Consider the following 55,839-nt stretch of genomic DNA (forward strand, 5'->3'; position numbering starts at 1 on the left):
GGGCATCGTCAACGCGCTTCACAAGGTCCTGGACCGCGGAGACATCCGCTTCCTCGGCAACGTGACCTACGGCCGCGACCTCACGCTGCACGACTTCCGCGCCTTCTACGACGCGGTGATCTTCTCCACGGGAGCCATCAAGGACGCGGACCTGAACATCCCCGGCATCGAGCTGGAAGGCTCCTTCGGCGGAGCCGACTTCGTCTCCTGGTATGACGGACACCCGGACGTGCCCCGCGAGTGGCCCTTGAATGCCAAGGAAGTGGCAGTCATCGGCAACGGCAACGTCGCGCTGGACGTGGCCCGCATGCTCTCCAAGCACGCAGATGACCTCCTGGTGACCGAAATCCCGGACAACGTCTATGCCGCCCTCAAAGCCTCCCCGGTCACGGACGTGCACGTCTTCGGACGTCGCGGCCCGGCCCAGATCAAGTTCACTCCGCTTGAACTGCGAGAGCTCTCGCACTCCAACGACGTGGACATTGTGCTGTACCCGGAGGATTTCGAGTTTGACGAAGCCTCAGACGAGGCCATCCGCAGCAACAACCAGATCAAGACCATGGTCAACACGCTGACCAACTGGCTCGTCGAGGAACATGCCGAAGCCGAGCAGCCCTCGTCCCGCCGCCTGCACCTGCATTTCCTGCACAGCCCGGTGGAGATCATTTCCGAAGACGGCTCCGGGAAGGTTTCCAGCATCAAGTTCGAGCGCATGAAACTGGACGGCACAGGCAACGTCAAGGGCACCGGCGAGTTCGTGGACTATCCGGTCCAGGCCGTCTACCGCGCCATCGGCTACCACGGTTCCCCGCTGGACGAGCTTGAGTACGACGCCCGCCGCGGCGTCATTCCCAACGACGGCGGACGGGTACTGGACGGCGACGGCAAACCCGTGCCCGGCATCTATGCCACCGGCTGGATCAAGCGCGGACCCGTGGGCTTGATCGGGCACACCAAGGGCGACGCGCTGGAGACCATCGGTTGCCTCCTGGAGGACCGACTCACGCTGCCCCCGGCCGAAAACCCGGACCCGCAGGCCATCATCAACCTCCTTGAAGAGCGGGGCATCGAGTACACCACCTGGGAAGGCTGGAACAAGCTCGATGCGCACGAACTAGCCCTGGGCGCCGAATGGACCGCCGAAAACCAGGATGCCGGCATCGTACGCGAACGCATCAAGGTGGTTCCGCGCGAGGACATGATCGAGATCTCGCGCGGCTAGCGCACGGCGGCTAGCGCCTAGCGGCCCGGGACGCCCGGTCCTAAAATGAGCCATGGACGAGGAGCTCCGCTGGACTGACGCCGTCGGGCAGGCAGAATTGGTGCGGAGTGGCGCGGTTTCGCCGAGCGAACTGCTCGACGCCGGCCGCGACCGTATCCGGGAGATCGATCCGGTTCTGCATTGCATCGTCGCGCACTTGGAACCTGGAGCAGCCGACCCGGCCCCTGACGCACCGTTTCCGGGAGTTCCGTTCCTGGTGAAGGACCTGTCCCTGGAAATCGCCGGAACGCCCTTCACCGAAGGCTCCCGCTGGTTGAAGGACAACGTCTCAAGCCAGGACCAGGAGCTTGTGCTGCGGTATCGCCGGGCCGGACTTGCCATCCTTGGGAAGACCAACACGCCGGAATTCGGACTCAGCCCGCACTGCGAGCCGGCCTTGCATGGCGCCACCCGAAACCCTTGGAACCTGGGGCTCTCCACGAGCGGCTCCAGCGGCGGGTCCGCTGCCGCCGTCGCCGCCGGGATGGTCCCCATGGCGCACGGGAACGATCTTGGCGGATCCCTTCGTTACCCCGCGGCATGGTGCGGGGTTTTCGGGTTCAAGCCCACCCGGGGACGGGTTCCCATGGGCCCCGAGTACGGCGACGTGGCAGGGGGCTTCGCCGTGGAACACGCGCTGACGCGGAGCGTACGCGATTCGGCGGCCCTCCTCGACGCGACGGCCGGCCAGTCGCTCGGTGATCCATATTGGGCGCCGCCCCAGGCCCGGCCCTTCCTGCTTGAGGCCGGCACTGTTCCTGGAATGCTCCGCATTGCTGCAACCGCTACGCCCAATTCGGGGCAACAAGTGCATCCGGACTACCTGAGGGTGTTCGAGGAGACCGTGGAATTGCTCGCCGGGCTGGGCCACACTGTCACAGAAGCGCACCCCGAGAGCCTGGGGCGGGCCGGGCACCGGGCCGTCAGGGCCGTCTATGGAGGCGCGATCGCGTGGATCGAGGCGTACTGGACGCAGAGGATGGGCAGGCCGCCGGAACCCGGTGAGATCGAGCCGTTCACTGCAGCCGATTTTGAACGCTCGCGGGCCGTAACAGGAGGGCAATACCTCCTTGGCATGGAGGAATTGCAGCGCTTCAGCCGCCGTCTGGCCGGATTCTTCGAGGAATTCGATGTCTGGATGACACCCACCGTCGGCTGGCCACCGTTGCCCTTGGGCACGCTGCGGGGGACCGAGGAAGAACCGTTGCGCGGCGAGCGCGAAGCTGGCCGCTTCCTCATGTTCGACGGCGAGTACGCGAACCTCTCGGGCAACCCGGCCATGTCGATGCCACTCGGAGTCGACTCGACCGGCGTGCCGGTGGGCATGTCCTTCCTTGGCCGCTTCGGGGACGAGGCCACGCTCTTTCGCCTGGCGGGCCAGCTTGAGAAAGCCGCACCTTGGGCGGACCGCAAGCCTGAAGCCCTCGCACGGGCCTTGGCTGCACTGCTCCGAAGCTGAAGCAAGACAGGAGAGAAGCAATGTTCATGGGCGTCTACCATTTCGACGGAGATCCCGCTCAACTGCTGGAGGGTCACAAGCGCATGGTGGGCCTCCTGCCACCCGGTGCGTTGAAGATCCATGTATGCCTATCCACCGAGGGCGGCATCTCGGTCTACGACACCTGTCCGGACAGGGCAACGTTTGACCGTTTCAGCCGTGGCCACAGTTTCGCGGAACTCGTCGCGGAAGTCGGCCTGCCTGAACCCCGGATCGAAGCGTTGGGCGAGGTTGAGTCGTACGAATTCCACCCGGAGTGAGCGGGTACACAAAGCCTCGGCTCGCAACTAGACTGGCCCGTACTGTGCCGCGTCCGGTTTTGGGAGTTCGATGAAGAATCCGATCCATCCGGCAGCTTCGGTCAATGATGTCGCCGAGCTGTTGCAGCGCCATGCCCGCGCTGGACATGAGCAAATCGATACGTGGCGCTTTGGGCTTCCCGATGCCACGGAGCTTCATGGTTTGCGTAGCCTGATCAAGGAATCCTGGCAGCGTTCCGCGCAGCTCAAGGCGAACCCGGACCAGCCCGAAGCTCCCGTGGCCATGGACCTCGACGAGCTCGGGGAATACCGCCGCCAACACCCGCTGGGCATCATCATGCCGGTCATCCAGAAGCTCCTTATCCAGCCCAGCTATGAGAGCGGGCTGCTGGTGGCCGTGGGGGATGAGCTCGGCCGCCTGCTGTGGGTGGACGGAAATCCCGCGATGCGGCGCCGCGCCGAAGGCATGATGTTCGTGGCAGGCGCGGACTGGTCCGAAGCCGCCGTCGGGACGAGTGCGCCCGGCACGGCGCTCGCCTTGGGCCGCGGCATCCAGATTTCCGGCGCCGAGCACTACAAACGCTCCGTCCACCCGTGGAGCTGCACCGCGGTGCCGTTCCATGACCCTGACTCCGGCGCGCTCCTCGGCGTCGTCGACATCACCGGCACGGAAGCCGCCGTCGCACCCCACACGCTTTCCCTCGTTGAAGCAACCGTGGCGGCAGCGCAAGCGCAATTGCGTGTGGAAAGGCTCCAGCTCGCGGCCACTAGGCACTCTGCGCCTGCCCGACGTCGGAACTCGCCTGCCGCCGTCGGCTCGCCCCCGCGAACCGGGCTGTATCGGAACAGCCTCCAGCTGCTCGGCCGGGACCAGGCCCTGTTGAGCATGGGAGGACGCAGCATTCCGCTTTCCGCGCGGCACAGCGAGATCCTGGCGTTGCTGGGAACCCGTCCCGAGGGGCTCAGTGCCGAGGAACTCGCCCTGGCCTTGTATCCCGGCGACGGTTCGAGTGTCACCCTCCGGGCGGAAATGGTGCGCCTGCGCAAGGTACTGCACGAACTCGATCCCGCGGCGGTCCCGGAATCCCGCCCCTACCGGCTCCCGATCGACCTCGGCCAGGACGCCGCCCAGGTCCTGTCCTGCCTGAAGCGGGGCGCCCACCGCATTGCCTTGGAGATCTACAAAGGCGCCGTCCTTCCGCATTCGGAAGCGCCCGGCATTGTGGAGCTCCGCGGGAAGGTCTCGGCGCTCTTGCGCGAGGCGGTCCTCAACGACGGCAGTGCCGAGGCGTTGCTCAAGTACGCTGGGCTGCCTGAGGCGAAGAACGACGTCGATGTCCGGCTTGCCGCCCTCAAGCTCCTTCCGCCGCGCTCGCCCAAGCGGGCTTCCGTCGTCGCCGAGCTCGAACGCCTGGAAGCCGAACTAACGGCCTGACGCGGGCCCCTCGTGTGGCACCCGGGCAATACGGGGTTTCGGCCCGTATCGTAGGACCGAGCCGAACGAAAGAAGCTTTCTCCGTGTTGAACAAACGCCTCGCCGTTGCCCTGACCGTTTCCGGACTCCTTGCCGGAGCCACAGCCTGCGGGGCGCCCGCCCAGACTGCGCCCGCCCAGACTGCACCCGCCCAGACGATGCCTTCGGCTTCGGCCACCACGGCCGCCGGAGCCGGCTGGGAACTCGATCCGGCCGCCGGCGCCCAGAGAATCAAGGCCGCGGGCTTGGATATCCTGACCGCCGAAGGCACCGCCGAGCACTATCACGCCCATCTGGACGTGCTGGTCAACGGCAAACCCGTCACGGTCCCGGCCGAGATCGGTTTCAGTTTCGGGGCCGACGGGCAGCCCAACGGGATCTCGGCGCTTCACACCCACGACACCTCCGGTGTCATCCACATCGAAGCGCCTACGCCCGGCCGGAAGTACACGCTGGGCCAGGTCCTCAGCGAATGGGGAGTCCTGGACGGCAAAGATGCCACCGGGGCACCGCACAGCGGGACCGGCGGCTGGACCGCCTACGTCAACGGCGCAAAACAGAGTGCGCCGGTGTCTGACGTGGTCCTCAAAGCCCACGACGAAGTAGTGCTCTCCTTTGGTGCCGCACCTTCGCCGGTTCCAAGCTCCTACGCTTTCCCCGCGGGCCTCTAGTTTCCAGGACCCCGTAGCGAGTACCGCCCGGACGTGATCTGAAACACAGGGTTGCAACCTGCTTGCAACCTCCCCGCTCCTACGCTGAAGGCACAGCAAAGCCACCATCATGCGGAGCAAAGGAGCTAGCAATGACTGTTTATGCACAGCCGGGTGCCGAGGGTTCGAAGGTCACGTTCAAGGACCGCTACGAGAACTGGATCGGCGGCGAGTGGGTTGCCCCGGTCAAGGGGCAGTACTTCGAAAACATCACCCCGGTGACCGGCAAGGCCTTCTGCGAGGTTGCACGGGGCACAGCCGAGGACATCGAGCTGGCACTGGATGCCGCTCACAAAGCAGCACCGTCCTGGGGCAAGACCTCGGCCACGGAGCGCGCCGCGATCCTGAACAAGATCGCCGACCGCATCGATGAAAACGTCGAGCTGCTGGCCGTGGCCGAGAGCTGGGACAACGGCAAGCCCATCCGGGAAACCCTGAACGCGGACATCCCCCTCGCGGCGGACCACTTCCGCTACTTCGCCTCCGCGATCCGTGCCCAGGAAGGCCACTTGTCCCAGCTGGACGAGGACACCACGGCCTACCACTTCCGCGAGCCGCTGGGCGTCGTGGGCCAGATCATCCCGTGGAACTTCCCGATCCTGATGGCCGTGTGGAAGCTCGCCCCGGCACTGGCCGCGGGCAACGCCGTCGTCCTCAAACCCGCCGAGCAGACCCCGTCCTCCATCCTGGTGTTGATGGAACTGATCAGTGACCTGCTGCCCGCCGGCGTGGTCAACGTCGTCAACGGTTTCGGCGTCGAGGCCGGCAAGCCCCTGGCCTCCAGCCCCCGGATCCGCAAGGTCGCCTTCACCGGCGAGACCACCACCGGCCGGCTGATCAGCCAGTACGCGTCCCAGAACTTGATCCCGGTGACCCTTGAGCTGGGCGGCAAGAGCCCGAACATCTTCTTCGACGACGTCGCCGCGCAGAACGACGCGTTCTACGACAAGGCCCAGGAAGGCTTCACGCTCTTCGCCTTCAACCAGGGCGAAGTCTGCACCTGCCCCTCCCGCGCACTGGTCCAGGAAGGCATCTACGACTCCTTCATGGCCGACGCCGTGGCCCGCACCAACAAGATCATCCAAGGCAACCCGCTGGACACCGACACCCAGCTCGGTGCCCAGGCCTCCAACGACCAGCTCGAGAAGATCCTTTCTTACATCGACATCGGAAAGCAGGAAGGCGCCAAGGTCCTCACCGGCGGCGCCCGCGCACAGCTCGACGGCGACCTGGCCGGCGGCTACTACGTCCAGCCGACCATCTTCGAAGGCCACAACCGGATGCGGATCTTCCAGGAGGAGATCTTCGGCCCGGTGGTGTCCGTGACGAAGTTCAGCGACTACAACGACGCCATCGGCATCGCCAACGACACCCTCTACGGACTCGGCGCCGGTGTCTGGTCCCGCAACGGCAACGTCGCCTACCGGGCGGGCCGGGAAATCCAGGCCGGCCGCGTCTGGGTCAACAACTACCACGCCTACCCGGCCGGCGCCGCGTTCGGCGGGTACAAGTCCTCCGGCATTGGTCGTGAGAACCACGCGATGATGCTGGACCACTACCAGCAGACCAAGAACCTCCTGGTCAGTTACAACGAGAACAAGCTCGGCTTCTTCTAAGCCGCACTTGGCCCGGCGGGGAGGGGTCGGCACAGATCCCTCCCCGCCGATCCACGCCTGGCCACCCCTCAGGAAAGCAGCAGCCCCCTCGAAAACCGCTTAAACGACGCAAGGATTTCGCCAATGACGACGACAATGCAAGCAGCCGTAGTAACTGAATTCGGTAAGGACCTTCAGATCCAGTCCGTTCCCCTTCCTGTTCCCTGCCGGAGGGAAGCGCTGGACTTCTACGCGCAGGGCAAGATCCACCCGACCGTGTCCACGCGGGAACTCTCCGAGGTCAACGCGGTCCTTGACGAAATGAAGCACGCCAAGATCGACGGCCGCGTGGTGCTGAGGTTCTAATGTCCCACGACAAGCTTGACGCCGCGGTGACGCTGCCCGGAGAAGACTTTTCCCGGGTGGCGCTCACCGCCGTTTCCATCGAACTGCTCCGGAAGTTGTGGGAGCAACACGGTCCCCTCATGTTCCACCAGTCAGGTGGTTGCTGCGACGGTTCCTCACCCATGTGTTACCCCGCCGGCGAATTCATTACCGGTGATTCGGACATTTTGCTTGGGCTTTTCGACATCGGCGGGCCCGAACGGCCGCAACCTTTGGAGTTCTGGATGTCCCGGGAGCAGTTCAATTACTGGTCCCACACGCATCTGACGGTGGATGTCGTGGACGGCCGCGGGAGCGGCTTCTCCGTGGAATCGCCGGAGGGGAAACGCTTCCTTATCCGTTCCGCCTTGATGGACTGGAACGTCCCCAAGCTCTGAAGATACACCGTCCTCGCGTCTCACAATTTGGGACAAATATGGGGGTCCATTGGCTGGACACTACTCTTGATGAGTCTGTTTCCAGCACCCCATCAAGATTGTGGACTCTTCTATGAACCTCTTCCGGACCAAATCGATCGAGCAGTCCATTGCGGACGCCGATGAGCCCGGACGCAAGCTCAAGCGTTCCCTCAGCACCTGGGATCTGATGATCATGGGCGTTGCCGTAGCCGTCGGCGCCGGGATCTTCTCTGTCGGCGCCAAGGCCGCTGCAAACTTTGCCGGACCCGCCGTGACGATCTCCTTCGCCGTCGCAGCCGTCACGTGTGCCTTGGCCATCATGTGCTACGCCGAATTCGCTACTGCGATCCCGGTCGCCGGGTCCGCCTACGTCTTCACCTACGCCACCATGGGCGAAGTCCTCGCCTGGATCATTGGCTGGAACCTCATCCTCGAACTGTTTACGGCTGCTGCCGTGATCGCCAAGTACTGGGGAATCTACTTGAGCAAAGTGTTCGCTCTCATGGGTGTGGGTATGCCCCCGGCCTTGAACATCGCCGGGGTGGATCTCTATTGGGGCGCTTTACTGATTGTTGCCATCTTCACGGCGCTCCTGGTGCTCGGCACCAAGCTCTCCGCGCGCGTAGGCAACGTCTTCACGCTGATCAAGATCGCCGTGGTGTTGTTCGTGATTGTTGTCGGCTTCACCTACGTGAAATTCTCCAATTACGCGCCCTTTGTCCCGGCGTCGCAGCCTACCGGAGGAAGCGACGGCGCGGATGTCATGAAGCAGTCCTTCTTCGGCTTCCTCACTGGGGCGGTTCCGGCCCAGTACGGAACGCTGGGCATCTTTGCCGGCGCAGCCTTGGTGTTCTTTGCGTTCATTGGCTTCGATGTGGTTGCGACCTCCGCGGAAGAGGTCAAGAACCCGCAGAAGACGTTGCCCCGTGGCATCTTCGGCGGACTGGCGCTGGTGACGTTGCTCTACATCCTGGTCTCCCTGGCCCTGACCGGCATGGTGTCCTACACGCAGCTGGCCGAAGCTAAGAACCCCACCCTCACCACGGCCTTCGAGGCGGTTGGAAACACCGATGCGGCCAAGGTCATTGCCTTTGGCTCCCTGATTGGTTTGACCACCGTCATCATGGTGCTGCTCATGGGCCTGGCCCGCGTGGTCCTCGCCATGAGCCGCGACGGCCTGCTTCCCCGCGCGCTGTCCAAGACCAGCGCCAAGCGTTCGACGCCGGTCCGGCTCCAGATCATCTGTGGCGCTGCCGTGGCAATCGTCGCGGGTCTGACCAACGTGGATCTCCTCGAAGAAATGATCAACATCGGTACCCTCTCGGCCTTCGTGATGGTGAGCCTGGGCATCCTGGTCCTGCGTAAGAAGCGACCGGACCTGAAGCCGGCTTTCCGGGTTCCGTTCGGCAAGGTGCTTCCCGTGGTCTCGGCCGTCCTGTGCGTCTACCTGATGACAAACCTGGCCGTGGAGACCTGGATCTTCTTCGCCATCTGGCTGGGAATCGGACTGGCCATCTACTTTGCGTACGGGCAGCGCCACTCCCGACTGAACGAGAAGTTCGCTTCGGCGAAGGCCGCTGTGTCCGGGACGGCATCTGATTCCGGCCGGAACGGCGATTCAAGCGACTCCAGGGGCTCCGGCGATTCCAGCGACGACGAGGACAGCCTCAGTAAGGTCTGACCCGGGGACGGATTCACTGCTCAGGCCGGACTCACGGACCCCTCGAGCTTAGGACACATGTTCCATGGCTCGAGGGGGTGGCCGTTTGATTTCAAGCGATCCGGTTCCTAGGCATAGGGCCGCTCCAATGCTTTCGACCTCAACCCTATCGACCCAATGACTACGGGCGGCTACGCGCGACTACGGGGCCGCGTGCTCGTTGACCCACTCCACGAGCGGGCGCAGTACCTCCCAACGCTTGGCGATTTCTTCCTTGGCTGAGGGCTGCGACATCCATTCCGGTTCGCCCAAGGTCACCCCGGCAGACAACGATTTGTGCTTCAAGAGCTCGGCGCGTGGATGGTCTTTGTCGAAACCACGCGGCACGGTCTTGAGCTTCTCGCCTTCCACCGCGAAACCGGCCGCGGCGATGGAATCGACGATCTTCTGGAGTTCCTCCCCGCTGGCCGGCGAATCCGTGGCGGCGCGGAACCGGGCAATCTGCTCCGTGGTGCGGGAGTGGCATCCGCCGCCGACCAACAGGCCGTCTGCGCTGAGCTGGAGGTAGTAGCCCACGCCCTCCTTGTCCGCCGCAAACGCTCCTTGTGCCGTCTTGTAAGGGGACTTGTCCTGGGAGAAACGGATATCCCGGTTCGGACGGAAAACCTTGCCCGGCCCGAAACGTGGCTCAAGCTCCTCCAGCAACAGCGTCAATGGCTCCTTCACGGCGGAGTCGTAGATGTCTTTGTGCGCCAGCCACCATTCGCGGTTGTTGTTCTCTTCAAGTTCGGCATAGAAGGCGATGGCCGCTGCGGGGATCCCGGTAAATGTGCTCATGTAAGGATCCTATGGATCACAATGCCGAGCTAGCCAGAGTCATTGTCGGCTATGTGGAAAACCCTGGCGGAAAACCCCGGTGGAAAACCGTCACGGAAAACCCGCCGTGGAAAACCCGCCCCAAAGCCCCGGGTTCGACGTGCCTTTCGGTGCCCATTAAGAAAGCAACCCCGCCGCAGAGGATCCGCAGCGGGGTTGCTTCGTTATCGAGCTTGTTACAGCTTGTTGGCTGCCTCTGCAGCCGACTCGCCTTGGCCTGCGCCGAGGTTGGCGCGCAGCTTGGCGCCGAGTTCGGCATCGACGTTGGTCCAGTACTGGATGGCGCGTTCCTTGATGCCGGGGCTCTTGACGCCGCCCACAGCGCCCGTGATGGTTTCCAGCAGGCGGGCCTTGGCGCCGTCGTCGTAAACCTCGCGGTACAGCGCGCCGGCCTGGCCGAAGTCGCTGTCCTCGGCGTGCAGGGAGTGTGCGGAGAGCGTCAGCTCGCCGTCGTTCTCCCAGCCGCCGGCAGGGTTCTGCGGCTCAACAGCGGCCGGGCCACCCACGGAGTTCGGTGCGTAGACCGGAACCGAAGGAGCATTGAACAGGTAACGTCCCGCGCCGTCCTGGCTGTAGTTGTTGACCTGGTTCTTCGGCTGGTTCACCGGGATCTGGGCGTGGTTTGTGCCCACGCGGTAGCGGTGTGCGTCAGCGTAGGAGAAGATGCGGGCCTGCAGCATCTTGTCCGGGGAGGCAGCGATGCCCGGAACGAAGTTCGAGGGCGCGAAGGTGGCCTGCTCGATCTGCGCGAAGTAGTTCTCCGGGTTCTTGTTGAGCTCCATGGTGCCCACGTGGATCAGCGGGTAGTCCCCGTGCGGCCACACCTTGGTGAGGTCGAACGGGTTGAAGCGGTACGTCTTGGCGTCCTCGTAGGGCATGACCTGGACGTGCAGTTCCCAGGACGGGAAGTTGCCGGCGGCGATGTTTTCCTGGAGGTCGCGGATGTAGAAGTCCGCGTCCGAGCCGGCCAGCTCAGCTGCTTGGTCGCCCGTGATGGTCTTGACGCCCTGGTTGGACTTGAAGTGGTACTTGACCCAGAAGCGCTCGCCCTCGGCGTTGATCCACTGGTAGGTGTGCGAGCCGTAGCCCTGCATTTCACGCCAGGAAGCCGGCAGGCCACGGTCGCCCATGAGCCAGGTGACCTGGTGTGCGGACTCGGGGGACAGGGTCCAGAAGTCCCACTGCATGTCGGCGTCGCGCAGGTGGGTGCCCGGGAGGCGCTTCTGGGAGTGGATGAAGTCCGGGAACTTGATGCCGTCGCGGATAAAGAACACCGGGGTGTTGTTGCCCACGAGGTCGTAGTTGCCCTCGGACGTGTAGAACTTGACGGCGAAGCCGCGGGGGTCGCGCCAGGTGTCCGGGGAGCCGTTCTCGCCTGCAACGGAGGAGAAACGGATGAGCATGTCCGTCTCGACGCCCGGCTGGAATAGGGCTGCCTTGGTGTACTGGGAGACGTCCGAGGAAGTCTTGAAGGTACCGAAAGCGCCGCCACCCTTGGCGTGGACAACACGCTCCGGGACGCGCTCGCGGTTGAACTGTGCGAGCTTTTCCACCAGGTAGTGGTCGGTCAGGATGATGGCACCATCGGCGCCAACGGACTTGGAATGCGCGTCGGAAGTGACAGGCGCTCCCGACTGGGTGGTCGAGAGGGGCACAGAAATGTTCGCGGTCATCGTTCTCCTATTTCGTGGGTTACTTGCGTTTGAGTAGGAAGCTGTTGTTTGGCCTGGCAGTCCTGGCAGATGCCTTGGTACAGGACGTCTGCGATCTGGATGGTCATGGGTTTGGAATGCTCATCCCAGTGCGGGGTGAGGCAGGGTGCATGGCCCACGGCGCAATCGACGTCCTCCACGCGGCCGCAACTGATGCAGACGGCGTGGTGGTGATTGTCGCCCACCCGGGTCTCGTACAGGGCGGGAGAGTGGGGTGGCTCGAAGCGTCGCAGCATCTGCAGGTCCGTGAGGTCGCTCAGCACCACATAAACAGACTGCGCTGTCAGTTCGGGAAGATCCTTGCGCGCGGCAGCCAGAATGCCTTCGGCCGGGGAGTGTGGATTGTGCTGAACGGCAGCAAGAACCGCAAGACGCTGCTTGGTCACGCGGCGTCCGTGGGAATGCAGGGCGGAAGCCCACGCTTCCTGGTCTGCCGTGTGATCTGCCATACGCCCATTGAAGCACTTATTATGAGTACTTCACAATAAGGTGAGGCTAACTTTGGATGAACCCGCCCGACGGCGGCCCGGACTTGGGCGCCCGACGGCAGCCCGCGGCGCTCCGGGAGGGCGGACGCATTGGTGGGTAGGGTTGGACGGTGGCGAAACTCCTGGCTGACATGACCCCGCTTCGCGAAAGCCCCGCATTCCGCCGCCTGTGGCTGGGGTCTTCGGTGTCGATGGTCGGATCCCAGCTGACTCTGGTTGCCGTGAGCCTTGAGGTTTACAGCATCACCCAACAAAGCCTTTACGTGGGCCTGCTCAGCATCTTTGCCTTGGTTCCGCTGGTGATCGCGGGTTTGTTCGGCGGTGCGCTTTCGGATGCCTATGACCGGCGGAAAGTCGCCATTGTTGCATCCCTCGTTTTGTGGGCCTGCAGCGTGGCCCTCGCGCTCCAAGCCTGGATCCAGCTGAACAATGTCTGGATCCTGTTCGTCCTCGTCGCGATCCAGAGCGGCGGGCAGGGCATCAACGGGCCGGCACGCAGCGCCATTATTCCCTTGCTGGTCCGGAAGGAGCTGCTGCCCGCCGCCAACGCACTGAGCATGCTCAACATGGGCATTTCCATGACGGCCGGCCCCCTGCTGGCCGGTGTGCTCGTTGCTTCGAGCGGTTTTGGCTGGACCTACACGATCGATGCCCTGAGCTTCGCGTTCGCGCTGTGGAGCCTTTTCAAGCTCCCGGCCCTTCCCGCGGCCGAGAACGCGTCGGCACCCGGCCTGCGTTCCGTCGTCGAGGGCTTCCGTTTCCTAGGCACCCGGCCCAACCTCCGCATGACCTTCATCATCGACCTCATTGCGATGATCTGCGCCCAGCCGCGCGCCCTCATGCCCGCGATCGGAGCCACGATGATCGGGGGTGGCGATACCACCGTGGGTGTGCTGCTCGCCTCCGTGGCTGTCGGCGCCTTCCTGGCGGGGCTGTTCTCCGGACCCCTGGGAAGGGTGCGGCGCCAGGGGAGTGCGGTGGTATGGTCCGTGGCCGGATGGGGCTTCTCGATCGCGGCTTTCGGCCTGGTCGTGGTCCTGGCCGGGGATGCGGGGCGCGGCGGGGTGACGCTCTGGATCATCCCTGCGGCCCTGTGTTGTGCCCTTGCCGGAATCTCGGACTCCGTCAGCGCGGTCTTCCGCACCACCATCCTGCAATCGGCCACTCCGGACCACATGCGGGGAAGGTTGCAAGGCGTGTTCATCGTGGTGGTTTCCGGTGGTCCGAGATTGGGAGACATGCTCGCCGGTGGGGTCACCAAAGTTCTCAGCGAAGGCTGGGTGCTGCTCCTCGGCGGCGTGCTGTGCGCGGTGCTGGCGTGGCTCGTGGCGCGCGGGCAGCGGGGTTTCCTCAGGTACGATTCCCTCCACCCGGTGCCTTAGGCCGCCGCAGCATTCGGTATCCCTAGGCTGGAACGTCCGGGCCGCCGTCGGCGTTAATCGGATCAGAACCAGCATGCAATGCAAGACAAAAGCCGTACTGCAAGAAAGTAGTGAAGTGCATAATCATCACAATGGCCTGAAGACCGCAGCGCTATTCGGTGTGCTCTGGGCGGTGCTGCTGGGACTCGGAGCCGTGATCGGCGTGGGCACCCGCAGTGCGTCGCCCATCTGGATCATGGCACTGATCGGCGTCGCGACAACTGCTTATGGGTATTGGAACAGCGACAAGATCGCCATCCGCTCCATGGCCGCGTACCCGGTTTCGGAAGCGCAGGCTCCGCAGCTGTACCAGATCGTCCGGGAACTCTCCGTTCGGGCGAACCAACCCATGCCGCGGATCTACATTTCTCCGACGATGACCCCCAATGCCTTCGCCACGGGACGCAATCCGAAGAACGCCGCCGTGTGCTGCACCGCGGGCATCCTGAACTTGCTCGATGCGCGCGAGCTCCGCGGCGTCCTCGGGCATGAACTCATGCACGTCTACAACCGCGACATCCTCACCTCGTCCATCGCGGCCGCCGTCGCCGGCGTCATTACCTCGGTGGGCCAGATGCTGCTGTTCTTCGGCGGCGGGGACCGGCGGAACGCCAACCCCATTGCCATGATCGCCATGGCGCTCCTCGCGCCGTTTGCCGCCTCTCTGATCCAGCTCGCCATTTCCCGCACGAGGGAGTACGACGCCGACCACGACGGCGCGGAGCTCACCGGGGATCCGCTGGCGCTCGCCTCAGCCCTCCGCAGGATCGAAGCGGGCGTGAAGCAAGTGCCGCTGCCACAGGATCAGCGCCTCGTGAATACTTCACACCTCATGATCGCCAACCCGTTCCGCGGCGGGGCCATGACCAAGCTGTTCGCCACCCACCCGCCAATGCGTGAGCGCATCGAGCGGCTCGAACGGATGGCTGGCCGGACGCTCTCCTAGCTGTCACGTGCTGCAACTTTTTGGAGCGGGCGGATCGGTGCGGTGCCGGAATCCCGGGGTTTTCGCCAGGCCTCGACTCCAAAAAGTTGCCTGGCGTGACGCGCCGCCGTCGTACTCCGCGCCGCCTAGGTTACCTTCCTAGTCCTCCAGTCGGGATTTGGTGAGGATCCAGGTGTTCGTTCCGTTCTCGCGCCGGAAGGTCACCGTGGTGACGAGCGCGTGGATGAGAGCAAGGCCGCGGCCGGACTCGGCGTCTGCATCCGGCATCGCTGAGCCGGCGTCGAGCGCCGCGGGGTTCGCTGCCCCGAAAGCGCTGACCCGGGCCTCCAGGCTCCCGGCGGTCACAATGAGGTCCACTCCGATTTCGACGGGCCGGGCGGTCTCGGGGACGGCGTGCTGGATGACATTGCTGGCCGCCTCAATCACGGCCGTGGCAAATGTCATCCGGTCCAGCTCCGGCACAAACGGAGCATCCTCCCAGACGGCGTCGAGTTCGCTGTGCACAACCTCGAGTGCCTCCGGGAGGGCCGCTTGGCGGAGCGACCGCCGGGCCAGGATCTCAGCCATTCGCGAAGGCTTCGGCGGCGGAGGGATAGGACATCAGGACCTTGTCGATGCTGGTCAGGCCGAGGACCATCTGGACCTGGGGCTGCACCTGGGCAATCCGCAGGTCGCCGCCGGCTTGCCGGGCGGCCTTCAGGCAGCCGATCAGGGCCCCGAGGCCAGAGGAATCCATGAAGGAAGTCTCCTGGAGGTTGACCACAATCCGGTTGGTTCCCGCGGCGACTACTTCGGCAACCATCTCCCGAAGCTTCGGCGCGGACACCATATTCAGCCGACCCTCGGCGGTGATCTCAGCGTAGTGGTCTTTGACGTCATAGCTCAGGTCCATTGGCGGTCCTTTCAGTACGGGCTTCGATGGTTCCGGCGTCTGGTTCCCCGGAATCGTCGGTCCGGAAACCGCGGTAGCGGACGGCACGTACCAGGATGCTCATGACGAGCAAGTCAAACAGCATCCATAGTACGTTGACAAAGGTTCCGATCGGCTCGGACATTCCGGCGACCAACCGGCCGATGCCCGCGATCGCGGCAAGCACCAGCAGCACGGATACGACAATCTGGGGCCGGATCAGGGCCCACCGCGGACCCCCGTCCTGCCGGTCCTTGGGTGTCACGGCGAAGTCAAGCGGCCGCCCGAACCAGACGTTGCGTGCTGCCGTCGTGCACGCCTTGATCCAGGTTGGAAATAGCGCCAGGCTGTACTGCTGGCCGCGCCAGGTGGGGATGCCCCGGCCGGCGACGGCGAAAAGGATCTGGTTGACCACCATGAAAGGAATGAACCGCACGAAGAAGTCCGCGCTGAGGCTCGAGACGGGAAGGATGCCGAACAGAAGGTAGATCACCGGCGCGGCGAAGTAGACGACAGCGGCGAAGCCGCTGAAATAGCTCCACATCGTTGCGAAATACATCAGCCGCTGTCCCAGGCTGAGTCCGCGCTGTACCAACGGATTCTCCCGCAGGAAGACCTGGATGGTTCCCTGAGCCCAGCGCAGGCGCTGCGTCAACATGGTGCCCAGGTCCTCGGGGGCGAGGCCGTGGGCCAGGATCTCGTGGTGGTACACGCTGTGCCAGCCCATGGCGTGCATCCGCATTGCGGTGGCCATGTCCTCGGTGACGGATATGGTGGCCAGCGGCATCACCGGCTGAGCCTCACCGGTACGCTCCACCGACAGGGCGTCAAGTACCGCCTGGACGGATTCGATGGCGCCCAGCGGTGACCAGTCATGTGCCGAGAGTCGCTGAATTGCGTCATCGGTAACTACAGGGACGCCGGCCTCACCGACCTCGACCGCCGACATTGCGGCGATCTCCGCCAAGTCGGACTGGAGTGCAGAGAGGTCGGCCTGCACTACCGTTTGCACGGCAAGGTCCACCCGCCGGCGTACCCGGTAGGTGATCTCGCTGAGCGGTTCGCCGTCGTCGAGCCGGCGTCGGGCCTCAAGGGTGGCCGCTTCCACCTCGTCGAGGGTCTGTTGCAGGAGTTCTGGTGCGCCGGCGGCGGTCCGCCGTGCCTTGCGGATCGCGGAACGGGACGCATCCAAGGCGCGGCGGACGCTTTTCTCGGTTTCCCGGACATACCCCACCAAACCGAGCTGCATGAGCGCTTCCCGGCGGAGCACAGCATTGGAGCCGCAGAAAAATGCCGCGTTCCAACCGTCCTTCCCCTGCTGGATCGGCCCGTAAAACAATGGGGCCTGGCTGCCCAGCGGATCGCTGTCGGGAACGTTGATGAAGTATTGCGGTGTCTGGACCAAGGCCACCTGGTGGTGGTTGAAGTAACCCAGTGTCTTGTCCAGGATGTCCGGGCTCGGTACCTGGTCCGCGTCCAGAATGAGGAGAAACTCGCCGGAGGTCATCATCAAGGCGTTGTTGAGGTTGCCGGCCTTGGCATGGCGTGGCATGCCCTCCCACTCCGTTGACCGGGTGACGTAGCCGAGGCCGTGTCGGGCCGCCAGCTGACGGAGTTCGGCGCGGTTGCCGTCGTCCAGGATCCAGGTGCTGTGCGGGTGCCGGATCCGTTGGGCGGCCAGAGCCGTCCTCATCACCAGTTCCAGAGGCTCGTTATAGGTGGTGACGAAAACGTCCACGGTGGTATCCGGCGGCGCGGCGGCCGGCGGTGTGCGGTGCTTGATCCGCCACACGGTCATTCCAAAAAGCAGAACGTCGATCAGGCTGTAAGTTTCGGCGGCGACCAGCGGCACCGCAATCCACCAGGCATCCCAGTTGAGCGAGGCCAACCACCGCCAGAGGATGTAGTTGGCTCCGGTGACCAGCGTAAGTATCACCAACAGGCGGACGGCGACCACTTGGAGGCGCCCGGACCGACGGCGGGTGTCAGCGTCGGGGCCCGGAGCCGGTGGCGTTTGGCGCACGCGGAATTCCTTTCGGGAAGGTGCGGGACGGTGAGCGGGGACGCCGGTGTCAGGCGCCGGAAGCGTTCCGCTGCAGCAGGACCGCGGTGATGTCGTCCAGGATGCCTGTCTTTCCGCGGCGGTCGCACCAGGTCTTCACCGCCGCGTCCGGGCTGGTGCCCGGTGCACGGTGTGCGATGACGGCTGCCAGCTGGTCCAGGTCGCTGCCATGGAGGTCCAGGAGTCCGTCGGTCGCAATCAGGAGTCCGTCGCCGGGTTCCAGGCTGAAGGGCAGCGTGGCCCAGTCCTGGCCGGGCATCAAGCCCATGGGAGGCCCTGTGGTGGGGAGGCGTTCGAGCGTTCCGTCCGCCCGCAGGATGTGGCTAAGGCCCTGCCCGGCATCGGCGTAGTGGCCTTTGCCGGTGGCCGGGTGGATGACGGCGTGAAAGACCGTCGCATAGGAGCCGGCCCGCGTGAGCTTATCCTCCACGCTGTCGCTTGCGGAGCGGAGGGTGGCCGCCGGTCCGTCGTGCCAGCCGGTGGCGGCAAAGGCGGAATGCACCGTCCCCGCCACGAGGCCCGGCCCCACGCCCTTGCCCATAGCGTCGCCAACGGTCAATCGGAAGCTGCCGTCCGTGGTGGTGCCCAGGTCATAGAAATCCCCGCTGACTCCGAACGCCGGGTAGAAGCAGGTTCCCAGCGCGTAGCCAGCCGGGGCTGGGGGATCGGCGGGCCGGAGCGCCCGCTGCATGCGGGCGCCGTTGTCGATGTCCCAGGACAGGTTCATTTCCCGCTGGATGATGGCCGTGAGGTCCTCAAGGACCCTCCGCTCTTCCTTCGAGAAGGTGCGGGGCGACTGGTCGATGATGCAAAACGTCCCGACGTGTGTGCCGCCGGGACCGGTGAGCGGGCGTCCGGCATAGAACTTGATGTGGGGGTTGCCGGTGACCAGCGGGCTGTTCCGGAAACGTTCGTCGATGATCGCGTTTTCCACCACCAGGGCATCGGCGGACTTGATGGTCTCGGTGCAGAAGGTGTGGCGCCGTTCGGACTCGCGGGACAGCGGACCCACGAATGACTTAAGGAATTGACGGTTCCCGTCGATCAGCGCGATGCTGGCGGCGCTCACGCCGAAGAGGGCCTGGGCGAGCCGGGTGATCCGGTCGAACCGTTCCTCCGGAGGCGTGTCCAATAGCCGGCTCTTGGCCAGGTCCTCCAAACGGTCTCGTTCAGTGGCCTCGACGTACTGGTCTGTCAGTGTCATACAGTGCTCGCACTTCATTCATGATTCGGGTCCTCCATCGGAGGTCACAGCCTGAACCAGCCTATATTCAGACAACCGAGGACCGCAGGGTCAAGTCTGATCGCTGCGGTCCTCGGGGATTCTGCGGACTCTGTGCGGACTACGGAAGCAACGCCCCGGTAATCACGCCGCAGAAACGGTCTTAGCTGCGGAAGTTCACGAACTGGAGATCGGCCTCTTCGAACTTCTTCAGGATGTTCATGGTTTCCTGCAGGTCATCGCGCGACTTCGAGGTGACGCGGAGCTCGTCGCCCTGGATCTGGGACTTGACGGACTTCGGGGCTTCGTCGCGGATGATCTTGTTGATCTTCTTGGCGATGTCCTGGGCAATGCCCTCCTTGATGGAGCATTCCAGGCGGAATTCCTTGCCGGAGGGGTAAGGCTCGCCCTGGTCGAGGGACTTCAGGGAGATGCCGCGCTTGATGAGCTTGGACTGGAACACGTCCAGGACGGCAAGAACGCGGTCCTCCGAATTGGCTTTCAAGAGAATCTTTTCGCCGCTGAAGTCGATCTCGGCGCCGACGCCCTTGAAGTCGTATCGCTGTGCGATTTCCTTCTGGGACTGGTGGAGCGCGTTGGCGACTTCCTGCTTGTCTACCTTGCTGACGACGTCGAATGTGGATTCGCCTGCCATGACTCTCCTTTGGTTGGTGCGTTGCGTTTGATTGGTGCGTTGCGGCCCGGAAACGGGCGGCTTTGTCTGCCAACCAGCCTAATACGGAAGCGCCCGGCGTGTGCCGGGCGTTCACAGTTCGCTCACAGGACACGCATGGCCGGAACTGAGACTGCCCGGACAGAGTTGTATCAGTTTGAAGACCCCATCCTGAAAGGGAGCACCATGAGCAAGCAGGCCGTCCGATACGTCACCAAGTCAGCTGCTGCCGCGGCCGGTTCCATCGGAGTCGCTGCCGCCACCGCCGCAAGCGCGGTTGCAGCCGCAGCGCTCGCGGCGTCCGTGGTCTTGAGCCCGGTCCCTGACGCGGCATCGCGGATGGATGGCGTCCACGCGGACTTGTTGCGGGCCGTGCAGCTCAACCAGATCACCTTGGAGCAGGCGGCCAGTTTCGAGGCCAAGCTGGCCGGCCGGATACTCGGAGATGCCTGAGATTTCAGCCGATTTTGGGGCCTTGAGGCCTCGATTCGATTCTTCGGCGGAAGTTCTGTAAGGTTGTCTTGCTCGCGCTTACCGGATCGGAAACGAAACGATGATCGGGAGTGACTTCTTTTGAAGTTCGGCAGATTACCCGAGCGGCCAAAGGGGGCTGACTGTAAATCAGCTGGCAACGCCTACGGGGGTTCGAATCCCTCATCTGCCACAAAATTAAATCCCCGGAACCATTGGTTCCGGGGATTTTTTTGTGTGTCCGGCTCCCGGTTCGACGCGGAAAATGTTCCGCGTGGCGCAAGTGGACCTTCGACACTGGAATTCCGGTGTCGTCAGGGATTCGGCGTGTCGACGGCGCCTGCTGAGGCGCCTGCCACCGTGCCGCCGGCTCTCGGTGGCTCACGACGGCGACACGCCCCCGCCGCTTTTAGCTGGCGCTGCCCGGCTCCAGCCAGTACCCGTCCTGGTGGTGCACGAGTTGCCGGCCCAGGCCTCCGGACAACTGGATCCAAAGCGTGCTGCGGTCCTCGGTCATGCCGTCCAAGGTGCCGATGATCCTGTTGCCGCGGGTGTCCTGCAACACCAGCTCCTGGTGGAGCGGCAGTTCAGGCCACACCTCTGCGTGTGCCCTGATGGTTTGGGTGGTGCTCACGGGATCTCCTTGGTGCCTTCTGCAATTTGTTTTCAGACATTCTTCCCGTGGCATGTGAACCGGCGGTAAACGACATGCCATGCAATGACACACAAGACGAGGCTGTCCCGAAATGTTACTGCGGAGTAACATGGCGCTTATGCATTTGCTTCTCCGAACCCTCTTGATCTTGTTCACTTCGTCCAGGCGGAGCCGGCTCAGCGTTTGGGGCACATCCTCGCTGCCCATGCGAGTGCTGCCCACGGACATCGACATTGCGATGCATGTCAACAACGGCATGTATTTCTCGCTCATGGATCTCGGACGCTTCGACCTCATGGTGCGCGCAGGGATCTGGCAAAAGATGCGCCGCCGCCGCTGGAGCCCGGTGGCTGCGGGGGAGACCATCGCCTTCCGGAAGTCGTTGCAGCTTTGGCAGCAATACACCATCGAGTCCAAGATCATCGGGCTCGATTCCAAAGCGATCTACTTTGAACAACGCATGGTGGTCGACGGCGAGATCTACGCCCGCGCGCACATTGCCACCCGGCTTGTCGCCAAGGGCCGGCCCGTTAGCCAGGAAGAAATCCTGGCCGAGTTCGGTGAGCCTCCCGCAGACCTCGAGCTTCCGGAATGGATCCACGAGTGGCGCGAGAACAACGCGCTCCCCGGCGCGCGCAAAACCGCCCCGCACTTCTGGCACTAGCACTTCTGGCACTAGCACATCTGGCACTTACGCCTCAGGGCGCTGGTCCCGCCGGGCACTTGGGGCCCGGCGCCCGCACGCGTCGCTACGCCCCGACGTCGCGCCTTTGCAGCGCAACCGCGCTCAGCAGCACCAGTCCTGCCGAGATTCCCCAGAGCCAGCCGGCTGCGGCCCAATCCGCCCCATTGGTCACCGGTGAGTTGCCGTAGGCCCAGTGATACGGGGAGAGATTGAGCAGCCAGTTAAGGTCCGGGCTTTGCCTGCCCACGGCATTGAACACGTAACCCAGCACTCCGATAGCCGCCCCCACCGCGAGCCCGTACGCTTTCCGCCCTGTCAGCGCGCCGGCGAACAGCGCCCCTGTGCCGCTAAGGAGTGCGAGCCCCGCAAACATGACCGTGGCGCCGAACAGGTTTTGCGGGTTGATCTTCAGCTGCGCCGATTCATTGAGCGAGAGGATCAGCACGAGGACCAAGACAGCGAGCAGGACCACGCGCAAGGCGATAGCCAGCGCCCGCTCAAACGCGACTTGGATCCTGGTCACGCCGTGGGCGAGCGTGAGTTCCAATTGTCCGGACTCCTCGTCGCCCGCTATTGCCGCAGCGCCCCAGGATACGGTGGCAATCGTCATGAGGAGGAAGCCGATGAGCCCGAACACCGTAGCTTGGGTGTACCCGGTGCCTGTGGCGATCTGGTCGTAATTCAAGGCCTTGGTCATTTCAGGTGGCAGGGCATTGATCATGCCCTGCATTTGCGAGCTGCCGCCGATCGAAGGGAAGAGTGGAAGGTAGAGGGCGATGGCGGCCGCCAACCCGGCCGCCCAGCCGAGGGAGGAACGCCAGGGATCCAGGAATGCGCGCCTGAAGAGAGGCAGTTTCCTATTCATTGCGGGCCCCTTTCATTGCCTTCAGCGGCTTGCGGCCGGTGCCGTTGCGCTTGCCGTTGCCTGTCATCCCGTACAGCTTGAGCACCGATTCCTCCAAGTCCGGCTCTTCCAGCACCAGGTCCTTCAGTTCAAGCGTGGACAGTGCCTGTACCAACGGTTGGATGCCGCCTTCCAGAACCGCGCAGACCTCGACGCCGTCGCCCACTTCGAGCACCTCAAGCGCCCCGACACCGGATACCCGGCCCAGCAGCGCACCGGCGTCGTCCGCCGTGATGCCGCTGGCGGTGAGCCGCAAATGCCGGAGGGCAGTCTCGCGGAGGGCATCCACGGTGGCGACCGTGACGATCTTGCCGTCCCGCAGGATCGCGACCTCGTCCGCGGCCTGTTGGACTTCGCTGAGGACATGCGAACTCAGGAAGATGGTTTGTCCCTTGTCGCGGGCTTCCCGCACCATGGCCAGGAACTCCTGTTGGACCAAGGGATCCAGCCCGCTGGTAGGTTCGTCCAGAACGAGGAGCTCGGGGTTGTGCATGAATGCCTGGACCAGCCCGAGCTTCTGTTTGTTTCCTTTGGAAAGCTTGCGCGTGTGGCGGTCGAGGTCCAGGTCCAGGCGTTCAGCGAGTTCGTCGATGCGTCCGGGTTTCACCGGGCCGCTGATCGCAGCATAGTGGTCCAGCAGCCTGCGTCCGGTGATGCGCTGCTCCAGGAAAAGCTCGCCCGGGAGGTAGCCGATCCTGCGCCGCAGCTCGGGTCCGGCGTGGCGCGGATCTTCGCCGAGCACCTGAACATGTCCACCGCTTGGGCGGATGATGTCCAGCAGGCAGCGCATGGTGGTGGTCTTGCCGGCACCATTGGGACCGATGACGCCGAACACGCTGCCCGGTTCCACGCTGAAGTCGATGCCGTGCAGGACTTCCCGGCGGCCGAACTTCTTGCGCAGGCCTTCGACGACGATTGCCTGTTTCATGATGCGGTCCCGGTTCCAGTGGGTTCGGGTGCCGGTTCCGCCAGCGCGGCCCGCGCGGCATCGAGGAACCGGGTGTCGGTGTAGAAGCCGTGGGTGTAGAGGTCAACGGTAGGGAGTGTCAGTACGCGGAGCATGTCCGGACCCAGCTCGCTCGTCCCCGACGCCCTGGCCGCGTGCCTGCCCAGTACCAGCATGGCAAGGCTATTCGTCGCGACCACGACGGCGGTGGTTGCCACGTCGTCGAAGGCGCGGATGGTGCCGCCCGCGATTCCGGCTTCGATGATGGCCCGGGTTTGCGCAACCACGGCGTCAAAGAAGGCGTCACCGGCGTCGGACTCGTCGCCGAGGGACTGCCGGACATACGCGATCTCGTGGGCGTATTGCTCAGGGTGGGACAGGAAGTCCTGGATCTGTGTGCCCACTGCCTCGGGGTCGGTTTTCCGGATGCCCTGTCCGGCCGTTTCGGCCAAGACGTGGTGGTCGCAGGCTTCGCGGAGACCGGCTTTGCTGCCGAAGTGGTGGATCACGAGGCCAGGGCTGACGCCTGCCTCGGCGGCGACGGCCCGGATGGTGGCGGAGAAGCCTTGCTTGCCGAACACGGCAATGGCGGCGTCTCGGATGCGGGCGCGGGTGCTGAGATCGTCGACTGCTGAACGCATGTTTAACATACTAAACATGCGTTCAATGGTTCGCTAGGGTGATTTTCCTGAGAGGCTCGGCTCGGCCGGATCCCAGCGCCCGCCGTCGTGGTTTATTCCCGGTTTGCCGGGTAGCGAACAAGCGCGACTTCGAACGCGGCGTCGCGTACCGTGGAAGCATGGCTACAGTTGACATCACCGGCGAGCAGTTCGCATCGACCATCGAGGGCAATGACATTGTCCTGGTGGATTTCTGGGCTGCGTGGTGCGGCCCGTGCAGGCAGTTTGCCCCCACATACCAGGCCGCTTCCGAGAAGCATCACGATGTCTTCTTCGCCAAAGTGGACACCGAGGCCGAGCAGCAGCTTGCCGCCGAAGCCGGTATCTCCTCGATCCCCACGCTTATGGCCTTCCGCGAAAAGGTCCTCGTGTTCTCGCAGCCGGGGGCACTGAACGGACCCCAGCTGGAACAGGTCATCGAAGCTGTCAAGGGGCTCGACATGGATGAGGTCCACGCGCACATCGCAAAGCAGCGCGCAGAAAACTCCTAGAGGCGCTCGAGCTTCACCGGCTCCGCCAGCAGCGCGCTGAGGGATTCATTGAGGTCCTGGACGGCGATGCCCTTGGAATGGATGTCGAGGTGTTCCTCCGAGGCCCACTGCTCGGTCAGGACCAGCTTGTCCTCGTTGGCTTCGGTGAGCTCGTAGCGGATGCAGCCGGGTTCGTTCACCACTTCGTCGATCGCGATTTCCAGCGCGAGCTTGACGCGGAAGAATTCGCCGTCGTTGGGGATGAACGTGGCCTGCAGGTCAATGGGTGCACTCATGGGATTCACATTACCGGTTGGCCCGGCAAGGCCCTGAAATATTTTGTAGGACTTCCAAGCAAAAGTCTTCTCTTGGCCCCGCGGAGTTGGTAGCGTGCGTTCATGCTTTCCTACACAGCCGGGGACACTGACGTCCCGCTGCTTGAAGAGACCATCGGCGCCAACTTTGAACGCAACGCGGCGCAGTTTCCGCTACGGGACGCGCTCATCGAAGCCGCCGTGGTACCCGGCGATGAGGCTCGGCGCTGGAGCTACGAAAAGCTGAACGACGACGTCGACCGCCTCGCGCGTGCGCTGCTCGCCACGGGCGTCGCCAAGGGTGACAGGGTGGGCATCTGGAGCCCGAACTGCGCCGAATGGACCATCCTGCAATACGCGACGGCGAAGGTCGGCGCGATCCTGGTCAACGTCAATCCGGCGTACCGCAGCCACGAACTCGAATTCGTGGTCCGCCAGAACGGCATGCGGATGCTGGTGGCCGCCCCATCGGACAAGAACAGTGACTACGTGGGCATGGCCCGGGAAGCTTTGGCCAGCTGCCCGGAGCTTCGGGAGCTGGTGTTCCTTCCCGATCTAGGACTGGACATGCTCAACGCAGGCGAACCGCAAACGGACGCCGAGCTCACGTACGCCGAACTGCTCAAGCGGGCAGACGACGTCGCGCCCTCAATGCTCAAGGCTCGCATGGCGGAACTGGACCCGCACGATCCGATCAATCTGCAATACACCTCGGGGACCACAGGCTTCCCCAAAGGTGCCACGCTGACCCACCACAACATCCTCAACAACGGCAACCAGATCGGCAGGCTGCTGGGTTACACGGAACGCGACCGGGTGGTCCTTCCGGTGCCGTTCTACCACTGTTTCGGCATGGTCATCGGGAACCTGAATGCCCTCAGCTACGGCGCGGCCACCATCATTCCGGGCCGCGGATTCACCCCGGCGGCAGCCTTGGAAGCCGTGCAGGATTTTGGCGGGACCTCCCTGTACGGGGTGCCCACCATGTTCATCGCCGAGCTGGCTTTGCCCGATTTCGCCTCCTACGATCTCTCCACGCTGCGTACCGGCGTCATGGCGGGCTCCCTGTGCCCCATCGAGGTCATGGAGCGTGTCATCTCCGAGATGAACATGCGGGATGTGGCAATTTGCTACGGAATGACCGAGACTTCCCCCGTGTCCACCATGACCCTCGCGGCTGACACCCTGGAGCAAAGGACCACGACCGTCGGGCGCACCATGCCCCGGCTCGAGTCCAAGATCGTGGATCCAGGGACCGGCGAAACCCTGGAACGCGGGGGAATCGGTGAACTGTGCACGCGGGGCTACGCCGTGATGGCCGGGTATTGGGGCCAGCCGGAGAAGACAGCCGAGGCAATCGACGACGAAGGCTGGATGCACACCGGCGACCTTGCCCGTATGGACCCGGACGGTTTCATCGTGATCGAGGGCCGCATAAAGGACATGGTCATCCGAGGCGGAGAGAACGTCTATCCCCGCGAAATCGAGGAGTTCCTGTACCGGCATCCTGCCATCCAGGATGTCCAGGTCATCGGGGTTCCTGATGCCAAGTACGGCGAAGAGCTGATGGCCTGCATCATCCTCAAACCCGGAGCAGCTCTGGACCTGGAAGGAGTGCAGGAGTTCTGCCGGGGCAAACTGGCCCACTACAAGATCCCGCGCTACGTGGACATCAGGGAGAGCTTCCCCATGACGGTGTCCGGCAAGGTGCGCAAGATCGACATGCGCGAAGAAGCGATCGCCCGCCTGGGACTCTAAGCTCTGATCCAACGCGGGGTCACTTACGGCCCGTGTCGGGCAGCAACACGGGCCGTAAGTGACCCCGCGTTGGGGTGGTTGAAAGTCAGCCTGTGGATAACCCCTTTCCGGGGTCAAATTGCGGACAAACTGGATCCCATGGTCCGCATCACTCCGTTGCCGAAGGAACTCAGTAGCCGTCCTTTCACGGTCTATGAATCGCGTGTACTGGGCGTGGCTCCCAAGCGACTACGGGCCAGGGATGTGTCCGACGGCGGCCGCCTGATCTACTTGCCTGCGGGTCGTGAGTTCGCGTTTGCCGAACGGGCGCGGATCCTTGCCGCGGCAACACCCGGTGCCTGGGTGTCCCATGAGAGCGCCGCGATACTGACCCGGCTCGGCCTTCCACCATGGCTTGGCGGCGGTAAGACGGTCCACCTCAGCAAGCCCCATGGGCTACCGCGGGTCCGCCGGACCGGAGTGACGGGGCACCGAGTCCGTGTGTTGCCGGGCGAAGTCACGGAAATAGATGGAATCCCAGTGTCTTCCCCATCCCGTACGTGGCTTGACCTGGCGCATCAGTTGCCGCTGCGGTACGTGATTGCCATGGGCGACCAATTGATCCGCATGCCCCGGCCCGGCTTTGAAGGAAGGACGGAGCCCTACGCGCACAAGGAAGGGCTGCGCCTGCTGATCCGGCAGCATCCGAACATGAAAGGCGTGGAGAAGGCCCGGCTTGCCGTCGAAGACATGCGGGTCGGAGCAGACTCGTTTCCGGAGACGTTCCTGCGGTTGGCCATGGTGGATGCGCGATTGCCTGAACCGGAATTGCAGCTCCGCCTCGATCCGGACGATCCATGGTCGCCGTCCGCGGACCTGGGGTACCGGCGGTTCCGGATCGCCGTGCAGTATGACGGTGCGCCGCATCTCGCTCGGGAACGGCAGACAAGGGACAATCGGAGAGACGAGGCCTTCACCAGCGCCGGCTGGTCCTACTTCAAGGCCAACGCCGATGACCTGGCCGAAGGGTTCACCGGCCTCATCGGCCGGATCAAGCGGGCGAAACCCCCAACGCGGGGTCACTTACGGCCCATGCCGGGCAGCAACATGGGCCGTAAGTGACCCCGCGTTGCTAGTGTCCTCGGTGGTCCTGGATGGTCATCCGGGGTCCGAAGGTGGGCTTGCGGAAGCCGCTCAGCCCGAGCATCCGGACTACCCGCTGCCGGTGCCCGCGCCAGGGTTCCAGGAGGGCGATCATTCCGGCGTCGTCCGTTTTCCTGCCCGTAAGTGCGTACCCGACGTACGAGGCCAAATGGTAGTCGCCCACCGCGATCGAATCCGGGCAGCCATGGGTCCGCTGGACAACCTCGGCAGCCGTCCAGATGCCAATGCCCGGAATGGTCTGCATCTTGGCCCCGGCTTCGGCCGCGCTGAGTGAGGCAAGCCGTTCAAGCGCGACGGCGGATCGCAGCGCCCGCATGACGGTTGCCGAACGTTGGGGACCCACGCCGGCCTTGTGCCATTCCCATGAAGGAATGGCCAACCACTGGGCGGCGGTTGGTGCGACGAGCAGGCTCGACGGCAGGCTCGACGTCGAAAGTCGGCCAGCGCCGGGGGCTGCGGTTCCGTACCGGTACATCAGGTAGCGGTATCCCCGCCGGGCTTCGATAGTGGTGACCTTTTGCTCAAGAATGGTGGGCACGAGGGAGTCGACTACCCGGCCGGTGGTAGGTAAACGGACGGCGAGGTTCCGGCGTCGGGCTTCCCTGACCATCCGTGGGAGGGTGGCATGGAAGGCGGCATCGTCGAAGCCGGACCAGTCGTCGCCGCTTCCCAACAGTGCAGGCACAGAGGCGATGGCGGAGCCCGACCCGGAGCCCCAAGCCTGGGCATCGACATGCGTGTCTTGGCCGCTTCCCGCGGCGGTGAGGCGCAAGGTGGCCGGACCGTCCGGCGTCGTGAAGGCCATCCACACACCGTCCTGCCGCGCCGCGAACGAGGGATCGCCGTTGCCGCGCATGAGGATTCCCAGGGTCTGCAGAAGGTCGAAGGGACCGCCGGGGTGCCATCGAACGGAGGCGTCGGCCGCAGCCGCTGCGGCCGGTGGGACATCGACGATGGTCATTCATTCATGGTCGCATGCTCGTCCGACAACACTCTAAAAGAGCGACGTCCAAGCCCTTACGCCGCGAAACCCACAAGACTAGACTCCACGTGTGGCGCGGGGCGTCTGCGCCTTCCATGACAATCTCAGGAGAACGCAATGGCCGGTGTTGTGCATTTTGAAATCCCCGCGGACGACAAGGAGCGGGCCAACACTTTTTACCAGGGTGCCTTCGGCTGGACGCTCAATCCCATGCAGGAGATGGACTACACGATCGCAATCACCACGCCTTCAGATCCGCAGACCGGTATGCCGAGCGCGCCCGGGGCCATCAATGGTGCACTGTTCCCGCGCTCGGAAGAGTTGAAGACGCCCGTCATCACGGTTGACGTCGAAGACATCGAGGCTTCGCTTGGCCAGATCGAGAGTGCGGGCGGTTCGGTTGTCAAAGGCAAGGACGCTGTTCCGGGCATGGGCTACTACGCCTATTTCAAGGACACTGAAGGCAACATCCTGGGCCTCTGGCAGACCGACTCTTCGGCAGGTAGCCCTGCACCGGCTGAGTGAGTCGATTGTTCGGGGGCTAGTTCGCGCTGATTCCGGGGGCTAGTTCGGCCCGGCTCAAGCCCAGGTAGCCCCGGCTCGCCCCTATTCCCCGAAGCGGCCGCGGGCCTCCGCCGGGATCAGCGGCTTCTCGGCGCGGACCTTGAGTTCCTGCACCGCCCACGTGTTGCCGTCCGGATCGCTGAAGCCGAAGAACGTGCCGCCGTCGCGCTCGTCAAAGACGGTGATTTCGCTGGCCTCGACGCCCCGGCCGAGCAATTCTTCGCGTGCAGCGCGCGCATCCGCGACCACAAGTTGAAGACCCCGCATGGAACCCGGTGCCATCTCATTCTGCGCCGGGAGGTCTCCGACGACGATCGAACATCCGGAGCCCGGCGGAGTCAGTTGCGCCACGTGCATGTGCTCGTTGGTGGTGTTGTGGTCGAGGTTGAAGCCCACCTTGTCGCGGTAGAACTCGATGGCACGGTCAATGTCACTCACAGGGAGCACAACCACTTCGAGGGTCCAATCCATGGTGCATGTCCTTTCCTTGGAGGGTGTTCCCCGCTAGCTTGCCCCGCGAGGCCATCCTTTGGCTAGACGGCGGATGGCTAGACGCCGGACGGCTATCCGCGGACCCGCCACCGCCCCGGGCCTCGTCTGCACCGAAGCACTCCCGACCAAGCGGTAACTTGGTACCTATGAAGTACGCCCAGTCCGTCCTGGACCTCATTGGCAATACACCGCTCATCAAGCTAAACCACGTGACCGGGGACATCAAAGCCACCGTTCTGGTGAAGCTCGAATATGTGAACCCCGGTGGCTCGATCAAAGACCGCATCGCGGTGAAGATGGTCGAGGAGGCAGAACGGGACGGAAAGCTCAAGCCGGGCGGAACCATCGTGGAACCGACCTCGGGCAATACCGGCGTCGGACTTGCCCTCGTGGCCCAGCAAAAGGGCTACAGGTGCATCTTCGTTGTCCCGGACAAGGTGGGCGAGGACAAGCGTGCCGTGCTTCAGGCGTACGGCGCCGAAGTTGTGGTCACTCCCACGTCCGTGGCCCCGGACAGCCCGCAAAGCTACTACAGCGTCTCCGACCGGCTCGTGTCGGAAATCCCGGGAGCCTACAAGCCGGACCAGTTCTCCAACCCCGCCGCTCCCGGCAGCCACTACGAAACCACCGGACCCGAGATCTGGCGTGACACCGACGGAAAGATCACCCACGTTGTGATCGGCGCAGGTACCGGCGGCACCATCACCGGTACGGGACGGTACCTCAAGGAAGTCTCCGCCAACCGGCCGGAGTCCGACGGCGGCCGCGTCAAGGTCATAGGCGCAGACCCGGCAGGCTCGGTCTACTCTGGCGGCACCGGGCGGCCCTACTTCGTCGAGGGCGTCGGCGAGGACATGTGGCCGGCCAACTACGACAAGACCGTGCCGGACGATGTCATTGCCGTGAGCGACGCCGACTCCTTCGAGATGACCCGGCGACTGGCCCGCGAGGAAGGCCTCCTCGTGGGCGGTTCCTCCGGCATGGCAGTTGTTGCCGCGCTGCACGTGGCCAAAGACCTCGGTGAGGAAGCCGTCGTCGTCGTGATCCTGCCGGACTCCGGCCGCGGCTACCTGGCGAAGATCTTCAACGACAAGTGGATGCGCTCCTACGGCTTCCTCTCCGGCGGCGAGGAGGCCTCGGTCGGCGAGGTGCTGAAGTCCAAGACGGGCGAGATGCCGGACCTCGTCCACATCCACCCCAACGAGACCGTCCGCGATGTCATCAACATCATGAACGAATTCGGGGTCTCGCACATCCCGGTCCTCTCGCAGGAACCACCTGTTGTCATGGGCGAGGTCCTCGGCGCCGTCGATGAGCGCACGCTGACCTCCAAGCTGTTCCGTGGCGAGGCGAAATTGACCGACAAGATCTCCGAGCACATGGGGGAACGCTTGCCGGTCATCGGCTTCTTGGAAACCATCTCCGCCGCCCGCGAGCTGCTTTCCGACGTCGACACCGTCATGGTGACGTTCGTCGGAGCTCCCGTGGGCATCCTGACCCGACACGACCTTCTCGCCTACCTGAGCAACTGACACTAGGAGTTCATATGTCTGCAAACGAAGCAGGATTCAACACGCGTGCCGTCCACGCCGGCCAGGCCTTCGAACCGCGCACCGGCGCCGTGGTTCCGCCGCTGCACTTCAGCTCGACGTATGCCCAGGACGGCATAGGCGGTTTGCGCGACGGCTACGAGTACGGCCGCGGCACCAACCCCACCCGTGACGCGCTGCAGGAGCAGCTCGCCGCGCTCGAGGGCGGAACCCACGCCTACAGCTTCAGCTCGGGCCTTGCCGCGGAGGACTCCCTGATCCGTGCGGTTGCGCGGCCCGGCGACCACATCGTTCTCGGCAACGACGCCTACGGTGGAACGTACCGGCTCATCAACCGGGTGCTCGGCGAGTGGGGCGTCGGCAACACACCAGTGGACATGTCCAACCTTGACGCGGTTGCGGCGGCCGTGTCGGCGAACAAGACCCGCATCGTCTGGGTGGAGACTCCTTCCAACCCGATGATGAAGATCACCGATATCGCGGCGCTCGCCAAAGTGGCGCACGACGCCGGAGCCCTCCTCGTCGTCGACAACACCTTCGCTTCGCCCTACTTGCAGACCCCGCTCGCCTTGGGTGCCGACGTCGTGGTCCACTCGACCACCAAGTACATCGGCGGCCACTCGGACGTCGTAGGCGGTGCCATCGTGGTCAAGGACGCCGAACTGGCCGAAAAGATCGGCTTTGTCCAGTTCGCTGTCGGCGCCGTATCAGGACCCATGGACGCGTTCCTGACGACCCGCGGGCTCAAGACACTTGGCGTGCGCATGGACCGCCACAGCCAGAACGCGCAGGCAGTCGCTGAATGGTTGCTCGAGCGACCCGAGGTTGAAGCCGTCCTGTATCCGGGACTGCCTTCCCACCCGGGCCACGAGCTCGCCGCCAAGCAGATGAAGAAATTCGGCGGCATGATTTCCGTGCAGTTCAAGGGCGGGGAAGCTGCGGCCCGCAAGGTGGCGGAGTCCACCCAGGTGTTCACGCTGGCCGAGTCGCTGGGTGGCATCGAGTCCCTCATGAACTACCCCTCGGAGATGACGCACGCTTCGGTCAAGGGCACGGAGCTGGCCGTGCCGGTGAACCTGATCAGGCTTTCCTGCGGCATCGAGGACGTCGAAGACCTGATTGCGGACCTTGAGCAGGCGATCGGCCACATCACGGGCTGAAGGGTCGCTCAACTTCTGACCTTCTTTGATCAACGGATCGGCCGGGACACGCCATTACAGCGGCGTGTCCCGGCCGATCTGCGTTCAAACATGGTCAGTTGTGGAGTTCCCCTAGCCGGCGACACCTAGCTTTCTTTAGAAAAGCCAGCTAACCTCAGACCATGCCATTACGATCCGATTGGTCCGAGCGGACGTGCAGCCTCGCGCGTGGCCTCGATATCCTCGGCGACCCCTGGGGCAGCCTGGTGTTACGGGAAGTCTTCTTCGGCAACGGCCGCTTCGACGCCATCAAGATGCGTCTCGACATCGCGGACAACGTCCTCAGCAAAAGACTCGGTTGGCTGGTTGAAGCCGGCCTCCTCGCCCAACGGCCCTACCTGGATGGCGCCCGCACGCGCCAAGAGTATGTCCTCACCCCCAAGGGCGAAGATGCTTTGCCCGTCCTGAACGCCATCATCCTCTGGTCCGAAAAACATCTCGACGCGCCGGCGGAGAACGCCCACATGCGCGTGATCCACAAGGATTGCGGCCTGCCGACGGCGTCGGCGGACACTTGCTCCCACTGCGGGACCCGCCTGACCGCGGCCAACACCAGCTGGCATAGCTTCACGCGATCCGAACACCCATTGGCGTTGGCCACGGCACCCAGCAGACATGACCTCCCGAACGAATCGGAGCCCTCCGCATGACCGCACCCAACCCAACCAGACTTTCCGCTGGCAAGACCCCGCGGAAGCGGCGCCTCCACCCCGCCTGGATGGTGGCCGCCGTCGCGTTCCTGGCACTTGTGGGCGCAGCCGGATTCCGGGCTGCGCCCGGCGTGCTCATGGTGCCGCTGCAGCAGGAATTCGGCTGGTCAACCACCGTCCTGTCGCTCGCCGTCAGCATCAACCTGGTGTTGTTCGGCCTCACGGCGCCTTTCGCTGCCGCGCTCATGGAGCGCTTCGGCATCCGCACCGTCACCTCGATTGCCCTCTGCCTGATCGGCCTCGGCTCCGCCCTGACGGTGTTCGTGAACCAGTCATGGCAGATCGTGCTGACCTGGGGTGTGCTGATCGGACTAGGCACCGGCTCCATGGCCCTTGTTTTTGCCGCCACCATCGCGAATACCTGGTTCTCGAAGAACCGCGGACTGGTGATCGGCATCCTGACCGCAGGCAGCGCCGCCGGGCAGCTTGTGTTCCTGCCCTTCATCGCGGTGCTTGCGCAGAGCCCGGGCTGGCGCGGCGCCTCGCTGCTGATCGCTGCCGGCGCGCTCGCGGTAGTGCCGCTCGTGCTGCGCTGGCTCAAGAACTCGCCCGCCGACGTCGGGGTCCGGCCTTACGGTGCCGAAGAAGAGCAGCCGACGACGGCGGACACCGCCCCGGGCGCAGACGCCGCCAAAGCCGAAGGCGCCAGGACGCCCAACGCCGCCGTGCGGGCCCTGCAGGTGCTCAAGCGCGCCAGCAAAGTGCGCACGTTCTGGGCCTTGGTTGCCGGTTTTGCCATCTGCGGGGCCACCACCAACGGCCTGATCGGCACCCACTTCATTCCCTCGGCGCACGACCACGGCATGCCCGAAACCACCGCGGCAGGCTTGCTGGCCGTCGTCGGGATCTTCGACATCGTGGGCACGATTGCTTCCGGTTGGTTGACGGACCGCTTCAATCCCAAGGTGCTCCTGGCTGTGTATTACCAGTTCCGCGGGGTCGGGCTGCTGGTGCTGCCCGTGCTCTTGGGCTCCACGGTGCAACCGAGCATGATCGTGTTCGTGGTGGTGTATGGCCTGGACTGGGTTGCCACCGTGCCCCCGACGGCGGCCATCTGCCGGAAAGTGTTCGGGGCGGACGGTTCGGTGGTGTTCGGCTGGGTCTTCGCGGCCCACCAGCTCGGGGCCGCGGCTGCGGCGTTGCTCGCGGGTTACATCCGCGACACCACGGGCCACTACACCTATGCATGGATCGGCGCCGCAGCGATGTGCACCGTGGCCGCCGTCATCAGCGCGACCATCCGCAAGGACGCGGGGAAGAAGGAACCCGTCCCGGTCGGAGCCTAGGCCGGGAAGAGCCGGCTACCGGAAAGCCGGAACACCTGTGATGTGCTGGCCGAGGATCAGCAGGTGTACCTCGTCCGTCCCTTCGTAGGTGCGCACGGATTCCAGGTTGTTGGCATGGCGCAAGGGCGGGTAGTCCAGCGTGATGCCGTTGCCGCCCAGAATGGTGCGGGCTTCGCGGGCGATCTTGATTGCCTCGCGCACATTGTTGAGCTTGCCCACCGAGATCTGCTCCGGGCGCAGCTTGCCTGCATCCTTGAGCCGGCCAAGATGCAGCGCGAGCATGGTGCCCTTCTGGATCTCCAGGAGCATGTTCACCAGCTTCTCCTGGGTCAACTGGTAGCCGGCCAAGGGCTTGCCGAATTGCATGCGGCTTCCGGCATATTCAAGCGCGGCCTCGTAGGAGTCGCGGGCCGCGCCCATCGCGCCCCAAGCGATGCCGTAGCGCGCCTCGTTGAGGCAGGTGAACGGGCCGCGGAGGCCCACGGCACCAGGGAGGATGGCCTCCGGACCCAGCCGGACGGCGTCGAACCCTACATCGCACTGGATCGAGGCACGCAGGGAGAGCTTCGCGTCGATCGGAGTCACGGTGACTCCCGGAGTTCCGGCCGGAACCAGGAAGCCCCGGATGCCGTCGTCGGTGTTTGCCCACACCACCATGACGTCGGCGATCGAGGCCATCCCGATCCAGCGCTTCGAACCATTGAGCACCCAGCCGGCGTCGTCGTCGGTCCCGTCGCGGCGCGCAAAGCTGGCCATCGACGAGGGGTCCGAACCCGCCGTCGGCTCCGTCAAGGCAAAGCAACCGATCAGTTCGCCGGCGGCCATGCGCGGGAGCCATTGTTCCTTCTGGCTTTCGCTGCCCCACCTGTGGATCGCCGTCATGGCCAGGGAGCCCTGGACGGACACGAAGGTACGGATGCCGGAATCGCCGGCCTCGAGTTCCATGGCGGCGAGGCCGTATTCGACGGCGGTGCGGCCCGGGCAGCCGTAGCCCTCCAGATGCATGCCAAGGACGCCGAGTTCGCCGAGTTCCGCCGGCAGTTCCCGCGGGAACACCGCGTCCTCGTACCAGCGGGCGATGTTCGGCCGGATCCGCTGGTCCGTAAAATCGCGCACCTTCTCGCGAAGCTCCAGTTCCTCGGAGCTCAAGAGGGAATCGAGGGCAAGGACATCGGAGGTATTCGTCGTTGAATGGCTCATGCCAGCATCCTAAGGCCCGACATGTTCCCCGCAGCGGCCTGCAGCGACGACGAACGCCGGCGCGGCACGCGCGCCGTGCCAGAATTGAGCCATGGCCGCGGCGGACGTGAACGCAATGGGACTGCCGCTACCGGCAGTCAGGGGGATCGGGCGACGCCGCATTCTGGCGGGCCTCGTCCTGGCCCTGCTGCTACCCTCGGCCATCGAAGTCGTCGTATCCGCGCTGCAATACCGGAACTTCGCCATGATCATGCTCTTCCAGCTGGCCGCCTCCGCCGCAGTGGCCGCAATCGGAGGGTTGTGGCCGGCCGTGGTATCCGCCGTCCTTGGCAGTATGCTCTTGAACTACTTCTCCGCCGACCCGGTGGGCTCCCTATCCATCGCGGATCCCGCCACGCTTTTCACCCTGGTCATCTTCCTGGCTGTGGCGTGCGGCGTGGCGCTCGCCGTCGGCCTAGCGACCCGACGGGCCCAGGAGGCCGCGCATTCCGGCGCCGAGGCAAGAGCCCTCAGCGAACTGGCGCTTCGGATCCTGAGCTCGGACGGCAGCCTCGAATCTTTCCTGGACAAGATCCGCGTCAACCTCGGCATGGACGCGGTGACGCTGCTCTCCACCTTTGACTCGCCGGACGCACCCGGGCCCAACTGGCAGGTCCTTGCAAGCTCCGGGCTGCAACCGCCGGTGACCCACGCGGCGGCCGACCATGCCGCCGTCGTCGATCCCAATTACACGCTCCTGCTGCGGGGCGGGCCGCTTTCCGAACAGCATCGCCGCATGCTCGCTGCGTTCGGCGCCTTCGTAGTGGCGTTGCGGGAGCGCCAGCAGCTCGTCAAGAGCAGGCAGGACAACGTGCGCCTCGCGGAAGGCAACAAGATGCGGACCTCCATCCTGCGCGCCGTCTCCCATGACCTCCGCACTCCTCTGGCGGGAATCAAGCTTGCTGTCAGCAGCCTGCGACAGGAAGACGTGAGTTTTGCCCCCGAAGACGAGCGCGAACTTTTGGCCACGATCGAGGACTACGCGGACCGCTTGGATCACCTGGTGGACAACCTGCTGGACATGTCCCGAATCACCGCCGATGCCGTGAACCCGCTGCTGCGCGGACTCGGCTGGCACCAGATCATGCCGGAGGCTTTACGAGGCGTGCCGGAGGAGCGCATCCGAAACGAACTCCCTGCCAACCTTCCGTACATAGAGGCCGACGCCGGGATATTGGAACGCGTCGTGGCGAACCTCGTGGAAAACGCAGTGAAATACGCGCCAGACTCCGATGTTGTGCTGGTGGCGCGGACCGGTGCGGGCATCACGGTGGACGGGCGTCCGGCCAGCGAACTGCGGGTGATGGACCACGGTCGGGGGATCGCACCCGCGGCAGTCCTGGAGCTTTTCCAGCCTTTCCAACGACTCGATGATTCCCCATCCAGCCGGGACGGTCGGAGCGGAATCGGCTTGGGACTCGCTGTCGCCAAGGGATTCACCGAGGCCATGGGCGGTACGCTCATGGCTGAGGCGACGCCGGGAGGCGGGCTGACCATGGTGGTCACACTTCCTCTATGGACAGGAGGGCGGCCTTGAACCTCGTGCTGATCGTGGAAGACGAGGCGCAGATCGCCCGGGCGATGCAAATCAATCTCCATGCCCACGGTTACCACGCCATCAGCGTCGGCAACGGCGCAGACGCACTCAAGGCTGCGGCCCAGCAGCCAGTGGACATCGTGGTGCTCGACCTTGGGCTGCCGGACATGGATGGCGTGGAGGTGATCAAAGGCATCCGTGGCTGGAGCAGTATGCCGATTATCGTGTTGTCCGCCAGGCATGGTTCGGAAGACAAGGTAGAGGCCCTCGACGCCGGAGCCGACGACTACGTGACCAAGCCTTTCGGCCTGGACGAGCTCCTGGCGCGGCTCCGTGCGGCCTCGCGGCGGGCGGCGCCCCGGCACGAAGTACCGACACTCCAGACCGCCGACTTCCTGGTTGACCTGGCCGGAAAGAAGATCACCAAGGACGGCGCAGAAGTGCGGCTGACGCCCACGGAGTGGAACATCCTGGAATTGCTGGTGCGCAACGCCGGCCGGCTGGTCAGCCAGCAGCAGATCCTCACCCAGGTCTGGGGGCAGGCCTACGCCAAGGAGACCCAATACCTGCGCGTCTACATTGCCCAGCTCCGGCGCAAGCTCGAACGCGACCCCGCCCAGCCCCGCCATCTCCACACCGAGGCCGGCATGGGATATCGCTTCGATCCGTAGCTGCGTACGTAGACTGTAGTCATGGATACCGCATCGTTGCTTGCTGTTTGCCGGGTATACGAGCTCCTGCCCGATCCTGAAGGGTCGGTAGGAGTGACGGCCATTGACAAGCGCCCCGTCGACGGGCCCGTGAAGGTCCACAAGCTGGGAATCCACGGCGACATCCAGGCGAGCCGGATCCATCACGGCGGCGAGGACCAAGCGCTCTATGCGTATTCGCAGGCGGATGCCGATTACTGGGCGAATGAACTCCAGAGGGACATGCCCGCGGGAATCTTCGGGGAGAACCTACGCGTTGCCGGAATCGAGACCAGCGGTGCCGTGATCGGCGAACGGTGGAAGATCGGCCTGGAGGTCGAAGTCGAGGTCACATCCCCGCGCGTGCCGTGCGCAACCTTCCAGCGCCGTATGAATGAACCACAGTGGGTCAAGCGCTTCACGGACGCAGGGCGCGTCGGCACCTACCTGCGCGTGGTCAAGACCGGCACCATTTCGGCCGGTGACTACATCCACAAACTCTTCGTGCCGAAACATGGCATCACGGTGGGGCAGTGGTTCAGCAACCCCAACCTCGATGACATGCAATTGCTTCTCGACGCCGAGGCAGACGGAGAGGTCCTTCTGCAGTCCGACTACCACGAGGCCTTCGAAAAGCTCATGCGCCGCAACGGGGTTGAGGCCTGAAATCCGGACTTGGACGGCCGTCCTGAAGGGCGGTGGCGAGGCCGCTTGACGCGGGTTTGTGCGCAAGCTCACCACCGCCGTCGCCGGTTATGTCGCCAAGGGACCAATTTGTGCCCTACACTTGAAATATCCCCCACTCCGGAAATCCCTTTTTCCTGCCCAATTCTTGAGGCAGGACTGGTCAGTGTTGGGGCCCGCAAAATGTGTGTGGGCAGTTTCATAGGGAGAGCCGGGCGAAGAAAACGCTGTACAGACTGCTGAGATAGCAGCCAAGAGATGCAGCGGGAAGTCCTGCCATGGGATTGCGATAGCGCCGGACTTCTTGCGAGCACCAGAACCTCACGGTTCTTCTGCCCGCAACGTGTACTGCGGCCAAGCCCAACCGGGCCGCGCCGACTGGCCCCCTATGGATGAGGAAACTTTCCCCTATGCCCGAAAACCTGAACGACCCGTTCGTCGCCGAGTCTGCCGAAGTAGCAGAGACCGCCGTCGAGATCGCCGAAACCGCGCCCGCCGCTGAGTTCATCGAGGCTGCAGCGCCCGCTGAGGCTCCTGCCTTTGTCGAGGCACCCGCTGAAGCGCCCGCCAAGGCTGAGGCCCCGGCTGCGGCCCAGGCCGAATCACCCGCCGAGGAAGAGGAAGAGGGCATCCGCTTCGTCGACCTCGGAATCGACCCCCGCGTCCTGGCCGCACTGCAGGACGTCGGCTACGAGAAGCCCTCTCCGATCCAGGCAGCAACCATTCCGCTGCTGCTCGAAGGCCGCGACGTCGTCGGCCTCGCCCAGACCGGTACCGGTAAGACTGCAGCATTCGCAGTACCGGCGCTGTCCCGCCTGGCCGAACTCCACGACCTCAACGGCCCCTCCCGCAAGACCCAGGCCCTGGTTCTCGCTCCGACCCGCGAGCTCGCGCTCCAGGTTGCCGAGGCATTCACCTCGTACGCCAAGCACATTGATGACTTCACGGTCCTCCCCGTCTACGGTGGCTCCGCCTATGGCCCGCAGCTTGCCGGCCTGCGCCGCGGTGCACAGGTTGTTGTCGGTACCCCAGGCCGCGTCATCGACCACATCTCCAAGGGTTCCCTGGACCTGTCCGAGCTGCAGTACCTCGTACTGGACGAAGCCGACGAGATGCTCCGCATGGGCTTCGCCGAGGACGTTGAGCAGATCTTCCAGCAGACCCCGGAAGACCGCCAGGTTGCGCTGTTCTCTGCCACCATGCCGGGCCAGATCCGCCGCATGTCCAAGCAGTACCTGAACAACCCGGCCGAGATCTCGGTCAAGTCCAAGACCACCACGGGCGCCAACACGCGCCAGCGGTACCTGCAGGTCATGGGCCCGCACAAGCTCGATGCGCTGACCCGCATCCTCGAGGTGGAAGATTTCGACGGCGTTATCGCCTTCGTGCGCACCAAGATGGCCACCGAGGACCTGGCTGACAAGCTGAAGTCCCGGGGCTTCCAGGCCGCCGCGATCAACGGTGACATTCCGCAGCAGCAGCGCGAGCGGACTGTCGACGCGCTGAAGGAAGGCCGCATCGACATCCTCGTGGCCACCGACGTCGCGGCCCGTGGCCTTGACGTTGAGCGCATCAGCCACGTGGTCAACTACGACATCCCGCACGACACCGAGTCCTACGTCCACCGCATCGGCCGTACCGGCCGTGCAGGCCGTAGCGGCGACGCCATCCTGTTCATGACGCCGCGCGAGAAGTACCTGCTGCGTTCGATCGAGAAGGCCACCCGCCAGCCGGTTGAGCAAATGCACCTGCCCACCGCCGAGACGGTCAACACGTTGCGCCTGGGCAAGTTCGCAGACAAGATCACTGAGACCCTCGAGTCCGAGGACGTTGCAGCGTTCCGTGACTTGATCTCCTCCTACGAAGAGGAGCACAACGTTCCGGCTTCGGAGATCGCCGCTGCACTGGCCGTCATGGCACAGGGCGGCCAGCCGCTCCTGGTCAAGGAACTGCCGGCTGCACCCGAATTCCAGAAGCGCGAGCGCTCCAAGGACGGCTTCGGTTCCCGTGGCCCGACCCGCGCCCTGACCGAGGGCAACGCCACCTACCGGATCGCCGTCGGACGCCGCCAGCGCGTCATGCCGGGTTCGATCGTTGGCGCCATTGCCAACGAAGGCGGCATCTCCTCGGCACAGATCGGCGGCATCGACATCCGCTCGGACCACTCCCTCGTGGAGCTTCCGGCGGACCTGAGCCCCGAGCAACTGCGTGCACTGTCCCGCACCCGGATCGGCGGCGAGCTGATCCACCTCGAGCTGGACAATGGCCGCAAGCCGGCCTCTGACCGGGGCGGCGAGCGTGGCGGCTACTCCGGTGGCAGCCGTGGCGGCTACTCGGGTGGAGACCGTGGCGGAAACTTCAAGGGCAACGGTGGCTTCAAAAAGGAGTTCCGTAAGTCTGAAGGCGACCGCGGCGGCTACGCCGGTGGCGAGCGTTCTTCCGCTGACCGCGGCGGCCGTTCCTACAGCGAGCGCAGCAGCGCCGGTGCCGGGACGGGCAGCTACGGCGACCGCGGCGCACGCAAGCCGCGCACTGGCGGCGACGCAGGCAACCGCGATTTCAACCGCAAGGGTAAGTGGTAATCAGGACTAGTTCCTGGGTTTCTGGTCAGAGGCCGGCTTTCGAGCCGGCCTCTGGCTGTTTAACGGCTGTCACGTCCGAAGCGCAGCGCCTGGCTGTACCGTTTTCCCCATGTTTGCCGCCCCAAAGGCCCAAGGATGGCAGACTCGCCGTGTCGTAAACGCTTTCCCAAACCAAAGAAGGGGAAATCGGTGCGGGCCCCGCTGTGGAAAGCTAGGCCCATGGGATTCCTCGATGGATTGAAGAAGAACCTCGGCTTCGACAAGGCCGAACCGAAGGTGACTGGACGGCCCTCCGAGGCCCCGCAGAAGGCCGCTGAGGCCTCACCGGGGGAGACGGTCCAAAGCGCCGGGCCGGACCCGTCAGCGGAAGCAGGAGCTCTCGCGGCTCCGGGCGCCGCAGTGTCCGACGCCGGTGCTCCCGCGGCTCCGGGCGCCGCAGTGTCCGACGCCGGTGCTCCCGCCGCCAGCGCACGGCAGGTCACCGAAGTGGTCGTGGAAGCAGACGATACCCTCAGCGGCATCGCCATGCAGTTCGGCGTTGACTTGGACGCCCTGATCGCAGCGAACGCGGATAACGTGCCCAACCCGGACCACATCTACCCGGGCCAAGTGCTCCGTTTGCCCTGATTCAGACGCCTTCCGGCTCAAGAATCCGGTGCGGATGCAAATTGTGTCGGCGCTGTTTTTCCCTGTCCCGCAGCCGATTTGTGGCCTGAGAAATCGTCCGGTAGAGTATTTACTCGTTGCCCCCCTAGCTCAGTGGTAGAGCGCGTTCTTGGTAAGAACGAGGTCACCGGATCGATTCCGGTGGGGGGCTCTGAATGAGGGCCTGTGTCAAGGCGGTTTTTGACCGGCTTGATGCAGGTTTTTCTCATTCGTGGCGGTGTAGCTCAGTTGGTTAGAGCGCACGACTCATAATCGTGAGGTCGGGAGATCGAGCCTCCCCACCGCTACCAGGAAAATCCCCGCTACGGCGGGGATTTTTTCGTTTTGGGGTATGGGTCGTGCCGAGCCGGATGCCGATTGAAGAAGTCGTCCTTCCCCGGCAGGCCGGACGGGGACTTGGTCCTGATCGAAACCCGCAAGCCTGCTGGGCACTTGCCGTAAAGGTTTCGTAAAGATCCTGCCGAAAAGCTGAGAGCACGCACAAGCTGCGGGTAGTTTTTAGAGGCGCCGCCACTTGGGTGTCCCCCAATCCTCAGGTGGCGGCGCTTCTTCGAAACTGTCCGCTCCCTCGATGACGAGCAGATTCTTGCATAAGCATTTGGCATGCGAGCGGGCAGTCTTAGTTGAATCTTGATCTTTTCTTAGTGTTTCCTTGAGGTTCACCCGGTAATGGGGCCGTTTCGTCTGCGGGCTATCTCCAGCTACGATCAGGAGGTTGTCCGGACCGAAAGGCATCCCTGCTCGTGGACTTTGGCCGCTATCTCATTGACCTTGTGGTCTTCGTTGGCATCACAGTTGTGCTGATGTGTTCATTCCACGTGCTCGCGCTGGGGCACAAGAAGCGGAAGTTCGCGAAGTTGTCGCGCCCCGGGAAGCGGTCACTTCCGGGCCGCGAGGCCCAGGCCGCCTCGGGGCGGATGATATCGATCCCTGATCGAGCCTGAGCCTCGGGCCGCTGTCACCGGCGTCCAAAGGCCATGACAATGGCTACTATCGCGGCGACGACCAGCACCGTCGCAACCCAGATCCATTGTTGCCCGTCCAAGGTCGCCCCACTCTCAGGTCTTGGTCCAGTCTCCCAAAATGGAGAGCATTGAGCGAGCCCTGGCCGGATGGCCCCGCCAGGACGCTGGAGCCCGAAGGCCTCCCGTTCTGACCTTCTTTGAATAGCGATGCCGCGCAACACGCCGGCGACACACCGCTGACGATGCCTTCCAGGATTCAAAGAGGGTCAGGATTGGCGGGCGCACAGACCCCGTCGCCGGGACCCCTTAGTTCAGTGCGATGACAAGCATCTGGTTGGTTCCCGGGATGCAGGTCTGCAGTACCGCCCGAGGAAAGCCGCCGAATACCGCTGCAACGTTGTTGGTGGTCCCGCCTTGGGGCACCTGGCCGCGTGCCGTCACCGTGTACGTGCCGTAACCGGGGATGCTCACCGTTTCGCCGACGCCGATGCCCGAGAACCGTGCCCACCCGCCGCAGAAATCATGTTCGGTAATGAACAGCGAGTATGCGTCCGTGGGGGTGAAGTGGATCGGGCCAATGCAACTGTCCACGGCGGCCTGACCGCCTGAACCCGCAACGTAGATGGTCCGCACCGCCGGAGCGGGGGCTGGTGCGGGAGCCGGAACGGGTACCGGGGCCGGAGCTGGTGCAGGCGCCGGGGCCGCGGCAACCGGCGGCCCTGTCAGCTTCAGCACCTGGCCGGGCACGATGACCGAATAGGCGCTGAGCCCATTGGCTGCCAGCATCCCGTTGACGTCGACGCCGAACCTGGCGGCTATCGAGCCAACGGTGTCGCCGCTGACCACCGTGTAGGCGTTCGTGTCAGGCGCAGCAGCCGGAGCAGGCGCAGGAGCCGGAGCGGGTGGAGCTGCGACCGCGGCCGGCGCCGCCGCGGGAGCTGACGGCGCGACGGCGGCCGGTGCCTGCGACTGTACTGGCACCTGCGTGGCTGCCGGCGTCGGACTTGCAGCGGCCGGCGAAGGCGCGGCAATCCCGGCTCCCGAACCGACGTGCGGGGCGATTGCGGCGCTCGTGCCTGCCGGTGCAAGTGCCTGTGCGTGGTTCTGCATCGTCACGGCCGCAACGGCGACCAGTGCCACTATCGCCCAGGTGGCTATTGATGCCTTGTACCTGGTGAGTGTTCTTACCCCCGCGGATATCAGGGCGAGGACGTTGCCTCCGCTGATCCCGCTGTGCCTGTACTCCTGCTGATACATGTCCGATCCCCGTAGTTCATCGTTTCTGGGGCCGGTCGGTTGGCTGGCCCGGGAAGTGATACGCAGGCGCAGGGGATGGCGCTTGTTGAGACCCTTTTGCTTAAATGCGCAGCACTGAGGAATCCCTCGACTCCGCCCAATTTGAATATGGCCATCAACGGGATGGGCCCCGTTTTTTGGATATATCCATCAATGAGATTTACGAATGAGGCATTCCTTTTCCTGCTGCAGGTGATTTGAGTGTAGGAATGGGAAATTCCCTCCACACGAGTGGGTGCCACTTGCTTTTATTTACGACTGCCCGCCAAACACTCGTAGGTCTTCTTCGGCGACGGGAGGGTGCCTGCAGGGGCCCGCGCTCCCGGGCCCCGGGCGGGAGGCGTGATTTTGACTAAACTAAGTCCACTTAGTAATTAGTGGTCATATTTATCCGGAAAGTTGATGAATTCGGCAATACCTCCGCAAATGCGGAGCGGCAATTTTCGAGAATTCATCAGCCGACTTGGGGAGGGCTTGTCCACTGTGCTTGTCCACTGTGCTTGACCACTGCGACAGAATGGGTCCATGAGTCGAATCGCAATCATCGGCGGCCACGGCAAAGTGGCCTTGCAACTCTCCCGCATCCTGAGCAACGAAGGTCACACGGTCACTTCCTTCATTCGCAATCCGGAACACGCGGCCGACGTCACAGTCACGGGTGCGGCTCCGGTAATACTTGACGTCGAGAATTCGACGACGGCGGAGATCGCCTCTGCGCTTGACGGCCACGACGCTGTGGTGTGGTCCGCCGGGGCAGGCGGAGGGAATCCGCAACGTACGTATGCCGTGGACAGGGACTCCGCCATCCGCTCGATGGATGCTGCGGCGCAGGCGGGCGTTGCCCGCTATGTGATGGTGTCCTACTTCGGGGCAGGACCCGGCCACGGCGTTCCCGAGGGCAACAGCTTCTACGCATATGCGGAAGCCAAAGCCGCGGCCGACGAGTACCTTCGCGCGACTGATCTCGACTGGACGGTCCTGGGCCCGGGCGCGCTGACCAGTAAGCCGGGTTCTGGGCGCATTGAGGTAAGCCCCGCGGACCCGGACACCGGGACCGAAACCTCGCGGGCCAATGTCGCCTTGGTGGCCGCCGCCGTCTTGGAACTGTCCGAGACTGTCCGCCGCACCATCGAGTTCCGGGACGGCTCGGTGCCTGTGGTGGAGGCCCTCACGGCGTCCTAGCTGCACCAAAGGCGGCCCGGGAGGGCTCCGCCCCGGGCCGGGACTGCGCCCTGCCGGGATATGTTGGTAGGGCTAGTCCCTCGGCAGCTGCCCGGGACGCTGCCGCTACTAGATATCGGGAGTACGGGGAAATCGGGAACATGGACCAGTTGGCACTCATTGTTGGATTGCTGCTTGCAACGGTCCTGGCCGTGGGCCTGGGGGACCGCTTGCGGCTTCCGTACCCGGTGTTGATGCTGTTGCTTGCTGCGGCGATGACCTTCATCCCGGGGTTCCCCGACTTTGAGCTTGCACCTGAACTGATCCTCCCGATCTTCCTCCCTCCATTGCTCTTCGCGACCGCGCAGAAGAGTTCCTGGGCGGTATTCCGGGTCCGGTGGCGGACGCTTCTGCTCATGGCGGTGGCGTTGGTGGTGGTTTCGACGGCGGCGGTTGCCGGAGCCGCGTGGCTCATGATTCCGGGGATCGGCATTCCTGCGGCGATCGCACTGGGTGCCATGGTGGCTCCGCCGGACCCCGTGGCGGTTGAATCCGTTGCCGGGCGCGTCCATATGCCGCGCAGGCTCATCACCGTGCTGCAAAGCGAAGGCCTGTTCAACGACGCGGCCGCGATCGTGATCTTCCAGGCCGCAGTGGCAGCGACGGTTTCAGGCACCAAGGTGGGGGCCGGCGTCGTACTCCAGTTCGTCATCGGTGCTGGCTTGGCCGTCATTGTCGGCATCGCGATGGGCTGGTTGACTCGGCTGATCACCAAGCTAGTCACCTCGATGGTGGCCCGAAGTGCCGTGACACTGGTGATTCCCTTCGCTGCATACATCCTGGCCGAAGAGCTGCACGCTTCGGGGGTGATCGCCGTCGTCGTCACCGCCCTTGAGACACAGCGGCACGCGCGGTCGCAGGACGCGGCCGAGCGCGTCACGCGCACCGCCTTCTGGGATGTGGTGGAACTCCTTGCTACGGGCCTGGCCTTCGGCCTTGTGGGGCTGGAGATCCGGCATGTGATCCGGGACGAGGGCGCCGCCATCTACGGCATGATCGGCCCGGCCGTGGCGGTGTGCGTGCTCGTGTTCGTTGTCCGTTTCGCCTGGCTCGGGCTTTTGGCAGTCTCGGCCCGCAAGCGGAAGAACCTGCTGCAGCCAACGTCCCCCAAGGAGGTCCTGATCCTGACCTGGTGCGGAATGCGCGGCCTTGCGACGCTTGCCCTTGCCCTGGCCCTTCCGCTGACTATTGCCGACGGCAGCGACTTCCCTGCCCGGCACGAGATCCTGGTCATCGCCTGCGCCGTACTGTTGGCCACCCTAGTGCTGCCGGGGCTGACCCTTCCGTGGCTCATGCGCGTGCTCAAGGCATCCGAAGACGGTTCGCACGAAAAAGATGCCGCGAGGCTCTTGGCCAAGCGCGCCCAGACTGCCGCGATCTCGGCGCTCAAGGAGCACGATCTGATGAAGGAGCTGCCCGCGGACAAGGTGGCCCTCGTCAAGGAAAAGATGACCCGCCTGCATGCCGAGCTGCTGGACGGGACATTGAAGAACGAGTCCGACGCCGAAAAGCGCCAACGCGGCAGGGAACTGGCGATCGCGGTCCAGACCATCGCCCTGGACGCCGCCCGCCAGGAAGTGGTCGCGGCGCGGGGCGAGCCCGGCACGGATCCCGAGGTAGCGGACCGGGTGCTGCGCCAGCTGGACCTCCGCACCATGGCGATGCCGGACTAGCGGCCCCGCGCCGACGGGAACGGCCGGCACCGCAGACGCGACTAGGCGCGCCGCAACACCAGATCCAAGGAGTTCTTCTCTACGTGGTCCAGTGCGTGGCGCACCGCGCCGATGCCCACAATCGCATCGCCCAATGGCGATGCCGCCAACCGCGGGGGAGTGGCGGTGTAGGCAGCCAGTTTTCGGGCGGCCGGCTCAAGAAGGACCGACGCCGAATCTGCCACGGCGCCGCCGATCACCACGAGCTCCGGGTTGAGCAAGATGGCCACCGTGGAGACCACACGGGCAAGCCGGTCCGAAAGCCGGTCCAGGATGTCCAGCGCCACCTCGTCACCCTGGGCAGCGGCGGCGAAGACGTGCTGTGCCGTGACCTCCTGGCCCGCCGGGAGTGCCGTCCGCAGCGTGGTTTTCGACTTTCCCGCCAGGGCTTCCGCTGCCCACAATCTGGCCAGCGCGGCGAGGCCGTGCGCCGATCCGACTCCGTCAACCATGTCCAGGTAGGCCATCTCGCCAGCGCCGCCGCGGCTGCCATGAAGCAGACGGCCGGATTCCACCAGGCCCGCGCCGAAACGCTCACCGGCAAGGAGCACTGCCAGGTCCTGCACGCCGCTGCCGGCGCCCCGCCAACATTCGCCCAATGCCGCCAAGTTGGCATCGTTCTCCAGCATTACCGCCCATCCATGCAGATCGTGCAGGGCCTTCTTCAGGCCGACGTCGAACAGGCTCCAGAACGGCTGGCTGACGAGGATGTTTCCGTCCCGGCCCACCGGGGCGGCAAGCCCGACCGTCACCGCAAGGACCTTGTCCGGTGCCACTCCGGCAGCCTCGAGGGCGATCAGCGCGGTTTGGCTGATGACGCCGATCCGTTCCTCGGCTTCGATCTCCCTGGCGCGAAATGGCTTGCTGGCCCGTCCCGTGAACTTGCCGCGTAGATCGGCCACCACCACGGTGGTCTTGAGGATGCCGACGTCGATTCCCAGGACGCAGCCGGCGCTTTCGTCGAGCTCGAAGCGCCGTGCGGGCCGGCCCTTCTGGTAGGTATCCGAATCTTTTTCCAGCTCGCGGATCCAGCCCCGGGCCATGAGGTCTTCGCACACGGAAATGGTGGTGGCGCGGGTGAGTCCGGTGGCGTCCATCAGCTCGGAAACGGTCACGGCGTTGGAGGAACGGATGGCTCCGAGCACGGTTGCCGCGTTGAACCGCCGGAGCATCTGCGGAGTGGCAGTCGCGATGTCAGGCATGGCTGTTGACCTCCTGTAGGTATGCGTCACATAATACTTGAGGTACTAAATTTAGATTCTAAATAAAAGTCCCATCCATCGAAGCGCCGACACAGAACAGGATTCCCTTTGTCCTCCACCGCCACCATGGCAACCCACTTCGACTCCGAGCGCTCCGAGCGCATGGCCGATCCCAACTGGTGGCGCCAAGCGGCTGTCTACCAGATCTACCCTCGCAGTTTTTCGGATGCGAACGGCGATGGTTTGGGCGATATCAAGGGCATTACCGCCAAGGTGCCGTACCTGAAGTCCCTCGGCATTGACGCGGTCTGGTTGAGCCCGTTCTACCCCTCGGCCCTTGCCGACGGTGGTTACGACGTCGATGATTACCGCAACGTGGACCCCAAGCTGGGCACCCTGGCCGACTTCGATGAGATGGCGGCCGCCCTGCACGCTGCAGGGATCAAATTGATCGCGGACATCGTCCCGAACCACTCCTCGAACCGGCACGAATGGTTCAAGGAGGCACTGGCTTCCCCGAAGGGCTCGGCAGCGCGTGAACGCTACATCTTCCGCGACGGACTGGGCGAGAACGGCGAACTGCCCCCGGCCGACTGGGACTCGGTATTCGGGGGCCCGGCCTGGGAACGCATCACCGAACCTGACGGCACCGCGGGGCAGTGGTACATGCACATCTTCACCAAGGAGCAGCCGGACTTCAACTGGGACAACCCCGAGGTCCGCGAGGACTTCCTGAAGACCCTGCGCTTCTGGTCCGACCGCGGCGTGGACGGCTTCCGCATCGACGTCGCGCATGCCCTCACGAAGGACCTGCCGGAGGTTCTGCCCTCCAAGACCGAGCTGCCCAAGGAAGGCGAAAACGCTTTGGGCGCCCACCCATTCTGGGACCGCGACGAGGTGCACGAGATCTACGCCGAGTGGCGCAAGGTCTTCAACGAGTACAACCCGCCCCGGACGGCTGTCGCCGAAGCGTGGGTCCACGCGGACCGCCGCGCCCGTTACGCCAGCCCCGAGGGCCTGGGCCAGGCCTTCAACTTCGACCTCCTCCAGGCCGATTTCGATGCCGGCCAGTTCCGCACGATCATCACCAAGAACCTGAGCGAGGCTGCCGCGTCCGGTGCTTCGTCCACGTGGGTCTTCTCCAACCACGACGTCGTCCGGCACGCCACGCGCTACGGCTTGCCCGCGGGCGGCGGCCGTGACGGCCTGGGCCAGGACGGCAAGCAATGGCTGCTCGACGGCGGTTCGGCCGCCGACGTCGACGCCGAACTCGGCTTGCGCCGTGCCCGCGCCGCGTCCCTGCTCATGTTCGCCCTGCCGGGCTCGGCGTACCTCTACCAGGGCGAAGAACTGGGGCTGCAGGAAGTCGGCGACATCGCGGCCGGCCAGCGCCAGGACCCGGCGTTCTTCCGCAACCCGGGAGTGGACGTCGGCCGCGACGGTTGCCGTGTCCCGCTGCCGTGGACCACCGACGGTTCGTCCTTCGGCTTCGGCGATGGACATGCCCACTTGCCGCAGCCTGAATGGTTCGCGGGCTACGCCGTGGAGGCGCAGGAGAACGTTCCTGGCTCCACGCTGGAGCTGTACCGCAAGGCCCTGAAATTGCGTTCGGAACTGCGTGCGGCCGAGGATCTTGAATGGATCCCCTCCAGCAACGAGTCCGTGCTGCACTTCGCCCGGCCCAACGGCTGGCAGTCGGTGACGAACTTCGGCACCGAGCCGGTGGCACTTCCGGAAGGCACCGTCGTCGTGAGCAGCGCACCGCTCGAGGCCGGCAAGCTCCCGGCGAACACGACTGCCTGGATCGTCTAGTCCCTCCATGCAACGCGGGGTCACTTACGGCCCATAATGTCCCTCGGGACGGGCCGTAAGTGACCCCGCGTTTGCTGTGCGTTGTGAAAGAGTTTGAAAATGACTGCAAAGAGTGAAACCTCCACCGGCCGGCTCATCTATGGCTGCATGGGCCTCGGAGGTCCGTGGGAAGGCAGCGAATACGGGGCTGCCGAAATTGAGCAGGCCGCGTCCGCGATCGAGGCCGCGATGGGCATCGGGATCGTCCTGTTCGACCATGCCGACATCTACCGCAGCGGCAAGTCCGAGGCAGTGTTCGGTGAGGTCCTGGCCGGGACGCCTGGGCTACGGGAGAAGATCCAGCTCCAGACCAAGTGCGGCATCCGGCTCGGCCAGCCCGGAGTCGAAGGCCACTACGACCTCAGCAAGGACGCCATCCTGGAAAGGGTCAACGGAAGCCTGGAACGGCTCAGGACCGACTACGTCGACGTGCTGCTTCTCCACCGCCCCGACCCCCTGATGGAACCAGCAGAGGTGGCGTCCGCCGTCGGGCAGCTCATGGCGGAAGGCAAGGTGCGGCAATTGGGCGTGTCCAACATGTCCGGCGCGCAGATCGCCTTCCTGCAGGACCAGCTGGAGGTGCCGATCGTGGCCAACCAGCTGGAAATGAGCCTGCACCGGCGGGCTTGGCTTGAGGGCACGGTGCTGGTCAACCACGACGATGCCCTCGGCTACAGCTTCCCGCACGGCACCCTGGAACACTGCGTCGGCCAGGGAATTGAGCTGCAGGCCTACGGATCCCTCGCCCAAGGCAGGTACACGGGCTCGACGCCGGATTCCCAGACTGCCGCCGACACCGCAACTGCCGCTCTGGTCGCCAAGCTCGCGGAAGCAAAGGGTGTCACTCCTGAGGCCGTGTTGTTGGGGTGGCTCATGAAGCATCCGGCACGCATTTCCCCTGTGCTGGGCAGTTCCAACCCGGCGCGGATCGCTGCCTGCGGGGATGCTGCCGCCGTTGCCGCAGCCATGACCCGGACCGAGTGGTACGGCCTGTGGGTGGCTGCGCGGGGCAGCAAGCTCCCCTAAAGCGCGTTAAAGGCAGCTACAGCGGCGCGACAGGGGAGTAGGCGGACGAGTCACCCTGGATCGACTGGCTCGGCTTGCCGTCGACGCCCACCGGGATGTCGCCGGCGATCGTCACGCGGTTGAGCTTGCGCGGCTGGCCGTCGTAGTTGTCGGGGGCGTAGTGCTGGGTGATGCGGTTGTCGAAGAGCACCAGCTGGTTCGGCTCCCAGTTCACGCGCACCACGTTCTCCGGACGGGTGACGTAGGCCTGCAGCAAGCGGATGATGTCCTTGGACTCCGTGTTGGACAGCCCCACGATCCGAAGGCGCTGCGCGAAGCCCCCAATGAACAATCCGCGCTCGCCGGTCAGGGGATGGACACGCACCACCGGGTGGGCGGTTTCGAACTTGATGCGGGTGAATTCCTTGCGGCGCTCATCGGCATTCTCATGTTCCAGGTTCTTCGGCACCGAGTAGTCGTAGTCGTTGGTGTGGATCGCCCACAACGTGTCCGCGAAATTCCGGAGCTCATCCGGCAAATCCGAGTATGCCCCGGCCGAAGAAGCAATCAGCGTCTCGCCACCGTAGGACGGAAGATCGATGCTGCGCAGGGTCGAAGCCTGTGGCGGGTTGACCACGAACGTGACGTCGGTGTGCCAGTTGTTGGCCGAACCGTTCTCGCTGTCCACGGGCAAGACGTTCTCTTCGCCCTCCACGGACGCAACCGTCGGATGCGCCGTGGTGAGCGGCCCGAAATGGCTGGCGAATTTCACTTGGGCCTCGTCGCTGAGAATGTTGGCCTCGCGGAAAACGAGGGCTTTGTGTTCATTGAGCGCGGCCCGGATCTGCTCCACGGTTTCCGGGGCGAGATCGCCGCTGACGTCGAAGCCGCGGATTTCGGCGCCGATCCGGGATCCGAGCTTGGCAAATTCCAACTTTGTTTCGGTAATGACGGACATTTTTTGTTCCTTTTCTGTGGTGACTGTGTTGTGACCTGCGGGATGGATGGATTGACGGTCAGGAACCGGACCCGACGGCGGTCCGCCAGCAGGAGAAATGCCGTTCCAGGGCTACGAGGAGGAAATTCACGGCCAATCCCAAAAGGGACACCGTGAGAATGCCGGCGTACATGTCCGGGATCAAGAAACTGCTCTGGGCGTTCACAATGAGGTAGCCGAGCCCGGCCTTCGCCCCTACCATTTCCGCCGCGATCAACACCAAAATGGAGGCCGTGCCGGCCATGCGGATTCCCGTGAAAATGGTGGGCACCGCGGAAGGCAGGATCACTTTGCGGAACAGGGCGAGGCTCGAGAGGCCGAGCGACTTCGCGGCCCGGATGAGCAGCGGATCCACGGTCTTGACGCCCGCGATCGTGTTGAGCAGGACCGGGAAGAACGCCGCGTAGGCCACGATGCTGATCTTGGACTCCTCGCCGATCCCCAGCAGCAGTGTGAAAACAGGCAGCAGTGCAAGCGCGGCAGTGTTGCGGAACAGTTCCAGGAGCGGGTTCAACACTGAATTGAGCCGCCCGTACCAGGCGATCAGCAGCCCGAGGGAAACGCCAGCCACGAGGGCCGCGCCGAATCCCGACACCGAACGGGTGAGGCTCGCGGCCAAATGCCCCTGGATGGTGCCGGATTCGAACAGCTTGCCCCACGCGGCCAGGACCTCGTGCAAGGGCGGCAGGAATACCCGGGTTGACGGACTCGCCAGATAGCTCGGCCCGAGTTCCCAGAGAGCCAGGAACGCGATGATCCCGGCGGACTTCCACAGGGCGGAACCGGCGCGGGCGGCGGCTGTCCGTGCAAAGGCGGGTACCGCCGTCGTGCTCCGACGCCCCTCCTGCGCCGGACCGGAGTGCCCGACGGCGGGCGCTTGCTTTGGCGCGGCGCTCGCCGCGGGCTGTTGCGCGAGTGTTGTGGTCATCAGGCTGCGCTCCTTTCGGGAGTTGTTCCGGGGATTTCATCCGGGGCGGTGCCGTCCGGCTGGATCCTGCGGTGCCCGGCGTCCTGGGCGAGGCGGACTTCGTCGTGCAACAAGGTCCAGACCTTGTGCCGTTGTTCGACGAAAGCGGGGTGCGAGCGGATGTCGTCCCCGCCGTCGCGGTCCGGGATGTCCACGTCCACGATTTCCTTGAGCCGTCCGGGCCTGGCGCTGAGGACGGCGACACGCTGCCCGAGGTACACGGCCTCGTCGATGCCGTGCGTGATGAAGACGATCGTCTTTCCCGTGGCCCGCCAGATCCGCAGGAGCTCGTCCTGGAGCTGTTCGCGGGTCTGGGCGTCCAGAGCGGCGAAGGGTTCGTCCATGAGGAGCACATCGGGCTCGTAGGCGAGGCTCCGGGCAATGGCCACCCGCTGCTTCATGCCACCCGAAAGCTCATGCGGGAAACGGTCCTCGAAGCCGGCCAAGCCAACCAGCTTGAGGTATTCGCTTGCCTTGGCGGCACGTTCGCGGCGATTGGGCTTGCGCCCGTCGATGCCCCTGCCTTCGAGCCCGATCGACACATTGGCCGATGCCGTGCGCCAGGGAAAGAGTGCGTACTGCTGGAAGACAACGGCACGGTCCTTTCCGGGTCCCGACACAGGCCGGCCGTCCACCAATACCTCGCCGGAGGTGGGCGTGGACAGGCCCGCCAGGAGGTCCAGCAAGGTCGTCTTGCCGGAACCACTCGGCCCCACCAAGGTGAGGAACTCGCCGTCGCGCACGTCGAGGCTCAGGGAGTCGAGGGCGGTCAGCGTGGCGGGCTCTTGCGTGCCGGTCTTGCCAGCCGCCCTGTGCTGGGAGGCCTTGGAGCCCTTGCCGGGGCGGACGGTGAATTGCTGGGTGACATTGCGGAGGCTGATTTTTGCGGTCATCACTATCCCTTGGCTGTGCTTGGGGTTGGGGTGCTTGATGCGAGATCGTTGAACTTGTTCGTGTAGTACTTCGACGGTGTGAGATCGTTCTTCACGATTCCCGAGCTCTTCAGCCACGCGGACCAGCGGGTGAAGTCCTCGTCCTTGATCACGCCGTTGTCGGGTACGCCGGGGCTCTTCCAGTACTGCAGGTTCGCGGTGCTCTCGTTGCGTCCGCGGGCCTCGATGATCTTCTTGAAGCGCGCGATCACTTGTTCGCGCGGCGTCTCGGTCTCCCACTTGATGGCCTTGGCCACACCCGTTGCAAAGGTCCGGGCCGTGTTGGGGTTCTTTTCGATGAAGTCGTTGCGGAGCACGTACTGTCCGCCGGCAAAGGTGCCGAAGAGTTCATAGTCGTTGAAGAGCGAACGCAGTCCGCCGGCGGCAACGGCATGGTCCTGCAGGACGCCGCCCAGGCTACCTGCGTCTACCTGGCCGCGGCGCACGGCTTCTTCCGTGTCGTTGGGCGCGAGCACTACCAGTTGTACTTGCTTGATTTCGTCCTGGCTGAGGCCGTTCTTGCCGAGGTAGGTGTTGATGACGGCTTCGGAATGCGCGCCCAGGGTGTTGACGCCGATCTTCTTGCCGATGAGGTCCTTGGCGGTTTTGATGGGGCTGTCCGCCTTGACGTAGAAGCCGTTGAACGTCTTCGCATCTTCGCCGTAGTAGTTCACGACGGCTGTCACCGGGGCCCCTGCCTCAATCAGCTTCACCACGGCTCCGGCGAACGCTCCGCCGAAGTCGGTCTGGTTGGTGGCCGCCGACTGGATGTCCTGGGGACCGCTGATGGTGTTGCCTACCCAGTTGAGTTTGAGGTCACCCAGGTAACCGAGGTCCGCCGCCAGTTCGGGGAGGCCGACGTTGTTGGCCGAGCCCTGGTAGCGGAGCTCCTTGGCTTCCGGTTGGCCGGCTGTCTGGTCTCCCGCTTGGGCATTGCCGCCGCAGCCGGTCACCGTCAGCGCAAGTACGACGGCGGCCGCGACGCTTAGCAGGGGCTGGTGCAGTTTCATGGGAGCTACTTTCTGGGGAGTGGATTTCGTTTCTCCGGACGCGGTCAGGAGCAGACCGAACCGCCGGTGGGAACGATGTAAGCGCATGTCCGCTGCTCAGGGGAAGCCCGGCGGTAACGCCCGGAAACGCCGGGAAACCGGGCGAAATCCAGCGAAATGCACGCGCAACTCCGGGCAATGCAAGGACTCATTTCGCACTGCGTCTCCGGGTTGAGCTGCATTGCGCTGCGGGCTCCGCAAAGTGCGCCAAACCCAACTGACTCGCAGTTGTTGTCGTTTTGACGGGGCAAAACGACAACAACTGCGAGCCAGTTGGGGCGGGGGTGTGCCTGTCACAATTGTTTTGTTCGTATTGATGCCCACACCGGCGCCCGATTCTTAGCGTTCCTGGCGGCTGGCCGGATACGGTAGATACATGACGTCTAGCACCGCCGCCGAGTCCATTCGGTCCACCCGCAAAATTCCCGCCGACATAGCCCGCTCCTGGCTCCTCGTGAACGCCATGAAGACAGAGCTTTTCGACCAGTCGGCCTCATCGCGCGCGGACGCCATCATCCTTGACATCGAGGACGCGGTGGACCCGTCCCAGAAGGACATTGCCCGCGACAACGTCATCAACTGGCTGCGCGCCGGCGGCCAGGCCTGGGTCCGCATCAACGACGCCACAAGCCCGTTCTGGGCCGACGACCTCGCCGGCCTGCGTGGCACGCCCGGCCTGTTGGGCGTCATGCTGGCCAAGACCGAGTCAGCGGACCAGGTCACCGAGTCCTTCCACCGCATGGACGGCAAGACCCCGGTGGTCGCCCTCGTGGAATCGGCCCTCGGCATCGAGGAAGCCAACCACATCGCCCGCGCCCAGGGCGCCTTCCGCCTGGCCTTCGGTTCGGGCGACTTCCGCCGGGAC

The 55,839-nt window shown here is 64.4% G+C and carries 52 protein-coding genes, 3 tRNA genes and 1 pseudogene (2 of these 56 running past the window's edge); 34 read left to right on the forward strand and 22 right to left on the reverse strand.

The genetic code is table 11. The features are described from left to right. The 9 genes and pseudogenes from AB0323_RS04490 to AB0323_RS04530 all read left to right on the forward strand — a co-directional run. Window positions 1-1,222, forward strand: the 3' portion of a protein-coding gene (locus AB0323_RS04490; protein WP_366176298.1) for an FAD-dependent oxidoreductase. The gene continues 212 nt to the left of window position 1, outside the view; the window shows 1,222 of its 1,434 coding nt (coding positions 213-1,434); its start codon lies off the left edge, out of view; its stop codon occupies window positions 1,220-1,222. A 52-nt stretch (window positions 1,223-1,274) separates the two neighbouring features. Further along, window positions 1,275-2,720: an amidase gene (locus AB0323_RS04495; protein WP_366176299.1), complete on the forward strand. Its 1,446-nt coding sequence runs from the start codon at window positions 1,275-1,277 to the stop codon at window positions 2,718-2,720. 20 nt (window positions 2,721-2,740) lie between these two features. Next, window positions 2,741-3,019: a hypothetical protein gene (locus AB0323_RS04500; RefSeq protein ID WP_366176300.1), complete on the forward strand. Its 279-nt coding sequence runs from the start codon at window positions 2,741-2,743 to the stop codon at window positions 3,017-3,019. 70 nt (window positions 3,020-3,089) lie between these two features. Beyond that, window positions 3,090-4,454: a GAF domain-containing protein gene (locus tag AB0323_RS04505; RefSeq protein WP_366176301.1), complete on the forward strand. Its 1,365-nt coding sequence runs from the start codon at window positions 3,090-3,092 to the stop codon at window positions 4,452-4,454. A gap of 83 nt (window positions 4,455-4,537) precedes the next feature. Further along, entirely contained in the window at window positions 4,538-5,164 is a 627-nt protein-coding gene (locus AB0323_RS04510; RefSeq protein WP_366176302.1) for a hypothetical protein, read from the forward strand. A gap of 131 nt (window positions 5,165-5,295) precedes the next feature. Next, window positions 5,296-6,819 carry an aldehyde dehydrogenase family protein gene (locus AB0323_RS04515; RefSeq protein ID WP_366176303.1) on the forward strand — a complete coding sequence of 508 codons (1,524 nt, stop codon included), beginning with the start codon at window positions 5,296-5,298 and terminating at the stop codon, window positions 6,817-6,819. Between the two features lie 213 nt (window positions 6,820-7,032). Next, window positions 7,033-7,164 (forward strand): annotated as a pseudogene (locus AB0323_RS04520) (zinc-dependent alcohol dehydrogenase); the annotation flags it as partial. After that, complete coding sequence (locus tag AB0323_RS04525) at window positions 7,164-7,580, forward strand: DUF779 domain-containing protein (RefSeq protein ID WP_366176304.1); 417 nt, start codon at window positions 7,164-7,166, stop codon at window positions 7,578-7,580. The pseudogene AB0323_RS04520 and the gene AB0323_RS04525, both read left to right, overlap by 1 nt. A 112-nt stretch (window positions 7,581-7,692) precedes the next feature. Next, window positions 7,693-9,282, forward strand: coding sequence for an amino acid permease (locus AB0323_RS04530; protein WP_366176305.1), 1,590 nt, complete (start codon window positions 7,693-7,695; stop codon window positions 9,280-9,282). A gap of 180 nt (window positions 9,283-9,462) precedes the next feature. Here AB0323_RS04530 and AB0323_RS04535 read toward each other — a convergent pair whose 3' ends face one another. The 3 genes from AB0323_RS04535 to AB0323_RS04545 form a co-directional block, all read right to left on the reverse strand. Continuing rightward, window positions 9,463-10,098 (reverse strand): DUF2461 domain-containing protein, encoded by a 636-nt coding sequence (locus AB0323_RS04535; protein ID WP_366176306.1) that lies wholly within the window; start codon window positions 10,096-10,098, stop codon window positions 9,463-9,465. 215 nt (window positions 10,099-10,313) lie between these two features. Further along, on the reverse strand, window positions 10,314-11,810 hold the full coding sequence (locus AB0323_RS04540; protein WP_364535306.1) for a catalase: 1,497 nt from the start codon (window positions 11,808-11,810) through the stop codon (window positions 10,314-10,316). Beyond that, complete coding sequence (locus tag AB0323_RS04545; RefSeq protein WP_184738401.1) at window positions 11,807-12,298, reverse strand: Fur family transcriptional regulator; 492 nt, start codon at window positions 12,296-12,298, stop codon at window positions 11,807-11,809. Before AB0323_RS04545 ends, AB0323_RS04540 begins: the two co-directional genes overlap by 4 nt. A gap of 149 nt (window positions 12,299-12,447) precedes the next feature. Between AB0323_RS04545 and AB0323_RS04550 the strand changes: the two genes are divergently transcribed. Together AB0323_RS04550 and htpX are read left to right on the forward strand one after the other, a co-directional pair. Continuing rightward, window positions 12,448-13,719, forward strand: coding sequence for an MFS transporter (locus tag AB0323_RS04550; protein WP_366176307.1), 1,272 nt, complete (start codon window positions 12,448-12,450; stop codon window positions 13,717-13,719). A gap of 115 nt (window positions 13,720-13,834) precedes the next feature. Then, a complete protein-coding gene (gene htpX, locus AB0323_RS04555; RefSeq protein ID WP_366176308.1) occupies window positions 13,835-14,704 on the forward strand; it encodes a zinc metalloprotease HtpX in 870 nt (289 codons plus the stop codon). A 138-nt stretch (window positions 14,705-14,842) separates the two neighbouring features. On the opposite strand, the gene AB0323_RS04560 is transcribed toward htpX, so the two are convergent. The 5 genes from AB0323_RS04560 to AB0323_RS04580 all read right to left on the reverse strand — a co-directional run bounded on the left by AB0323_RS04560 (window position 14,843) and on the right by AB0323_RS04580 (window position 19,553). Beyond that, a complete protein-coding gene (locus tag AB0323_RS04560) occupies window positions 14,843-15,271 on the reverse strand; it encodes an ATP-binding protein (RefSeq protein ID WP_366176309.1) in 429 nt (142 codons plus the stop codon). Beyond that, window positions 15,264-15,596, reverse strand: coding sequence for an STAS domain-containing protein (locus AB0323_RS04565; protein ID WP_366176310.1), 333 nt, complete (start codon window positions 15,594-15,596; stop codon window positions 15,264-15,266). Before AB0323_RS04565 ends, AB0323_RS04560 begins: the two co-directional genes overlap by 8 nt. After that, window positions 15,580-17,571 carry a glycosyltransferase family 2 protein gene (locus AB0323_RS04570; protein WP_366176408.1) on the reverse strand — a complete coding sequence of 664 codons (1,992 nt, stop codon included), beginning with the start codon at window positions 17,569-17,571 and terminating at the stop codon, window positions 15,580-15,582. The genes AB0323_RS04565 and AB0323_RS04570 overlap by 17 nt, the downstream gene beginning before the upstream one ends. A 115-nt stretch (window positions 17,572-17,686) precedes the next feature. Continuing rightward, window positions 17,687-18,880 carry a SpoIIE family protein phosphatase gene (locus AB0323_RS04575; protein WP_366176311.1) on the reverse strand — a complete coding sequence of 398 codons (1,194 nt, stop codon included), beginning with the start codon at window positions 18,878-18,880 and terminating at the stop codon, window positions 17,687-17,689. 181 nt (window positions 18,881-19,061) lie between these two features. Next, the gene (locus AB0323_RS04580; protein WP_364535292.1) at window positions 19,062-19,553 is read right to left on the reverse strand and encodes a YajQ family cyclic di-GMP-binding protein; all 492 of its coding nucleotides are present in this window, start codon (window positions 19,551-19,553) and stop codon (window positions 19,062-19,064) included. A gap of 204 nt (window positions 19,554-19,757) precedes the next feature. Here AB0323_RS04580 and AB0323_RS04585 point away from each other — a divergent pair, with 204 nt between their 5' ends. Both AB0323_RS04585 and AB0323_RS04590 read left to right on the forward strand, forming a co-directional pair. Then, the gene (locus AB0323_RS04585) at window positions 19,758-20,024 is read left to right on the forward strand and encodes a hypothetical protein (RefSeq protein ID WP_366176312.1); all 267 of its coding nucleotides are present in this window, start codon (window positions 19,758-19,760) and stop codon (window positions 20,022-20,024) included. A 129-nt stretch (window positions 20,025-20,153) separates the two neighbouring features. Beyond that, window positions 20,154-20,235, forward strand: a tRNA-Tyr gene (locus AB0323_RS04590). A 216-nt stretch (window positions 20,236-20,451) separates the two neighbouring features. Here AB0323_RS04590 and AB0323_RS04595 read toward each other — a convergent pair. Then, window positions 20,452-20,676, reverse strand: a complete 225-nt coding sequence (locus AB0323_RS04595) for a hypothetical protein (RefSeq protein ID WP_366176313.1) — start codon at window positions 20,674-20,676, stop codon at window positions 20,452-20,454. Window positions 20,677-20,815: 139 nt separating this feature from the next. On the opposite strand from AB0323_RS04595, the gene AB0323_RS04600 reads away from it, so the two are divergent. Continuing rightward, window positions 20,816-21,361: an acyl-CoA thioesterase gene (locus tag AB0323_RS04600; RefSeq protein ID WP_366176314.1), complete on the forward strand. Its 546-nt coding sequence runs from the start codon at window positions 20,816-20,818 to the stop codon at window positions 21,359-21,361. Between the two features lie 85 nt (window positions 21,362-21,446). Here the strand turns inward: AB0323_RS04600 and AB0323_RS04605 are convergent, their stop codons facing one another. Genes AB0323_RS04605 through AB0323_RS04615 form a run of 3 tightly spaced genes read right to left on the reverse strand, consistent with a single transcriptional unit; the run spans window position 21,447 to window position 23,873 of the window. Continuing rightward, window positions 21,447-22,247 (reverse strand): ABC transporter permease subunit, encoded by an 801-nt coding sequence (locus AB0323_RS04605; RefSeq protein WP_366176315.1) that lies wholly within the window; start codon window positions 22,245-22,247, stop codon window positions 21,447-21,449. Continuing rightward, window positions 22,240-23,214: an ABC transporter ATP-binding protein gene (locus tag AB0323_RS04610; protein ID WP_366176316.1), complete on the reverse strand. Its 975-nt coding sequence runs from the start codon at window positions 23,212-23,214 to the stop codon at window positions 22,240-22,242. The genes AB0323_RS04605 and AB0323_RS04610 overlap by 8 nt, the downstream gene beginning before the upstream one ends. After that, window positions 23,211-23,873 (reverse strand): TetR family transcriptional regulator, encoded by a 663-nt coding sequence (locus AB0323_RS04615; RefSeq protein ID WP_366176317.1) that lies wholly within the window; start codon window positions 23,871-23,873, stop codon window positions 23,211-23,213. Before AB0323_RS04615 ends, AB0323_RS04610 begins: the two co-directional genes overlap by 4 nt. Before the next feature lie 158 nt (window positions 23,874-24,031). Between AB0323_RS04615 and AB0323_RS04620 the strand changes: the two genes are divergently transcribed. Further along, a complete protein-coding gene (locus tag AB0323_RS04620; RefSeq protein ID WP_366176318.1) occupies window positions 24,032-24,403 on the forward strand; it encodes a thioredoxin domain-containing protein in 372 nt (123 codons plus the stop codon). Here AB0323_RS04620 and AB0323_RS04625 read toward each other — a convergent pair. After that, window positions 24,400-24,678 carry a putative quinol monooxygenase gene (locus tag AB0323_RS04625; protein WP_284753335.1) on the reverse strand — a complete coding sequence of 93 codons (279 nt, stop codon included), beginning with the start codon at window positions 24,676-24,678 and terminating at the stop codon, window positions 24,400-24,402. The two genes, AB0323_RS04620 and AB0323_RS04625, sit on opposite strands and share 4 nt — an antisense overlap. Window positions 24,679-24,780: 102 nt before the next feature. On the opposite strand from AB0323_RS04625, the gene AB0323_RS04630 reads away from it, so the two are divergent. Next, window positions 24,781-26,454, forward strand: coding sequence for an AMP-binding protein (locus AB0323_RS04630; RefSeq protein ID WP_366176319.1), 1,674 nt, complete (start codon window positions 24,781-24,783; stop codon window positions 26,452-26,454). A gap of 138 nt (window positions 26,455-26,592) precedes the next feature. Next, on the forward strand, window positions 26,593-27,555 hold the full coding sequence (locus AB0323_RS04635) for a hypothetical protein (protein ID WP_366176320.1): 963 nt from the start codon (window positions 26,593-26,595) through the stop codon (window positions 27,553-27,555). A 10-nt stretch (window positions 27,556-27,565) separates the two neighbouring features. Here AB0323_RS04635 and AB0323_RS04640 read toward each other — a convergent pair whose 3' ends face one another. Continuing rightward, a complete protein-coding gene (locus tag AB0323_RS04640) occupies window positions 27,566-28,558 on the reverse strand; it encodes a 3-methyladenine DNA glycosylase (protein ID WP_366176321.1) in 993 nt (330 codons plus the stop codon). Between the two features lie 138 nt (window positions 28,559-28,696). On the opposite strand from AB0323_RS04640, the gene AB0323_RS04645 reads away from it, so the two are divergent. After that, window positions 28,697-29,104, forward strand: a complete 408-nt coding sequence (locus AB0323_RS04645) for a VOC family protein (RefSeq protein WP_366176322.1) — start codon at window positions 28,697-28,699, stop codon at window positions 29,102-29,104. 81 nt (window positions 29,105-29,185) lie between these two features. On the opposite strand, the gene AB0323_RS04650 is transcribed toward AB0323_RS04645, so the two are convergent. Beyond that, window positions 29,186-29,614 carry a VOC family protein gene (locus AB0323_RS04650; protein WP_366176323.1) on the reverse strand — a complete coding sequence of 143 codons (429 nt, stop codon included), beginning with the start codon at window positions 29,612-29,614 and terminating at the stop codon, window positions 29,186-29,188. 167 nt (window positions 29,615-29,781) lie between these two features. Here AB0323_RS04650 and AB0323_RS04655 point away from each other — a divergent pair, with 167 nt between their 5' ends. The 4 genes from AB0323_RS04655 (at window position 29,782) to AB0323_RS04670 (ending at window position 34,380) form a co-directional block, all read left to right on the forward strand. After that, window positions 29,782-31,167, forward strand: a complete 1,386-nt coding sequence (locus tag AB0323_RS04655; protein ID WP_366176324.1) for a cystathionine beta-synthase — start codon at window positions 29,782-29,784, stop codon at window positions 31,165-31,167. 14 nt (window positions 31,168-31,181) lie between these two features. Then, the gene (locus AB0323_RS04660; RefSeq protein ID WP_366176325.1) at window positions 31,182-32,345 is read left to right on the forward strand and encodes a cystathionine gamma-synthase; all 1,164 of its coding nucleotides are present in this window, start codon (window positions 31,182-31,184) and stop codon (window positions 32,343-32,345) included. A gap of 161 nt (window positions 32,346-32,506) precedes the next feature. Next, the gene (locus tag AB0323_RS04665) at window positions 32,507-33,034 is read left to right on the forward strand and encodes a helix-turn-helix domain-containing protein (RefSeq protein WP_366176326.1); all 528 of its coding nucleotides are present in this window, start codon (window positions 32,507-32,509) and stop codon (window positions 33,032-33,034) included. Further along, a complete protein-coding gene (locus tag AB0323_RS04670; protein WP_366176327.1) occupies window positions 33,031-34,380 on the forward strand; it encodes an MFS transporter in 1,350 nt (449 codons plus the stop codon). Before AB0323_RS04665 ends, AB0323_RS04670 begins: the two co-directional genes overlap by 4 nt. A 15-nt stretch (window positions 34,381-34,395) precedes the next feature. Here AB0323_RS04670 and AB0323_RS04675 read toward each other — a convergent pair whose 3' ends face one another. Then, entirely contained in the window at window positions 34,396-35,580 is a 1,185-nt protein-coding gene (locus AB0323_RS04675; RefSeq protein WP_366176328.1) for an acyl-CoA dehydrogenase family protein, read from the reverse strand. Window positions 35,581-35,671: 91 nt separating this feature from the next. Here AB0323_RS04675 and AB0323_RS04680 point away from each other — a divergent pair, with 91 nt between their 5' ends. The 7 genes from AB0323_RS04680 (at window position 35,672) to AB0323_RS04710 (ending at window position 42,067) form a co-directional block, all read left to right on the forward strand. Further along, a complete protein-coding gene (locus tag AB0323_RS04680) occupies window positions 35,672-37,156 on the forward strand; it encodes an ATP-binding protein (protein WP_366176329.1) in 1,485 nt (494 codons plus the stop codon). Beyond that, window positions 37,153-37,827, forward strand: a complete 675-nt coding sequence (locus AB0323_RS04685) for a response regulator (protein WP_364535602.1) — start codon at window positions 37,153-37,155, stop codon at window positions 37,825-37,827. Before AB0323_RS04680 ends, AB0323_RS04685 begins: the two co-directional genes overlap by 4 nt. 21 nt (window positions 37,828-37,848) lie before the next feature. Beyond that, entirely contained in the window at window positions 37,849-38,511 is a 663-nt protein-coding gene (locus AB0323_RS04690; protein ID WP_366176330.1) for an MOSC domain-containing protein, read from the forward strand. Window positions 38,512-38,939: 428 nt separating this feature from the next. Next, complete coding sequence (locus AB0323_RS04695) at window positions 38,940-41,111, forward strand: DEAD/DEAH box helicase (RefSeq protein ID WP_366176331.1); 2,172 nt, start codon at window positions 38,940-38,942, stop codon at window positions 41,109-41,111. A 219-nt stretch (window positions 41,112-41,330) separates the two neighbouring features. Next, window positions 41,331-41,738: a LysM domain-containing protein gene (locus AB0323_RS04700; RefSeq protein ID WP_366176332.1), complete on the forward strand. Its 408-nt coding sequence runs from the start codon at window positions 41,331-41,333 to the stop codon at window positions 41,736-41,738. 118 nt (window positions 41,739-41,856) lie between these two features. After that, a tRNA-Thr gene (locus AB0323_RS04705) sits at window positions 41,857-41,928 on the forward strand. 62 nt (window positions 41,929-41,990) lie between these two features. Further along, a tRNA-Met gene (locus tag AB0323_RS04710) sits at window positions 41,991-42,067 on the forward strand. A 981-nt stretch (window positions 42,068-43,048) separates the two neighbouring features. On the opposite strand, the gene AB0323_RS04715 is transcribed toward AB0323_RS04710, so the two are convergent. Continuing rightward, complete coding sequence (locus AB0323_RS04715) at window positions 43,049-43,999, reverse strand: LysM domain-containing protein (protein ID WP_366176333.1); 951 nt, start codon at window positions 43,997-43,999, stop codon at window positions 43,049-43,051. Window positions 44,000-44,563: 564 nt separating this feature from the next. Between AB0323_RS04715 and AB0323_RS04720 the strand changes: the two genes are divergently transcribed. Together AB0323_RS04720 and AB0323_RS04725 are read left to right on the forward strand one after the other, a co-directional pair. Continuing rightward, complete coding sequence (locus AB0323_RS04720; protein ID WP_366176334.1) at window positions 44,564-45,220, forward strand: NAD(P)H-binding protein; 657 nt, start codon at window positions 44,564-44,566, stop codon at window positions 45,218-45,220. A gap of 140 nt (window positions 45,221-45,360) precedes the next feature. Then, window positions 45,361-46,932, forward strand: a complete 1,572-nt coding sequence (locus AB0323_RS04725; RefSeq protein WP_366176335.1) for a Na+/H+ antiporter — start codon at window positions 45,361-45,363, stop codon at window positions 46,930-46,932. Between the two features lie 41 nt (window positions 46,933-46,973). Here AB0323_RS04725 and AB0323_RS04730 read toward each other — a convergent pair whose 3' ends face one another. Further along, window positions 46,974-48,173 (reverse strand): ROK family transcriptional regulator, encoded by a 1,200-nt coding sequence (locus tag AB0323_RS04730; protein ID WP_366176336.1) that lies wholly within the window; start codon window positions 48,171-48,173, stop codon window positions 46,974-46,976. A 108-nt stretch (window positions 48,174-48,281) separates the two neighbouring features. On the opposite strand from AB0323_RS04730, the gene AB0323_RS04735 reads away from it, so the two are divergent. After that, the gene (locus tag AB0323_RS04735) at window positions 48,282-49,985 is read left to right on the forward strand and encodes a glycoside hydrolase family 13 protein (protein ID WP_366176337.1); all 1,704 of its coding nucleotides are present in this window, start codon (window positions 48,282-48,284) and stop codon (window positions 49,983-49,985) included. 99 nt (window positions 49,986-50,084) lie between these two features. After that, window positions 50,085-51,050: an aldo/keto reductase gene (locus AB0323_RS04740; RefSeq protein WP_366176338.1), complete on the forward strand. Its 966-nt coding sequence runs from the start codon at window positions 50,085-50,087 to the stop codon at window positions 51,048-51,050. Between the two features lie 16 nt (window positions 51,051-51,066). On the opposite strand, the gene AB0323_RS04745 is transcribed toward AB0323_RS04740, so the two are convergent. Genes AB0323_RS04745 through AB0323_RS04760 form a run of 4 tightly spaced genes read right to left on the reverse strand, consistent with a single transcriptional unit; the run spans window position 51,067 to window position 54,935 of the window. Continuing rightward, window positions 51,067-51,987: a TauD/TfdA family dioxygenase gene (locus AB0323_RS04745; RefSeq protein ID WP_366176339.1), complete on the reverse strand. Its 921-nt coding sequence runs from the start codon at window positions 51,985-51,987 to the stop codon at window positions 51,067-51,069. Between the two features lie 58 nt (window positions 51,988-52,045). After that, window positions 52,046-52,954 carry an ABC transporter permease gene (locus AB0323_RS04750; protein WP_366176340.1) on the reverse strand — a complete coding sequence of 303 codons (909 nt, stop codon included), beginning with the start codon at window positions 52,952-52,954 and terminating at the stop codon, window positions 52,046-52,048. Beyond that, window positions 52,954-53,886 carry an ABC transporter ATP-binding protein gene (locus tag AB0323_RS04755; protein WP_366176341.1) on the reverse strand — a complete coding sequence of 311 codons (933 nt, stop codon included), beginning with the start codon at window positions 53,884-53,886 and terminating at the stop codon, window positions 52,954-52,956. Before AB0323_RS04755 ends, AB0323_RS04750 begins: the two co-directional genes overlap by 1 nt. Window positions 53,887-53,888: 2 nt before the next feature. Beyond that, window positions 53,889-54,935 carry an ABC transporter substrate-binding protein gene (locus tag AB0323_RS04760; RefSeq protein WP_366176342.1) on the reverse strand — a complete coding sequence of 349 codons (1,047 nt, stop codon included), beginning with the start codon at window positions 54,933-54,935 and terminating at the stop codon, window positions 53,889-53,891. A gap of 415 nt (window positions 54,936-55,350) precedes the next feature. On the opposite strand from AB0323_RS04760, the gene AB0323_RS04765 reads away from it, so the two are divergent. After that, a protein-coding gene (locus AB0323_RS04765) for a CoA ester lyase (RefSeq protein ID WP_366176343.1) crosses the window boundary here: on the forward strand, window positions 55,351-55,839 show its 5' portion. Its footprint extends 375 nt past the window's final position; 489 of the gene's 864 nt are visible here — the first part of the coding sequence; its start codon is at window positions 55,351-55,353; the stop codon falls past the right edge of the window.

Source organism: Arthrobacter sp. NPDC080031 (assembly GCF_040702485.1).
Lineage (GTDB): Bacteria > Actinomycetota > Actinomycetes > Actinomycetales > Micrococcaceae > Arthrobacter.

Excerpts from the sequence above, each read along its gene's own strand:
- AB0323_RS04700 (WP_366176332.1), top strand. The coding sequence starts at position 41,331 with ATGGGATTCCTCGATGGATTGAAGAAGAACCTCGGCTTCGACAAGGCC.
- AB0323_RS04600 (WP_366176314.1), top strand. The coding sequence starts at position 20,816 with ATGCATTTGCTTCTCCGAACCCTCTTGATCTTGTTCACTTCGTCCAGG.
- AB0323_RS04690 (WP_366176330.1), top strand. The coding sequence starts at position 37,849 with ATGGATACCGCATCGTTGCTTGCTGTTTGCCGGGTATACGAGCTCCTG.
- AB0323_RS04665 (WP_366176326.1), top strand. The coding sequence starts at position 32,507 with ATGCCATTACGATCCGATTGGTCCGAGCGGACGTGCAGCCTCGCGCGT.
- AB0323_RS04640 (WP_366176321.1), bottom strand. The coding sequence starts at position 28,558 with ATGACCATCGTCGATGTCCCACCGGCCGCAGCGGCTGCGGCCGACGCC.
- AB0323_RS04755 (WP_366176341.1), bottom strand. The coding sequence starts at position 53,886 with ATGACCGCAAAAATCAGCCTCCGCAATGTCACCCAGCAATTCACCGTC.
- AB0323_RS04525 (WP_366176304.1), top strand. The coding sequence starts at position 7,164 with ATGTCCCACGACAAGCTTGACGCCGCGGTGACGCTGCCCGGAGAAGAC.
- AB0323_RS04660 (WP_366176325.1), top strand. The coding sequence starts at position 31,182 with ATGTCTGCAAACGAAGCAGGATTCAACACGCGTGCCGTCCACGCCGGC.
- AB0323_RS04670 (WP_366176327.1), top strand. The coding sequence starts at position 33,031 with ATGACCGCACCCAACCCAACCAGACTTTCCGCTGGCAAGACCCCGCGG.
- AB0323_RS04630 (WP_366176319.1), top strand. The coding sequence starts at position 24,781 with ATGCTTTCCTACACAGCCGGGGACACTGACGTCCCGCTGCTTGAAGAG.
- AB0323_RS04650 (WP_366176323.1), bottom strand. The coding sequence starts at position 29,614 with ATGGATTGGACCCTCGAAGTGGTTGTGCTCCCTGTGAGTGACATTGAC.
- AB0323_RS04655 (WP_366176324.1), top strand. The coding sequence starts at position 29,782 with ATGAAGTACGCCCAGTCCGTCCTGGACCTCATTGGCAATACACCGCTC.
- AB0323_RS04680 (WP_366176329.1), top strand. The coding sequence starts at position 35,672 with ATGGCCGCGGCGGACGTGAACGCAATGGGACTGCCGCTACCGGCAGTC.
- AB0323_RS04515 (WP_366176303.1), top strand. The coding sequence starts at position 5,296 with ATGACTGTTTATGCACAGCCGGGTGCCGAGGGTTCGAAGGTCACGTTC.
- AB0323_RS04610 (WP_366176316.1), bottom strand. The coding sequence starts at position 23,214 with ATGAAACAGGCAATCGTCGTCGAAGGCCTGCGCAAGAAGTTCGGCCGC.
- AB0323_RS04575 (WP_366176311.1), bottom strand. The coding sequence starts at position 18,880 with ATGACACTGACAGACCAGTACGTCGAGGCCACTGAACGAGACCGTTTG.
- AB0323_RS04545 (WP_184738401.1), bottom strand. The coding sequence starts at position 12,298 with ATGGCAGATCACACGGCAGACCAGGAAGCGTGGGCTTCCGCCCTGCAT.
- AB0323_RS04585 (WP_366176312.1), top strand. The coding sequence starts at position 19,758 with ATGAGCAAGCAGGCCGTCCGATACGTCACCAAGTCAGCTGCTGCCGCG.
- AB0323_RS04625 (WP_284753335.1), bottom strand. The coding sequence starts at position 24,678 with ATGAGTGCACCCATTGACCTGCAGGCCACGTTCATCCCCAACGACGGC.
- AB0323_RS04745 (WP_366176339.1), bottom strand. The coding sequence starts at position 51,987 with ATGTCCGTCATTACCGAAACAAAGTTGGAATTTGCCAAGCTCGGATCC.
- AB0323_RS04530 (WP_366176305.1), top strand. The coding sequence starts at position 7,693 with ATGAACCTCTTCCGGACCAAATCGATCGAGCAGTCCATTGCGGACGCC.
- AB0323_RS04505 (WP_366176301.1), top strand. The coding sequence starts at position 3,090 with ATGAAGAATCCGATCCATCCGGCAGCTTCGGTCAATGATGTCGCCGAG.
- AB0323_RS04540 (WP_364535306.1), bottom strand. The coding sequence starts at position 11,810 with ATGACCGCGAACATTTCTGTGCCCCTCTCGACCACCCAGTCGGGAGCG.
- AB0323_RS04715 (WP_366176333.1), bottom strand. The coding sequence starts at position 43,999 with ATGTATCAGCAGGAGTACAGGCACAGCGGGATCAGCGGAGGCAACGTC.
- AB0323_RS04730 (WP_366176336.1), bottom strand. The coding sequence starts at position 48,173 with ATGCCTGACATCGCGACTGCCACTCCGCAGATGCTCCGGCGGTTCAAC.
- AB0323_RS04580 (WP_364535292.1), bottom strand. The coding sequence starts at position 19,553 with ATGGCAGGCGAATCCACATTCGACGTCGTCAGCAAGGTAGACAAGCAG.
- AB0323_RS04760 (WP_366176342.1), bottom strand. The coding sequence starts at position 54,935 with ATGAAACTGCACCAGCCCCTGCTAAGCGTCGCGGCCGCCGTCGTACTT.
- AB0323_RS04740 (WP_366176338.1), top strand. The coding sequence starts at position 50,085 with ATGACTGCAAAGAGTGAAACCTCCACCGGCCGGCTCATCTATGGCTGC.
- AB0323_RS04535 (WP_366176306.1), bottom strand. The coding sequence starts at position 10,098 with ATGAGCACATTTACCGGGATCCCCGCAGCGGCCATCGCCTTCTATGCC.
- AB0323_RS04620 (WP_366176318.1), top strand. The coding sequence starts at position 24,032 with ATGGCTACAGTTGACATCACCGGCGAGCAGTTCGCATCGACCATCGAG.
- AB0323_RS04675 (WP_366176328.1), bottom strand. The coding sequence starts at position 35,580 with ATGAGCCATTCAACGACGAATACCTCCGATGTCCTTGCCCTCGATTCC.
- AB0323_RS04725 (WP_366176335.1), top strand. The coding sequence starts at position 45,361 with ATGGACCAGTTGGCACTCATTGTTGGATTGCTGCTTGCAACGGTCCTG.
- AB0323_RS04695 (WP_366176331.1), top strand. The coding sequence starts at position 38,940 with ATGCCCGAAAACCTGAACGACCCGTTCGTCGCCGAGTCTGCCGAAGTA.
- AB0323_RS04720 (WP_366176334.1), top strand. The coding sequence starts at position 44,564 with ATGAGTCGAATCGCAATCATCGGCGGCCACGGCAAAGTGGCCTTGCAA.
- AB0323_RS04615 (WP_366176317.1), bottom strand. The coding sequence starts at position 23,873 with ATGCGTTCAGCAGTCGACGATCTCAGCACCCGCGCCCGCATCCGAGAC.
- AB0323_RS04495 (WP_366176299.1), top strand. The coding sequence starts at position 1,275 with ATGGACGAGGAGCTCCGCTGGACTGACGCCGTCGGGCAGGCAGAATTG.
- AB0323_RS04635 (WP_366176320.1), top strand. The coding sequence starts at position 26,593 with ATGGTCCGCATCACTCCGTTGCCGAAGGAACTCAGTAGCCGTCCTTTC.
- AB0323_RS04750 (WP_366176340.1), bottom strand. The coding sequence starts at position 52,954 with ATGACCACAACACTCGCGCAACAGCCCGCGGCGAGCGCCGCGCCAAAG.
- AB0323_RS04645 (WP_366176322.1), top strand. The coding sequence starts at position 28,697 with ATGGCCGGTGTTGTGCATTTTGAAATCCCCGCGGACGACAAGGAGCGG.
- AB0323_RS04500 (WP_366176300.1), top strand. The coding sequence starts at position 2,741 with ATGTTCATGGGCGTCTACCATTTCGACGGAGATCCCGCTCAACTGCTG.
- AB0323_RS04560 (WP_366176309.1), bottom strand. The coding sequence starts at position 15,271 with ATGGCTGAGATCCTGGCCCGGCGGTCGCTCCGCCAAGCGGCCCTCCCG.
- AB0323_RS04565 (WP_366176310.1), bottom strand. The coding sequence starts at position 15,596 with ATGGACCTGAGCTATGACGTCAAAGACCACTACGCTGAGATCACCGCC.
- AB0323_RS04605 (WP_366176315.1), bottom strand. The coding sequence starts at position 22,247 with ATGAATAGGAAACTGCCTCTCTTCAGGCGCGCATTCCTGGATCCCTGG.